47 protein-coding genes and 1 pseudogene (1 of these 48 running past the window's edge) are annotated in these 56,477 nt (G+C 73.2%); 21 read left to right on the top strand and 27 right to left on the bottom strand.

Going from position 1 to position 56,477, the window contains the following annotated elements; all coding sequences use genetic code 11:
• Window positions 1–549 precede the first annotated feature (549 nt).
• Window positions 550–999: a PTS glucose transporter subunit IIA gene (locus ACIQAK_RS29975; protein ID WP_356834563.1), complete on the top strand. Its 450-nt coding sequence runs from the start codon at window positions 550–552 to the stop codon at window positions 997–999.
• A gap of 76 nt (window positions 1,000–1,075) precedes the next feature.
• A complete protein-coding gene (gene ptsP / locus ACIQAK_RS29980) occupies window positions 1,076–2,746 on the top strand; it encodes a phosphoenolpyruvate--protein phosphotransferase (protein WP_366392194.1) in 1,671 nt (556 codons plus the stop codon).
• Between the two features lie 69 nt (window positions 2,747–2,815).
• Here the strand turns inward: ptsP and ACIQAK_RS29985 are convergent, their stop codons facing one another.
• Window positions 2,816–3,751: a hypothetical protein gene (locus ACIQAK_RS29985; RefSeq protein WP_366392193.1), complete on the bottom strand. Its 936-nt coding sequence runs from the start codon at window positions 3,749–3,751 to the stop codon at window positions 2,816–2,818.
• 63 nt (window positions 3,752–3,814) lie between these two features.
• Window positions 3,815–5,794, bottom strand: coding sequence for an acetoacetate--CoA ligase (locus ACIQAK_RS29990; protein WP_366392192.1), 1,980 nt, complete (start codon window positions 5,792–5,794; stop codon window positions 3,815–3,817).
• Window positions 5,795–6,008: 214 nt separating this feature from the next.
• Here ACIQAK_RS29990 and ACIQAK_RS29995 point away from each other — a divergent pair, with 214 nt between their 5' ends.
• The gene (locus ACIQAK_RS29995; protein WP_366392191.1) at window positions 6,009–8,372 is read left to right on the top strand and encodes a glycoside hydrolase family 31 protein; all 2,364 of its coding nucleotides are present in this window, start codon (window positions 6,009–6,011) and stop codon (window positions 8,370–8,372) included.
• A 142-nt stretch (window positions 8,373–8,514) separates the two neighbouring features.
• Here ACIQAK_RS29995 and ACIQAK_RS30000 read toward each other — a convergent pair whose 3' ends face one another.
• Window positions 8,515–9,081 carry an NUDIX domain-containing protein gene (locus tag ACIQAK_RS30000; RefSeq protein WP_366392190.1) on the bottom strand — a complete coding sequence of 189 codons (567 nt, stop codon included), beginning with the start codon at window positions 9,079–9,081 and terminating at the stop codon, window positions 8,515–8,517.
• 69 nt (window positions 9,082–9,150) lie between these two features.
• Between ACIQAK_RS30000 and ACIQAK_RS30005 the strand changes: the two genes are divergently transcribed.
• The 6 genes and pseudogenes from ACIQAK_RS30005 to ACIQAK_RS30030 all read left to right on the top strand — a co-directional run.
• The gene (locus ACIQAK_RS30005) at window positions 9,151–10,008 is read left to right on the top strand and encodes a M15 family metallopeptidase (protein ID WP_366392197.1); all 858 of its coding nucleotides are present in this window, start codon (window positions 9,151–9,153) and stop codon (window positions 10,006–10,008) included.
• Between the two features lie 107 nt (window positions 10,009–10,115).
• On the top strand, window positions 10,116–10,478 hold the full coding sequence (locus ACIQAK_RS30010) for a DUF962 domain-containing protein (protein WP_366392189.1): 363 nt from the start codon (window positions 10,116–10,118) through the stop codon (window positions 10,476–10,478).
• Window positions 10,479–10,563: 85 nt separating this feature from the next.
• Window positions 10,564–11,031, top strand: coding sequence for a zinc ribbon domain-containing protein (locus ACIQAK_RS30015; RefSeq protein ID WP_366392188.1), 468 nt, complete (start codon window positions 10,564–10,566; stop codon window positions 11,029–11,031).
• Between the two features lie 234 nt (window positions 11,032–11,265).
• Entirely contained in the window at window positions 11,266–11,490 is a 225-nt protein-coding gene (locus ACIQAK_RS30020; protein ID WP_401849458.1) for a hypothetical protein, read from the top strand.
• Complete coding sequence (locus ACIQAK_RS30025; protein WP_401849436.1) at window positions 11,487–11,711, top strand: hypothetical protein; 225 nt, start codon at window positions 11,487–11,489, stop codon at window positions 11,709–11,711. Before ACIQAK_RS30020 ends, ACIQAK_RS30025 begins: the two co-directional genes overlap by 4 nt.
• An 18-nt stretch (window positions 11,712–11,729) precedes the next feature.
• Window positions 11,730–11,951 (top strand): annotated as a pseudogene (locus ACIQAK_RS30030) (thiolase C-terminal domain-containing protein); the annotation flags it as partial.
• Between the two features lie 126 nt (window positions 11,952–12,077).
• Here the strand turns inward: ACIQAK_RS30030 and ACIQAK_RS30035 are convergent.
• From ACIQAK_RS30035 to ACIQAK_RS30050, 4 genes are read right to left on the bottom strand one after another with little or no spacing between them, the layout of a single operon-like run.
• Window positions 12,078–12,686 (bottom strand): ATP/GTP-binding protein, encoded by a 609-nt coding sequence (locus tag ACIQAK_RS30035; protein WP_366392187.1) that lies wholly within the window; start codon window positions 12,684–12,686, stop codon window positions 12,078–12,080.
• Complete coding sequence (locus ACIQAK_RS30040) at window positions 12,667–13,104, bottom strand: DUF742 domain-containing protein (protein WP_366392186.1); 438 nt, start codon at window positions 13,102–13,104, stop codon at window positions 12,667–12,669. The genes ACIQAK_RS30035 and ACIQAK_RS30040 overlap by 20 nt, the downstream gene beginning before the upstream one ends.
• 9 nt (window positions 13,105–13,113) lie before the next feature.
• On the bottom strand, window positions 13,114–13,557 hold the full coding sequence (locus ACIQAK_RS30045) for a roadblock/LC7 domain-containing protein (protein ID WP_366392185.1): 444 nt from the start codon (window positions 13,555–13,557) through the stop codon (window positions 13,114–13,116).
• Window positions 13,554–16,517 carry a nitrate- and nitrite sensing domain-containing protein gene (locus ACIQAK_RS30050; RefSeq protein WP_366392184.1) on the bottom strand — a complete coding sequence of 988 codons (2,964 nt, stop codon included), beginning with the start codon at window positions 16,515–16,517 and terminating at the stop codon, window positions 13,554–13,556. Before ACIQAK_RS30050 ends, ACIQAK_RS30045 begins: the two co-directional genes overlap by 4 nt.
• 507 nt (window positions 16,518–17,024) lie before the next feature.
• On the opposite strand from ACIQAK_RS30050, the gene ACIQAK_RS30055 reads away from it, so the two are divergent.
• Window positions 17,025–17,498, top strand: a complete 474-nt coding sequence (locus tag ACIQAK_RS30055; RefSeq protein ID WP_401372419.1) for a hypothetical protein — start codon at window positions 17,025–17,027, stop codon at window positions 17,496–17,498.
• 150 nt (window positions 17,499–17,648) lie between these two features.
• Here the strand turns inward: ACIQAK_RS30055 and ACIQAK_RS30060 are convergent, their stop codons facing one another.
• The 6 genes from ACIQAK_RS30060 to ACIQAK_RS30085 form a co-directional block, all read right to left on the bottom strand.
• Entirely contained in the window at window positions 17,649–22,487 is a 4,839-nt protein-coding gene (locus tag ACIQAK_RS30060; protein ID WP_366392183.1) for a hypothetical protein, read from the bottom strand.
• Window positions 22,488–22,563: 76 nt separating this feature from the next.
• Window positions 22,564–23,532, bottom strand: coding sequence for a hypothetical protein (locus tag ACIQAK_RS30065; RefSeq protein WP_366392182.1), 969 nt, complete (start codon window positions 23,530–23,532; stop codon window positions 22,564–22,566).
• A 55-nt stretch (window positions 23,533–23,587) separates the two neighbouring features.
• Window positions 23,588–25,114, bottom strand: coding sequence for a hypothetical protein (locus ACIQAK_RS30070; protein ID WP_366392181.1), 1,527 nt, complete (start codon window positions 25,112–25,114; stop codon window positions 23,588–23,590).
• A 102-nt stretch (window positions 25,115–25,216) separates the two neighbouring features.
• Window positions 25,217–28,816, bottom strand: a complete 3,600-nt coding sequence (locus ACIQAK_RS30075) for a hydantoinase B/oxoprolinase family protein (RefSeq protein ID WP_366392180.1) — start codon at window positions 28,814–28,816, stop codon at window positions 25,217–25,219.
• Window positions 28,817–28,870: 54 nt separating this feature from the next.
• Window positions 28,871–30,289, bottom strand: a complete 1,419-nt coding sequence (locus ACIQAK_RS30080; RefSeq protein WP_366392179.1) for a HEAT repeat domain-containing protein — start codon at window positions 30,287–30,289, stop codon at window positions 28,871–28,873.
• A 289-nt stretch (window positions 30,290–30,578) separates the two neighbouring features.
• On the bottom strand, window positions 30,579–30,971 hold the full coding sequence (locus ACIQAK_RS30085; RefSeq protein WP_366392178.1) for an ankyrin repeat domain-containing protein: 393 nt from the start codon (window positions 30,969–30,971) through the stop codon (window positions 30,579–30,581).
• 322 nt (window positions 30,972–31,293) lie between these two features.
• Between ACIQAK_RS30085 and ACIQAK_RS30090 the strand changes: the two genes are divergently transcribed.
• Both ACIQAK_RS30090 and ACIQAK_RS30095 read left to right on the top strand, forming a co-directional pair.
• Entirely contained in the window at window positions 31,294–31,488 is a 195-nt protein-coding gene (locus ACIQAK_RS30090) for a hypothetical protein (RefSeq protein WP_003970432.1), read from the top strand.
• Between the two features lie 37 nt (window positions 31,489–31,525).
• Window positions 31,526–33,172 (top strand): hypothetical protein, encoded by a 1,647-nt coding sequence (locus ACIQAK_RS30095; RefSeq protein ID WP_366392177.1) that lies wholly within the window; start codon window positions 31,526–31,528, stop codon window positions 33,170–33,172.
• Between the two features lie 116 nt (window positions 33,173–33,288).
• Here the strand turns inward: ACIQAK_RS30095 and ACIQAK_RS30100 are convergent, their stop codons facing one another.
• Entirely contained in the window at window positions 33,289–34,788 is a 1,500-nt protein-coding gene (locus tag ACIQAK_RS30100; RefSeq protein ID WP_366392176.1) for a PLP-dependent aminotransferase family protein, read from the bottom strand.
• Window positions 34,789–34,890: 102 nt separating this feature from the next.
• Between ACIQAK_RS30100 and ACIQAK_RS30105 the strand changes: the two genes are divergently transcribed.
• From ACIQAK_RS30105 to ACIQAK_RS30120, 4 genes are all read left to right on the top strand, one after another.
• Window positions 34,891–35,586, top strand: coding sequence for a hypothetical protein (locus tag ACIQAK_RS30105; RefSeq protein ID WP_366392175.1), 696 nt, complete (start codon window positions 34,891–34,893; stop codon window positions 35,584–35,586).
• On the top strand, window positions 35,583–36,347 hold the full coding sequence (locus tag ACIQAK_RS30110) for a glycerophosphodiester phosphodiesterase family protein (protein WP_366392174.1): 765 nt from the start codon (window positions 35,583–35,585) through the stop codon (window positions 36,345–36,347). Before ACIQAK_RS30105 ends, ACIQAK_RS30110 begins: the two co-directional genes overlap by 4 nt.
• A gap of 46 nt (window positions 36,348–36,393) precedes the next feature.
• Window positions 36,394–37,767: an MFS transporter gene (locus ACIQAK_RS30115; protein ID WP_366392173.1), complete on the top strand. Its 1,374-nt coding sequence runs from the start codon at window positions 36,394–36,396 to the stop codon at window positions 37,765–37,767.
• A 266-nt stretch (window positions 37,768–38,033) separates the two neighbouring features.
• Window positions 38,034–38,408: an RNA polymerase-binding protein RbpA gene (locus ACIQAK_RS30120; protein WP_003959706.1), complete on the top strand. Its 375-nt coding sequence runs from the start codon at window positions 38,034–38,036 to the stop codon at window positions 38,406–38,408.
• A gap of 120 nt (window positions 38,409–38,528) precedes the next feature.
• On the opposite strand, the gene fxsA is transcribed toward ACIQAK_RS30120, so the two are convergent.
• The 4 genes from fxsA to ACIQAK_RS30140 all read right to left on the bottom strand — a co-directional run bounded on the left by fxsA (window position 38,529) and on the right by ACIQAK_RS30140 (window position 42,703).
• Window positions 38,529–39,128 carry an FxsA family membrane protein gene (gene fxsA / locus ACIQAK_RS30125; protein ID WP_366392172.1) on the bottom strand — a complete coding sequence of 200 codons (600 nt, stop codon included), beginning with the start codon at window positions 39,126–39,128 and terminating at the stop codon, window positions 38,529–38,531.
• A gap of 70 nt (window positions 39,129–39,198) precedes the next feature.
• Entirely contained in the window at window positions 39,199–39,966 is a 768-nt protein-coding gene (locus ACIQAK_RS30130; protein WP_366392171.1) for a polyprenol monophosphomannose synthase, read from the bottom strand.
• A 539-nt stretch (window positions 39,967–40,505) separates the two neighbouring features.
• A complete protein-coding gene (locus tag ACIQAK_RS30135; protein WP_366392170.1) occupies window positions 40,506–42,152 on the bottom strand; it encodes an amidohydrolase in 1,647 nt (548 codons plus the stop codon).
• A gap of 110 nt (window positions 42,153–42,262) precedes the next feature.
• On the bottom strand, window positions 42,263–42,703 hold the full coding sequence (locus tag ACIQAK_RS30140) for an Lrp/AsnC family transcriptional regulator (RefSeq protein ID WP_018490165.1): 441 nt from the start codon (window positions 42,701–42,703) through the stop codon (window positions 42,263–42,265).
• A 204-nt stretch (window positions 42,704–42,907) separates the two neighbouring features.
• Here ACIQAK_RS30140 and ACIQAK_RS30145 point away from each other — a divergent pair, with 204 nt between their 5' ends.
• Entirely contained in the window at window positions 42,908–43,306 is a 399-nt protein-coding gene (locus ACIQAK_RS30145) for a hypothetical protein (protein ID WP_366392169.1), read from the top strand.
• Window positions 43,307–43,753: 447 nt separating this feature from the next.
• Here ACIQAK_RS30145 and ACIQAK_RS30150 read toward each other — a convergent pair whose 3' ends face one another.
• Together ACIQAK_RS30150 and ACIQAK_RS30155 are read right to left on the bottom strand one after the other, a co-directional pair.
• Window positions 43,754–44,926: an acyl-CoA dehydrogenase family protein gene (locus ACIQAK_RS30150; RefSeq protein WP_366392168.1), complete on the bottom strand. Its 1,173-nt coding sequence runs from the start codon at window positions 44,924–44,926 to the stop codon at window positions 43,754–43,756.
• Between the two features lie 328 nt (window positions 44,927–45,254).
• Window positions 45,255–45,410 carry an SCO1431 family membrane protein gene (locus ACIQAK_RS30155; RefSeq protein WP_366392167.1) on the bottom strand — a complete coding sequence of 52 codons (156 nt, stop codon included), beginning with the start codon at window positions 45,408–45,410 and terminating at the stop codon, window positions 45,255–45,257.
• 420 nt (window positions 45,411–45,830) lie between these two features.
• On the opposite strand from ACIQAK_RS30155, the gene ACIQAK_RS30160 reads away from it, so the two are divergent.
• The gene (locus ACIQAK_RS30160; protein WP_366392166.1) at window positions 45,831–46,337 is read left to right on the top strand and encodes a hypothetical protein; all 507 of its coding nucleotides are present in this window, start codon (window positions 45,831–45,833) and stop codon (window positions 46,335–46,337) included.
• 169 nt (window positions 46,338–46,506) lie between these two features.
• Entirely contained in the window at window positions 46,507–48,003 is a 1,497-nt protein-coding gene (locus tag ACIQAK_RS30165) for a PepSY domain-containing protein (RefSeq protein WP_366392165.1), read from the top strand.
• Between the two features lie 69 nt (window positions 48,004–48,072).
• Here the strand turns inward: ACIQAK_RS30165 and ACIQAK_RS30170 are convergent, their stop codons facing one another.
• Window positions 48,073–49,449, bottom strand: coding sequence for a peptidase C39 family protein (locus ACIQAK_RS30170; protein WP_366392164.1), 1,377 nt, complete (start codon window positions 49,447–49,449; stop codon window positions 48,073–48,075).
• A gap of 179 nt (window positions 49,450–49,628) precedes the next feature.
• Between ACIQAK_RS30170 and ACIQAK_RS30175 the strand changes: the two genes are divergently transcribed.
• Both ACIQAK_RS30175 and ACIQAK_RS30180 read left to right on the top strand, forming a co-directional pair.
• Window positions 49,629–50,258 carry a hypothetical protein gene (locus ACIQAK_RS30175; protein WP_366392163.1) on the top strand — a complete coding sequence of 210 codons (630 nt, stop codon included), beginning with the start codon at window positions 49,629–49,631 and terminating at the stop codon, window positions 50,256–50,258.
• Between the two features lie 359 nt (window positions 50,259–50,617).
• Window positions 50,618–52,522 carry an AAA family ATPase gene (locus ACIQAK_RS30180; protein ID WP_366392195.1) on the top strand — a complete coding sequence of 635 codons (1,905 nt, stop codon included), beginning with the start codon at window positions 50,618–50,620 and terminating at the stop codon, window positions 52,520–52,522.
• A 9-nt stretch (window positions 52,523–52,531) separates the two neighbouring features.
• Here the strand turns inward: ACIQAK_RS30180 and ACIQAK_RS30185 are convergent, their stop codons facing one another.
• The 6 genes from ACIQAK_RS30185 to ACIQAK_RS30210 all read right to left on the bottom strand — a co-directional run.
• The gene (locus ACIQAK_RS30185; RefSeq protein WP_366392162.1) at window positions 52,532–52,993 is read right to left on the bottom strand and encodes a PH domain-containing protein; all 462 of its coding nucleotides are present in this window, start codon (window positions 52,991–52,993) and stop codon (window positions 52,532–52,534) included.
• Between the two features lie 36 nt (window positions 52,994–53,029).
• Window positions 53,030–53,878 carry an ATP phosphoribosyltransferase gene (gene hisG / locus ACIQAK_RS30190; RefSeq protein ID WP_366392161.1) on the bottom strand — a complete coding sequence of 283 codons (849 nt, stop codon included), beginning with the start codon at window positions 53,876–53,878 and terminating at the stop codon, window positions 53,030–53,032.
• A gap of 76 nt (window positions 53,879–53,954) precedes the next feature.
• On the bottom strand, window positions 53,955–54,227 hold the full coding sequence (locus ACIQAK_RS30195) for a phosphoribosyl-ATP diphosphatase (RefSeq protein ID WP_018490177.1): 273 nt from the start codon (window positions 54,225–54,227) through the stop codon (window positions 53,955–53,957).
• A 35-nt stretch (window positions 54,228–54,262) separates the two neighbouring features.
• Window positions 54,263–54,748, bottom strand: coding sequence for a 6,7-dimethyl-8-ribityllumazine synthase (gene ribH, locus ACIQAK_RS30200; RefSeq protein ID WP_366392160.1), 486 nt, complete (start codon window positions 54,746–54,748; stop codon window positions 54,263–54,265).
• A gap of 43 nt (window positions 54,749–54,791) precedes the next feature.
• Window positions 54,792–56,096, bottom strand: coding sequence for a bifunctional 3,4-dihydroxy-2-butanone-4-phosphate synthase/GTP cyclohydrolase II (locus ACIQAK_RS30205; protein ID WP_366392159.1), 1,305 nt, complete (start codon window positions 56,094–56,096; stop codon window positions 54,792–54,794).
• A protein-coding gene (locus tag ACIQAK_RS30210) for a nicotinamide mononucleotide transporter family protein (protein ID WP_366392158.1) crosses the window boundary here: on the bottom strand, window positions 56,093–56,477 show its 3' portion. The gene runs 260 nt beyond the window's last position; only the last 385 of its 645 coding nucleotides appear in the window; its start codon lies beyond the right edge, outside the window; it ends in the stop codon at window positions 56,093–56,095. Before ACIQAK_RS30210 ends, ACIQAK_RS30205 begins: the two co-directional genes overlap by 4 nt.

The following is a 56,477-nucleotide window of genomic DNA, read 5'->3' on the forward strand; positions in this document are numbered from 1 at the left end:
CCTGCCGTAGCAGGCCGGGGTATCAACATATCTGGCGTTGACTTTTGGCACGCTGTTGAGTTCTCAAGGAACGGACGCTTCCTTCGGTCCCGTTTTACCGGGTCCCTCCGGGCGCTTCCCTTCGTTCTTGCGTTTCCGACTCTATCAGACTCTTTCCTGTCCGATTCCCGGTCGAAGCGGGTCCTGCTATTCGCTTCCGGGGTTATTCGCTTTCGCGGTTTTCCCTTTCGGCGGGACTGACTCTATCAGGCCTTTTCCGTCTCCTTGACCACGTCCTGCGGGCATGCCAAAGGAATGTTCAAAGTTAGGATCTGGGCTTGAAGGTCGCCGCCGACCCCCGACTCGAAGTCGCGCTGGGGCCAGGCAGGAGTACGACAGTACAGGCCGCCAGGGAGCGAGGCAAATCGCTTGCGGTGCACCCCTAGGTCTGTCAACCGGGCGGTCTCGGGCGGAACCGGGACTTCATATGACTTACTCTGCTCAGCAGTACGCCGTCCCCCATCAGCCACGGCGGCGACACCTGAATCTCCACCCCCTGGGAGGCTCCCCATGACCAACGTGACGTCCCCTCTTGCTGGACGCGCCATCGGACTCACCGCGGTTCCCGACCCGGTCTTCTCCGGCGCGATGGTCGGTCCCGGCACCGCCATCGACCCGGTGCGTGAGCCCTCCGAGGCCGTGTCCCCGGTCGACGGCATCGTCGTCTCTCTGCACCCCCACGCGTTCGTCGTCGTCGACGCCGACGGGCACGGGGTGCTGACGCACCTCGGTATCGACACCGTCCAGCTCAACGGCGAGGGCTTCGAGCTGCTCGTCAACAAGGGGGACACGGTGACCCGGGGCCAGAGCATCGTGCGCTGGGACCCGGCCGGCGTCGAGGCGGCCGGCAAGTCACCCATCTGCCCGATCGTGGCCCTGGAGGCCACCGCCGAGTCGCTCTCCGATGTCCGTGAGGACGGGGACGTGAAGATCGGCGACACGCTGTTCGGCTGGCAGTAGCGCTTCGGGCGCAGTGACGAGCCAGTTGCACAACCACCGCGGTGACTCGGTCGCCGCACAACCGGAGACGGGTGAAATGGAGACAACGCTGCGAGGCGTCGGCGTGAGCCACGGTGTGGCCATCGGCGAGGTTCGGCACATGGGTACGGCGGTACTGGAGCCGCCCGCCAAATCGATTCCCGCCGAGGAGGCCGGCCGCGAACAGGGGCGCGCCCGGCAGGCGGTGGAAGCGGTCGCGGCCGACCTGATCGCGCGCGGCAATCTGGCCGGCGGCGAGGCACAGCACGTGCTCGAGGCGCAGGCCATGATGGCGCAGGACCCCGAGCTGATGTCCGATGTGGAGCGGCGCATCGCCGTGGGCAGCACCGCGGAGCGCGCGGTGTACGACGCCTTCGCCGCGTACCGGGCGCTGCTCGCCAATGCCGGGGAGTACCTGGCGGGGCGGGTCGCCGACCTCGACGACGTACGGAACCGGATCGTGGCGCGGCTGCTCGGTGTGCCGATGCCCGGGGTGCCGGACAGCGACGAGCCGTACGTGCTGATCGCGCGCGACCTGGCGCCGGCCGACACGGCGCTGCTCGACCCGACCCTGGTGCTCGGCTTCGTCACCGAGGAGGGCGGGCCGACCAGCCACAGTGCGATCCTGGCGCGGGCGCTCGGCGTTCCGGCCGTGGTGGCTCTGCCCGGCGCCGGTGAGCTGGCCGAGGGCACGGTCGTGGCGGTGGACGGCAGTACGGGCGAGATCTTCGTGGATCCGAGCGCCGAGAAGCGGGCCGAGATGGAGGCCGCCGCTGCCGCTCGTAAGGCAGCGCTGTCCGCCTCGACCGGTCCGGGCGCCACGTCGGACGGGCACAAGGTTCCGTTGCTCGCCAACGTCGGTGGTCCGGCCGACGTGCCCGCGGCGGTCGAGGCGGGGGCCGAGGGTGTCGGGCTGTTCCGCACCGAGTTCCTCTTCCTGGACGACAGCGAGCAGGCTCCCTCCGAGGAGAAGCAGGTCGCGGCCTACCGTGCGGTGCTGGAGGCGTTCCCCGAGGGGCGTGTCGTGGTTCGCGTACTGGACGCCGGCGCCGACAAGCCGCTGGACTTCCTGACGCCGGCCGACGAGCCGAACCCGGCGCTCGGTGTCCGGGGACTGCGCAGTCTGCTGGACCATCCGGAGGTGCTGCACACCCAGCTGACCGCGCTGGCGAAGGCCGCCGAGGGTCTGCCGGTGTACCTGGAGGTCATGGCGCCCATGGTGGCCGACCGCATCGACGCCAAGGCGTTCGCGGACGCGTGCCGTGAGGCCGGGCTGCAGGCGAAGTTCGGCGCGATGGTGGAGATTCCGTCCGCCGCGCTGCGGGCGCGGTCGATCCTCCAGGAGGTGGAGTTCCTGTCGCTGGGCACCAACGACCTGGCGCAGTACACCTTCGCGGCCGACCGTCAGGTGGGCGCGGTGTCACGGCTCCAGGACCCGTGGCAGCCGGCGCTGCTGGATCTCGTCGCACTGTCCGCCGAGGCGGCTCGTGCGGAGGGCAAGAGCTGTGGTGTGTGCGGGGAGGCCGCCGCGGATCCGCTGCTGGCGTGTGTGCTGACCGGTCTGGGTGTCACCTCGCTCTCGATGGGTGCCGCGTCCATTCCCTATGTGCGCGCCACGCTGGCCAAGCACACGCTGGCCCAGTGCGAGCGTGCGGCGAACGCCGCCCGTTCGGCCGACTCCGCCGAGGAGGCGCGCAGCGCCGCTCAGGCTGTGCTGTCGGGCGAGTAGGCGGATCGAGCTGGTCCGGGAGGGGCTTTCCGCCGTGTGGTGGGAAGCCCCTCCCGCTGTGTGTCCGGGTCAGTGGTGGGGCTCCGCCGGGTCTGCTCCGATGTCGAATCCCGCGCAGTACTCCACACCGGATTCCGGGGAGAGGGGCTCTCCGGTCTCGGCGTCGGTGCAGTAGGCGTTGAAGACCTCGGCCGCCGTGAGCGGGGCGAGGGCGCCGTGGGCCAGTCGCCAGCCGTGGACGCGGTCCGGGCTGTCGGGGGCGCTGGTGCGGAGCACCACTCCCCCGGGTGTCTCCAGGGCGATCGCCACGGCGAGCACGGTGGCGAACTCCGCTCCTTCCGAGGTGTCCAGCCGGGCCGGACCCGTGGAGTCGCGGTGGGTGTGGAGCACCGCCAGGAGCTGGTCGTTCTCCGTCGGGGTGGAGCAGACCAGGTGGTGGGTGCCTGTTCCGGCCGCCTCCAGCAGGCGCATCAGGAGGTGCGAGGCCCGGTCGAAGGCCGCGCGTCCGATGTCCTGTCCGCAGTCCGCGCAGGCTCCGAGGTCGGTGAGGAGGAGGGTGGCGTACTCCCAGGTGGCTTGGCGGACCGCGCGGGAGACGAGCAGCGGGATGAGGTCGCCGAGCTGTTGCTCGGTGTAGGCGACGGTGGCTCCGGCGGCGGCGATCTCTGCGGTGAAGCGGCTGCGGCTGGCGCCGGTGTCCGCGTCGATTCCGGACTCCGCGCAGAACTCTGCGTAGTCCTCGGGGTCGAAGAGGGCGATCGTGGTGTGCATGCCCTGTGCGGTCAGTGCCTTGAGCAGGCCCTCGACCTGTTGCAGATAGACGGTGTGGTCGTCGAAGGGGAAGGTGCGGTAGCGGCGCATGGCCGCGAAGTCCTGCGCGTCGACCAGGAGGCCGATGGTGCTGGGGGCTTCGCGGCGCAGCGTGCGTCGCAAGGTGGTGCCGTGTGCCGTGCGGTGTTTCGAGCTGTGCTTGGTGGTGCGCTTGGTGTTTTCCGTCTGCGCCATGTGTCCCCCTGTGCGCGGTGAGTTCTTGCTCACTCAGCGTAATCAGTGGGACTGACAGTCGGCCTAGCGGCGGCGGTTCGCGGCCAGTTTGGCGTAGAAGTGGAGGAGGTCGAGGTTGTCGACCGAGCCCGGGTTGACCGCCTTGGCGAGCTCGGTGCCCTGGAGCAGGCGCTTGACCGGGACCTCGATGCGCTTGCCGGTGAGGGTGTGCGGGATGGCGGGGACTTCGATGACCTCGTCCGGGACGTGGCGCGGGGAGAGGTTCTCGCGGATGGTCGTCTTGATCGCGGCTCGCAGGTCGTCGTCGAGGGTGGCGCCTTCGGCGAGGTGGACGAAGAGCGGCATCCAGTACCCGCCGTCGGGTTCTTCGAGGCCGATGACGAGGGACTCGCGGATCTCGGGGAGCCGTTCGACGGCCTCGTAGATGTCGGCGGAGCCCATGCGGACGCCCTGGCGGTTGAGGGTGGAGTCGGAACGGCCGTGGATGATCACCGAGCCGTGGCCGGTGAGGGTGATCCAGTCCCCGTGGCGCCAGACACCGGGGTACATGTCGAAGTAGCTGTCGTGGTAGCGGCTGCCGTCGGGGTCGTTCCAGAAGCGGATCGGCATGGACGGCAGCGGGTTGGTGACGACCAGCTCGCCGACCTCGTCGACGAGGGGCTTGCCCGCCGGGTCCCAGGACTGGAGGTCGGTGCCGAGGCAGGGGGCCTGGAGTTCGCCGATGTGGACCGGGAGGGTGGGGACGGCTCCGGCGAAGCAGCTGCAGACGTCGGTGCCGCCGCTGACCGAGGCGATCCAGAGGTCGGCGGCCACCTCGTCGTGGAGCCAGCGGAAGCCGTCGGGCGGGAGCGGGGAGCCGGTGGTGGCGACGCACTGGACGCGGGAGAGGTCGAAGTCGCGGCCTGGGTGGATGTCCGCCTTGCGGCAGGCCATGACGTAGGCGGCGGAGGTGCCGTAGAGGGTGGCGCCGGTCTGTTCGGCCACCCGCCACTGGGCGCTGACGTCCGGGTAGCCGGGGCTGCCGTCGTACAGGACGACGGTCGTGCCGGTGAGCAGGCCGGAGACGAGGAAGTTCCACATCATCCAGCCGGTGGAGGTGTACCAGAAGAAGCGGTCCTCGGGGCCGAGGTCGCAGTGCAGGCCGATCTGCTTGAAGTGTTCGAGCAGGATGCCGCCCTGGGACTGGACGATGGCCTTGGGCAGGCCGGTGGTGCCGGAGGAGTAGAGGACCCAGAGCGGGTGGTGGAAGGGGACCTGTTCGAAGACCGGCTCGGTGTCGGCGGAGGTGAGGGAAGCCCAGGCGAGTGCGCCTTCGGGGGCGTCGGTGCCGAGCAGCGGGATGTGGACGACGGCGCGCAGGGTGGGCAGTTCGCGGCGGAGTTCGGCGACGGTCTCCGTACGGTCGTGCTCCTTGCCGCCGTAGCGGTAGCCGTCGACGGTGAACAGGACGACGGGTTCGATCTGCTGGAACCGGTCAAGGACGCTGCGGGCGCCGAAGTCGGGGGCGCAGGAGGTCCAGACACCGCCGACGGCCGCGGTGGCGAGGAAGGCGACGACGGCCTGCGGGATGTTGGGGAGGTAGCCGCTGACCCGGTCGCCGGGGGTGACGCCGAGGGCGCGGAGTTCCGCGGCCAGGGCCCCGACCTGGCGGCGGAGGTCGGCCCAGCTGATGGGGACCTGGGTGTGCGTCTCGTCGACGTAGAGGAGGGCGGGGCTGTCGGCGCGGGCCGGGTCCTCGGCGGTGCGCAGGGCGTGTTCGGCGTAGTTGAGGGTGGCGCCGGGGAACCAGGTGGCGCCGGGCATGGTGCGGTCGCCGATGACGCTCTCGTACGGGGTGGCGAAGCGGATGTCGAACCACTCGGCGACGGCCTGCCAGAAGGTGTCGAGTTCGTCGACGGACCAGCGGTGCAGGGCCTCGTACCCGCCCTCGGCCGGGGCTCCGAAGCGGCTCGCGGCCCAGCTCTGGAAGCGGGTCACGGCCGCGGCCTCGATGCGCTCGGGGCTGGGCTGCCAGAGGGGGGCGTCGGGCGTGGCTGCGGTCATCGGGCGGCTCCCTGGCTGGACGGGTACGCGGGTGGCGTGTCGGCGCGCACGGGCTGGGGTGTGCGCGTGAGCGGCTGACACGGACGATGCCATGTGATCGTCTTCGGCACCAGGGTGGCCCGGCGTGATGCGGGCTTCGATTCCTCGGCCGAGGTGGGTGAACGGGAGTTGAACGGGAGGTTCTGCGCTTCTGGCGGGTGGCAGGGTGTGCGCCATGGACGGTCGTGACCTGGTGCGTCGGGTGAGGTTGGTCGGTTCGGTGCGGGGGCTGCGCACGGTGCGCGCGGCCTGGCGGCGCAGGTCGGCGGATGCGCGTGCGTTGCCCGCGCGGGGGGCGGAGCGGGCGCGGGTGCCGGGTGCGCTGGTGGGGGCGGAGCCGGGGCCGGGCGGGGGTGTGGTGCGGTTCGCGCGTTCGGAGCTGCGGATCCGGGTGGCGGTGGGCGGTGCGGTGTTCTGGGCGTGGGAGGGGGCCGGTCCGCTGCCGTCGTACGCGCTGGCGGGCGAGGTGCCGGCGCCGGATCCGCGGGCGGTGCTGGAGCCGGACAAGGACGGTGGCTGGCAGGTGGTCTCCGAGCGGCTGACGGTGGTGGTGTCGCGTACCGGTGCGGTGGAGCTGCGGACGCCGGGTGGGGTGCTGCTGCGGCGGGAGTTGCCGCCGCGCTGGTGGGAGCCGGTGGGCGGGGGTGCGGTGCGGTGGGTGCAGCGCTCCGAGGTGCCGGCGGACGCGCGGTTCTTCGGTCTGGGCGGGCGGGCGGCGGGACCCCGGCTGCGGGACGGGTCGTACGGGCTGTGGAACACCGACCCGGGCGGGCGTTTCGGGCCGGGGGACGATCCGCTGTCTTTGACCATGCCGGTGCAGGTGGTGGTGGCGGACGCCGGAACGCATCTGGTGTTCCACGACAACTCCTGGGCGGGCCGGGTGGTGGTGCGCGAGGGCGAGGAGGGCGCGGGTTCCGGGCATGACCGGCCGGGCACCTGCGAGGTGCGGATGGAGGGCGGTCCGCTGCGCTGCTGGGTGGTGGCCGGGACACCGGCCCGGGTGCTGCGGGGGTGGACCGCGCTGACGGGGGCGCCGGCGGTGCCGCCGTCGTGGGCGCTGGGTCCGCAGCACGCCCGGTCGGGGTTCGGCAGTGAGCGGGAGGTGCGGCGGGTCGTCGCCGGGTACCGGGAGCGGGGGCTGCCGCTGTCCGCGCTGCATCTGGACGTCGACCACCATGACGGGTACCGGGTGTTCACGGTCGACCGCGGGCGGTTCCCCACGCTGCCCGAGCTGGCGAAGGAGTTGCGGGACGAGGGCGTGCGGCTGGTGTCGGTCGTCGATCCGGCGGTGCAGGCGGCGCCGGGCGAGGGGGTGTTCGACGCGGGGTTGGCGGTCGGGGAGCGCGGGGCGTACGTGCGGGACGCGCGGGGACGGGTGGTGGTGGGTGAGGGGTGGCCCGGAGCCTGCGTCTATCCGGATTTCACTGATCCGGTTGTGCGGGAATGGTGGGGATCTCTGTACGAGGAGCGGCTTGCGCAGGGCTTCTCGGGTGTCTGGCACCACCGGAGCGAGCCGGTGTCGTTCGCGGCGTTCGGAGATCCGTCGCTGCCCCGTTCCGCCCGGCACGCCCTGGAGGGCCGCGGTGGCGACCACCGCGAGGCACACAACGTGTACGGGCTGGCCATGGCGCGTGCCGGGTACGAGGGGCTGCTCCGGCTGCGTCCTGAGGAGCGGCCGTTCCCGCTCTCGCGGTCGGGGTGGGCGGGGACGCAGAGGTACGGGGGTACCTGGTCCGGTGATGTGACGACGGGCTGGCCGGGGCTGCGGGCCTCGTTGTCGCTGGTGCTGGGTCTGGGACTGTGCGGGGTGCCGTACTCGGGGCCGGATGTGGGCGGGTTCGGCGGGTCCCTGTCGCCGGAGCTGTATCTGCGGTGGTTCCAGCTGGGCGCGTATCTGCCGTTGTTCCGGACCCGTTCGGCGGGCGGTGCGGGGTGCCGGGAGCCGTGGGAGTTCGGGCCCCAGGTGCTGGAGCACGCGCGGGCGGCGCTGGTGGAACGGGAGCGGCTGCACCCGTACTTCGTGTCGCTGTCGCAGGTGGCGCGGCTGTCGGGGGCACCCTATGTGCGGCCGCTGTGGTGGGCGGCGCCGGGCGACCGGGCGTTGCGGGGGTGTGAGGACGCGTTCCTGCTGGGCGATGCGCTGCTGGTCGCGCCAGTGCTGGAGGGCGGTGCGGACCGGAGGGTGGTGCGGCTGCCCGGGGGGCGCTGGTACGACACGGTGACCGGGCGGGCGTACGAGGGGCCGGGAGCGGTGGTGGTCGAGGCGCCGACGTCCCGGATTCCGGTGCTGGCCCGGGCGGGGGCGGTGATTCCGGTGCGGGGTGCGGAGGGTGAGCTGGAGCTGGAGGTGTGGGCGCCGGCACCGGGGCGCACCGGAGGCGGGCCGGTGGTCCGGGACCCGGGTGACGGTTGGGCGCAGGCGGAGGTCGAGCGGTACGTCTCGCGGTGGGAGGGCGGGCGGGTCGTGGTGGAGCGGGAGGGCGGGGAGGGGGCGGCGGTGGGGCTGCCGGTGCGGGTTCGGGGGGTGGTGGAGGGGTAGCGGGCCGCGCTGGGGCGGAGGCCCGTACACGACCTTGGAGCCGGAGCTCCGCCGCCTCAGCCGTAGCGGCCCGCGAACCACAGCTCGTGCTCCGCCGCCTCAGCCGTAGCGGCCCGCGAACCACAGCTGGCGCTCTGTCGCCTCAGCCGTAGCGGCCCGCGAACCAGGCGTTCATCGCCTCCGTGTGCAGCGGGAAGGCCAGTGGGGTGGGTTCGTACAGGATCTCGTAGCCCGACGTCTCGTGGGTGGGGACGGAGGGCGGCAGGCTCGTCAGGGGGCGTTGCGGGAGGAGGCCGAAGAGCAGGAGGTGTCCGGCGGTGTCGCTGAGGGCGTCGGCGAGGCGGACGTCCTGGTCGGCGGCCTCGATCCCGGTCTCCTCGCGCAGCTCGCGGACGACCGCGTGGCGCCAGTCCTCGGCGTGGTCGATGAAGCCGCCGGGCAGCGCCGTGCCGCCCCTGCGCGGTTGGATGGTGCGCGTGATGACGACGAGTCCGGTTGCGCTCGGCCCGGTCACCGGGAGCAGGGCCACGGCGACCGGGAGCGGGTTGCGGTAGGCGGTGGCGCCGCAGCGTGCGCAGGTGCGGGGCCAGGTGCCGGGGGCGGTGCGGGCGGTGTACGGGGCTCCGCAGGTGGAGCAGTGGGAGTCCCGGACGTACGGGGACGGCTGCCGACCGGTCGTCGGGGCGGGGCTGTTGGTGGGCTCGGACACGGGCGGACTGTATCGGATCGCCCTCTCGCCGGGGCCGGGAAGCTGATGGACGATGTGCCGATGACAGGAATGCGTACCGCGCTCCGCGCCCTGGCCTCCGCTGCCGCCGCCCTGCTCGTCGCCATCGCCGCCTCCCCCGCTCCGGCCCGCGCGGCCCGCCCCGAACCCGTGCCGGCGCAGGCCCGCCCCGCGTCCGCTCCGGCGTACGTCCGTCCCGAACCGAAGGCGCCTGACGGGTTCGTGGCGCTGCGCTCGGTGGATCCGACGATCATCCAGGAGATGCGTTACACCACGGCGCACACCTTCCTCGGCGAGCGCGTCGACGGCTACCGGCAGCCGGTCTGCATCCTGACCCGGCCCGCCGCGCGTGCGCTGCACCTGGCGCAGCGGCGGCTGCTGCGCCAGGGATATGCGCTGAAAGTGTACGACTGTTACCGGCCGCAGCGGGCGGTGGACCACTTCGTGCGCTGGGCGAAGGATCTCGACGACCAGTCCATGAAGGGGGAGTTCTACCCGCGGGTCGACAAGGAGCGGCTGTTCGACGACGGTTACATCGCGGAGAGGTCCGGGCACAGCAGGGGCAGCACGGTGGACCTGACGCTGGTCCGGCTGCCCGCGCTGCCGACCAGGCCGTACCGGCCGGGCGAGAGGCTGACGTCCTGCTTCGCACCGAAGGGTGAGCGGTTCCCCGACAACTCGCTGGACATGGGCACCGGTTACGACTGCTTCGACACCCTGTCCCACACGGACGATCCCCGTATCCGAGGAGTGCAGCGCGCCAACCGGCTGTTCCTGAAGCGGACGTTGAGCGCGGTGGGGTTCGTGAACCTGCCCGAGGAGTGGTGGCACTTCACCCACAAGCCCGAGCTGTTCCCGGACACCTACTTCGACTTTCCGGTGGACCGCCGGTCGGTGGCCGGGCGCTGAGGGGAACGGGCGACCGGGACCACCCCCGTGGGCTCCGGCCGCCCGTTCTTCCTTTCGGACGCGAAAGGGGCGTGTCCGGTTGCCGACCAGGCCGATACGGTGCCCGTATGTCACAGCAGACGTTCGATTCGTACGAGGAATTCTGGCCGTACTACGTGGCGATGCACTCCCGAGCCGCCACCCGCTGGGTCCATCTGACCGGCACGCTCACCGGCCTCACCATCGCCGCCTACGGGCTGGTGCGGGGCCGGAGGAGCTGTCTGGCGGCTCTGCCGCTGATCGGGTACGGCACGGCCTGGCCGGCGCACTTCCTGATCGAGAAGAACAACCCGGCCACGTTCGGGCATCCGGCGTGGTCGCTGCGCGGGGACGCGCAGATGATCGGGATGATGCTGGCCGGCCGGGACGCCGAGCTGGCGGACACCGCGGCGAAGTGGCTGGCCGAGCACGGCGGGGACGAGCGCGGCTGAGGGCACCGGACCGGCCCCCTCGCCCGGGGCCGCCGCCCGTGGCACACTTCTGACGTACCGTCAGGTTCTGTGTCAGGGAGGGGCTTTGCCGCGTACGCCCATACCCGTGGTGGCCGGCTGGTTCACCGAGGACACACCGGAGGAGGACTTCCGGCTGCTGGGCACCCGCTGCTCGGGCTGCCGGTCCGTCCACTTCCCGCGTGAGGACGATCACTGCCGCAATCCGGTCTGCCCGGGCGGAGGGCTGGAGGTGGTGGAGCTGTCGAAGCGGGGCACGGTGTGGTCCTGCACCGACGGGCGCTACCGGCCCCCTCCCCCGTACGTCAGCGACCCCGGCGTGCCCTGGGTGCCGTACACCCTGGTCGCCGTGGAACTGGCGGCCGAGCGCATGGTGGTGCTCGGGCAGGCCGCGCCCGGAGTGGGCGTGGACGATCTCCCCGTCGGCTCGGTGGTGGAGGTGGTGCCGGGCGTTCTGGACGAGGACCCGGCGACGGAGACCGTGCACACGACCTGGCACTGGCGTCCCGTCGCGGCGACGCAGGCCCGGCCGTGACCGGTGAGGTGGCGGTCCTCGGGGCCGGGATGCACCCGTGGGGCAAGTGGGGGCGCGGCTTCGTCGCGTACGGGCGGGTCGCCGCCCGTGCCGCCCTCGCCGACGCGGGCGTCGGCTGGTCCGAGGTGGAGTCGGTGGTGGGCGCGCAGACGGTCCGGGGCGGCTATCCCGGGTACGTGGCCGGGGCGACGTTCGCCCGGGCGCTGGGGTGGCGGGGGGGCGCGGGTGACCTCCGTGTACGCCGCGTGCGCGTCGGGGGCGCAGGCCGTCGACACCGCGCGGGCCCAGATCCTGGCGGGCATGGCGGACGTGGTCCTGGTGGTGGGGGCCGACGCGGCGCCCGAGGGGTTCTTCGCCCCGGCGGCGGGGAGCGGCCGGACGACCCGGACTGGCTGCGCTTCCGGGTGCTCGGAGCGACGAACCCGGCGTACTTCGGGATCCGGGCCGTCTCCACCGTGACGCCCACGTTCCCGAGGGCCGTCCTGGACCTGCCGGACATCGGCACCGACTCGGCGGTGGCCGTGGAGCCCTCGCCGGAGAGCTTCCGGGCGTCGATCGCCCGGGCGGCGTACGAGGAAGCGGGGATCGGGCCGGAGGACCTCTCGCTGGCGGAGGTCTACGACCTCCACCGCACTGGGGTTGGAGTGGTACGAGGACATCGGGCTCTGCGGCCGCGGTGAGGGCGCGAAGCTCGTGCGGGAGGGGCGACCGCGCTGGGCGGCCAGATCCCGGTCAACGCGAGCGGTGGTCTCGCCTCGCTCGGCGAGGCGGTGCCCGCGCAGGCGATCGCCCAGATCTGCGAGCTGACCTGGCAGTTGCGCGGCCGGGCCGGGGAGCGGCAGGTGCCGGGCGCCCGGGTGGGCCTCACGGCCAACCAGGGCCTGTTCGGGCACGGTTCGGCGGTGGTGGCCGTGCGCTGACACGCCTCTCGTCTGCCCTGGGCTTGACGGATCGTCACCGTGGCAGAACACTCACAGCCCGGCCCGCCGGACGACGTGCGGCCCGTACCCCTGTCGGCGGGGGTACGGGCCGTACGCGTGGCCCCGTCAGGTGGCGACGGGCCGGCGGTCCCGCGCCGCACGCTCCAGGGCGTGCTCGACCACCGCGACCAGGACGTCCCGCACCGAGGAGCGGTCCCGCGCGTCGCACAGCAGCACCTGGACCTCGGGGTCGAGGTCGAGGGCGGACCGGACGGTCTCGGCGGGGAACCTGCCCGCCCCCTCGAAGCAGTTGACCGCCACCGTGAACGGGATCCGGCGACGCTCGAAGTAGTCGACCGCCGCGAAGCAGTCCTCGAGACGCCGGGTGTCGGCCAGGACGACCGCCCCCAGGGCGCCCTGGGCCAGTTCGTCCCAGAGGAACCAGAAGCGGTCCTGGCCCGGGGTGCCGAAGAGGTAGAGGACCAGGTCCTCGCGGAGCGTGATCCGGCCGAAGTCCATGGCGACCGTGGTGGTGGTCTTGGACTCCACCCCCGCCAGATCGTCCACCGGGCGGCCCGCCTCACTGAGCCGCTCCTCCGTGCGCAGCGGTCTGATCTCGCTGACCGCGCCGACCGCGGTCGTCTTGCCGACGCCGAACCCTCCCGCCACCAGGATCTTCAGGGTGACGGGCTCGACGGGCCGCTGCTTGCCGCGCCTAGAGCGCCCGAAGGCCATTGATCACCTCGCGGAGAATGTTCACGTCCGGCAGCTCGGCCGGTGGAACGGGACGGGTGACGTGCACCAGCTCGTCCTCGACGAGGTCGCCGACCAGGACCCGCACCACCCCTACCGGGAGGTCGAGCCCCGCGGCGAGCTCGGCGATCGACTGGGGCATGTCGCTGCAGAGTTCGACGATCGTGACGTGCTCGGGCGCGAGCGTCTGGTCCCGGCCGGGGTCCTCGGCGGCCGGTTCGGGCACGACGAGGGCGATGAGGTCGAGCCGGTGCCGGGAGGCGCTGCTGGTACGCCCCCGGGTCATGGCGTACGGGCGGACCACCGGCCCGGCCTCCGCGTCGTACCAGCGCGAGGACTGCGGGTCGGCGGTCCCGTCCGGGGCTCCGGGGCCCGTGCCCCGGGGGGAGTCAGCGCTCATGCCCGCCACTCACCCTCCGGCGGGCAGACCGGTCGTCCGTGGGGCGTTGGCCAGGTGGGCCCCCACGCGCTTGACCATCAGCGTCATCTCGTACGCCACCTGGCCGACGTCGGAATCGGCGTCGGCGAGGACGGCGAGACAGCTGCCGTCCCCGGCCGCGGTGACGAAGAGGAACGCCTCGTCGAGTTCGACGACGGTCTGGCGCACCTGGCCGGCGTCGAAGTGGCGTCCCACGCCCTTGGCGAGGCTGTGGAACCCGGAGGCGACGGCGGCGAGGTGCTCGCTGTCCTCGCGGGTCAGGTCCTGCGAGGTGCCTGTGGCGAGCCCGTCGCTGGAGAGCACCAGCGCCTTGCGGATGCTGGCGACGCGCTGGACGAGTTCGTCGAGCAGCCAGTTCAGTTCGCCCGAGCCGTGGCGTGCGGGGTTGGATGCTGCGGCGTTCGGTGCGGTCATGGACCGTCCCCTCCCGGAGTGGTTCCTGGTGCTGTTCCCTCGGAGCCGGCTGCGTCCTCGGGGTCCTCGGCGTTCTGCCGACGACCGCGCTGCCAGCCGCGCTGGAGTGAAGCCATGCGGTCGCGTACCTCGTCCGCGTCACGGTCGAAGTCGTCGGCCGTGTCCACGGGCGCCCGGTGCGGAGTCCGGTCTGCGGACTCCGCACGGAGCTGGTGGGCGAGGCTGGCCTGCCGGACCCGCCGGGGCAGGCCGCCCACGGTGTCGGGGGCGGTCGGGCCGTTCGGCGCCTCGGTGTTCTCGCGCCGCACCTCGTCGGTGCGGGGCGGTCGTTCGGCGCTGCTGAGCGGTACGGGCGTGCGCTGTGCGGCGCGGGCGGCCCAGGGGGTGGTGTGCGCGACCGGGCCGGTCGGGGTGCGGGGTGCGGTCGTGGGCGGCTCGGTGGCGGTGCCGGCGGGGTCGTGGTCGCCCATGCGGCGGCCCCGGTCGGTGGCCGGCCTCGGCGGTGTACGGCGCGGCAGCGGCACCGGGCCCGCGGGGCGCATCGGGCGGACCTCGGCCGTGGGTCCGTCGCCGTGGTCACGCGTCTGCTGGTGCTGTTCGCGGTCCTCGGCGCGGCGCGGTTCCCGGTCGGCGGCGCGGCGGCGGTCCCGGTCCTCGGTGCGGCGCTGCCGCCGGTCGTCGTCGCGGTGCTGCCGCCGGTCGTCGTCGCGGCGCAGGTCGCGGGCGCGGAAGATACCGCCGCGCTCGCTCTCGGTGTCCTCCAGGTCGGAGACGCCGTCGAGCACGGGTCCCAGGGCCGGATCGAGGGCCGGGTCCGGGGCACGGCCCAGCGGGTCGTCCGGGGCTTCCAGTTCGACCGGTCCGTCGGGCAACCCTGGTCCGGTGAGGCCGGTGAGGCCGGTGAGGCCGGTGGGGACCGGAGAGAGGACGGCGGACCCGCCGTTGACCCTGCGGTCGCCGCCCGCCGGGGGGCCATCGGTGTCCCGCTCCGCGTCTGCGGTCCGGCCGCTGCCGATCGCCCGCTCGGCGCGGCGGTCGAGACGGAAGCCGGTGCCGTGGGTGTCGGGGGCCTCGGTGAGGAGGGCGGCGGGGATGAACACGACCGCGGTGGTGCCCCCGTACGGCGACTTCTGCAGGGAGACCCGGACGTTCTGGCGCTGGGCGAGCCGGCTGACCACGAAGAGGCCGAGGCGGTCGGTGTCGGACAGCTCGAAGTCGGGGGTCTCGGCGAGCCTCAGGTTGGCGTCGAGGAGGACCTCGGGGGGCATGCCGAGGCCTCGGTCGTGGATTTCGAGGGTGAAGCCGTTGGAGACGCGTTCGCCGTGCACCTGGACCGCGGTGTGCGGGGGCGAGAAGACGGTGGCGTTCTCCAGGAGTTCGGCGATGAGGTGGGTGAGGTCGGCGACGGCGGGGCCGCCCACCCCGATCCGGGGCAGCCGCCGGACCTCGACGCGTTCGTAGTCCTCGACCTCGGCGACGGCGGCCCGCACCACGTCCATGAGCTGGATGGGCTTGCGCCACTGGCGGGAGGGGGCGGCGCCGGAGAGGATCACGAGCCCTTCGGCGTGGCGCCGCATACGGGTGGTGAGGTGGTCCAGGCGGAACAGGTCGGCGAGCTCGTCGGTGTTCTCGGTGCGGCGTTCCATGGTGTCCAGCAGGGTCAGCTGGCGGTGCAGGAGGACCTGGTTGCGGCGGGCGAGGTTGACGAAGACCTCGGAGACACCGCGGCGCATGTCCGCCTGCTTGACCGCGGCCTCGACGGCGGCGCGCTGCAGGGTGTTGAGCGCCTGGCCGACCTGGCCGATCTCGTCGCGCTCATAGGTCAGGTGCGGGGCCTCGGTCTCGACGTCGACCTGTTCGCCGGCGGCCAGCCGCCGCATGACGCTCGGCAGCCGGACGCCGGAGACCTCGTGGGCGTCCTTGCGGAGCCGGGAGAGGTCGCGGGCGAGCTCACGGCCGATCCGTACGGAGACGAAGACCGAGACGATCAGGGCCAGGAACCCGAGGACGCCGGCGACACCGGCCTGGGCGAGGACCCGGTATCCGGCCGGTTCCGCACGGTCCTGGAAGCGGTTGCCCATCTCCGTGGAGTCGTTCGCCAGCCGGTCGAGGACGGGTGGGGCCACCGCCTGCCAGCGCGCGGGGTCGACGGCACCCGGACGCTTGGTGGGCCCGGCGGCGATCAGCGTGTCCTCGGCGGTGGCGAGCGGTTCGGCGTCCGGGCTGCTCCAGAACTGCCCCACGCGTCGGCGTTCGGCGGCGGGGAGGTTTTCGAGGCTGACGTCGTAGAGCAGTCGGCGCTGGGCCACCAGGCCCGATATCTGGCGCAGTTCCGAGGTGGTGAAGCGGCCCGCGATCAGGCCCGACGCGACCAGCGCGTCCTCACGCGACAGCATCTCGCGGGCCCTGGATATCCCGACCAGCGCCCGCATCTGCTTGTCCATCGACGCGTTCTCCGTGGTGTGGAGACCGTTGAGGAAGCGGTACGCGGGGTCGACGAGGCCGTTGTAGAAGTCCAGCGCCTTCGCCCGGCCGATGGTGCGTTTCTCGACCGACGCGCGCAGGGAGTCCAGGCCGTCGACGGCGCTCAGGATGGCGTCGAGGCGGGTGCGGGCCTCCGCGTCGAGCGACTCGCGTACGTCGGGCCGCCGGGCGCTGTCCCTGACCTGGGCCACGACCCGGTCGGTGTCGGCGCGCCGGCTCAGCAGCAGGGGCAGGGCGTCGGAAGCGCGCGGGTCGGCCAGGAAGACCAAGGTCTGCCGGCGTTCCGCCTGCACGACCCGGACCGCTTCCTCCAGGGGACCGGCGACCCGGTCCACGGTGTTGCTGACGCTCATCAGCTCGCTCGCCTGACGGCCGGTGACGTACGTGGCGAGGACCCAGAGGCCCGTGAGGGAGACGAGCGGCACCAGCAGCAACGCCACGATCTTCCTGCGGATGGACTTCCCGCGAAAGCGCATGGCCTCCCCCAGATCGACCCCGCACCGCGGGGGTGGTCTTCTCCCGGTCGCCCCTCGACCCTGCCCCGACGTTCGCCCCGCGTACAACCGGTGCGCGTCGGGCCGACGCGGGCGAGGGTCCGTCCTGCGTCAATAAACGGCGCGAGCCTACTACTGACACAGAGACAACTCGAAGAGACGTCCGGATGATTTTCAGCCGTCCGGCCAGGTTTTGATCGTGAGTTGTCCCGGTATTCCCGGAGATGAAACTCGCAAAAGCGACAGAGGATCCGCGCCGATCCGCTCGGTACGGGCCCATATCAGTTGGCTGGAATTCTTCGTTCCGTGACTTTCCGCGCCCGTGGTGGCTTTCCGGGGGAATCTTCCGAGCGGGTGGTTCGTCCATATGTACGGGGTAGACGCAGGGCGGGAGCGCGCGCGGCGGTTCGCAGTCCGTCCGCCGACGTAGAACCGGCGCAAGCCGGGCAGCCACCCTGAAGTCGGACAGTGGTGGGGAGTTGAAGGACCTTGAGCACGCAGGAGCGCGGGAGCGCCGGAGCACCGGTCGGCACCGCGAGGGCGGACGCCGTGGAAGGCGCGCGGGTGCCGCGGCAGTTGTGGGTGGAGGAGCCGGCCGGAAAGCGGCGGATGCCCGACGCGGTGCGGACGGCCGCAGTGCGGGCCGTCCTCATCATGTCGTTGACGATCATCCAGGCGGTGGTCGCGTTCCTGTGCACGCTGGCCGGCTCCTGGTTGGCCTTCCCGATGGTGCTCAGCGGCGTGGCCAGCACGGTGGTGGCCACCTGGGCGGTACTGGACGTCTGGGTCACCCGGCAGGTGTGGAACCAGCGCCACGGCGTGGTGTCCGAGCCGAGCAGCACCGCCCGGCAGATGCGCCGGGAGCGGCGCAGGGCCCAGCGGGCGGCGCGAGCGGCCGAGCGGGACGAGGCGGGCGGCAGGATACGCGGCGGCCGGAGCACCGGCGATCTGTCCCGGGCCTGAGGCCCGCCGGACCGATCACGCCTCGGCCGCGGTCCCGCCGCCTGCGGATTACGTCTCCGGTCGCGGTTCCGCCGCCTGCGGATTGCGTCTCCGGCCGCGGTTCCGCCGCCTGCGGATTGCGTCTCCGGCCGCGGTTCCGCCACCTGAGGATTACGTCTCCGGCCGCGGTTCCGCCGCCTGCTGCCCGCTCCGCTTGAACATGCGGGTCGCCGTGATCTCACCGTGGACCGTCTCGCCGTCCGGGTCCTGCTGGGGCAGCCCGGGTCGCAGGTGCTCCTCCACACTGATGTACTTCAGCCCGGCCCTCAGGTCGGCGTCGTTGCGCAACCGGATGACCAGCGGGAATTCGGCCAGCGCGGTCGTGTCGAAGAGACCCGTCGTGTAGAGCAGCTGCACGCCGAGCGCGTCGGAGACCGCGCGCTGGAGTTCCAGCAGATATGTGGCGTTGGCCCGGCCGATCGGATTGTCCAGGAACAGGGTACCCGCGTGCCGGTGGCGGTCGCGGCCCCGGTCGTTGCTGCGCAGCGCCGCCATCGTGCAGTAGAGGGCGATGGCGGCGGTGAGGAGCTGGCCGCCGGAGAAGACGTCGCCCATCTGCCCGACCGGGACGCGTTCGGCGCGGAGCACGGCGTCCGGCTTGAGGATCTCCACGGCGATGCCCTTGGGCCGCAGGGCTGCCTCGACGCCCCGCAGCAACAGGGACATGCCGTCCCGGCGCAGGTCGGAGTTCTTCTTCAGAGCGGCGTGCGTCGCCTCATCGATGACCTCGCCGAGTCGTCCGGTGAGGGTGGCCTGGTCGGGCTCCTCGAAGCGGATCCGGAGGAACTCCTGCCCCGACCACTCCCCCAGCCCCTCGGGGAGCTGGGAGAGCCGCTGGGCGGAGCGGAGCGTGGCGAGGGCGGACTCGACCAGGCCGCGCAGCCGGTCGACGATGGAGTCCCGGTTGCGCTCCAGCTGGACCAGCTCGTCGGTCAGGACGCGCAGCCGGGGCGCGAAGGCGTCGGCCCATTTCCGGGCGTGCTCAGGCAGCGCGGAGGCGGGGAGTTCGCGGATCTGCTGGCGGGCCGGGGTGCGGACCTGCTCGTAGCGGGTGGAGTTGGCGTGCCGGACGAGGATGTCGCTCGCTTCCCGCACGGCGCTCTCGGCGGCCGAGAGGTCGGTGGTGCAGCCGCGCAGGGAGCGGCGGGCCTCGGCGGCGGACTGCCGGGCCTCCTCCAGGGTGCCGGGGTACGGGTCGGGGGCGTCGGTGCCGTCCTCCGTGCCGTGGTCGCGCAGGAGGTCGCGCAGGAGGGCGGCGGTCTCGTCGAAGCCGCCGGCCGAGTCCTCGGCGGTGCGGTGGGCGTGGAGCAGCTCGCCGTGGGCGGTGCGGGCGGTGTCCAGGGCGGCGGTGGCGGAGGCCAGTTCGCCGGTGGCCGTACGCAGGAGGGCCTGGGCCTGTTCGGCGTCGGCGGGGACCAGCTCGTCGGGCAGCTCGGTGTGGTGCGGCCGCTCGTCGTCGGGGGCGAGCCGCTCGGCCTCGCCACGGAACCGGCCCAGCTGCTCGCTGGCGGTGGAGGCGCGGGTCTCCAGGAGCTGTACGTGGGATTCGGCGCGGGCGGCGGCGGCCTGGCGGGAGGGGCCGTCGGCCCCGTCGGTGCCCTCCAGGAGCTGGGCGGCGCGGGTACGGACCTTGTTGGTGAGGCGGTCCAGCTCGGCGAGGGCGGCGCTCTCGGCGCTCTCGGCGCGGGCCTGCTCGGCGCGCAGGTCGGCGCCGACGCCGACCTTCTCGTACAGCTGGGAGGCGGCCCGGTAGGCCTCGCGGAGGGTGGGCAGCGCGGTGCGGGGCCCGCTCGCCTCGGGCTCCGGGACGGTCTCCGGGGCGCCGGCGATCTCGGCGCGTTCGGCGCGCAGGGCGCGGGCGGTGCGGCGGGCGTCGTCCCCGGCACGCTGGGCGGCCCTGCGGTCCTCGTCGGCGGAGCGGGCCAGGTCGAGGCAGACGGCGGCGCGGGCCTCGGACTCGGCGGCCTCGTCGACCAGTTCGCGCAGCCGGACCTGCCAGCGGGCCCGCTCCCGCAGCCGGTGGGCGAGCCCGGCCAGGGCGTCGGCGACCCGGCGGGCGCGCTGGGCGGCCTCCTGGCGCTCCTCGCGGACCCGGGCGGTGTCGGCGGCGGCCTCGTCGGCTTCGGCGCGCGCGGTGCGGGCCTCGGCGAGGACGGCTTCGGCGCTCTCGGCGGCCGTACGGGCGGTGGCGGCGGCCTCGGCCAGCTCGGCGAGCATGCCGGGCGGGCAGTCGGCGCGCCAGGAACCGATGCGGCCGGCGAGGGAGCGGTCCCCGGAGAGCCGGGCGGCGAGCGTCCGGATGTCCTCGTCCCGGGCGGCGGCGCGGGAGCGCAGGGCGTGGCGCTCCTCGTCGGCGGCGTGTTCGTCGTGCATGGCCGGGTTCGGCGGGACGAGGAAGACGCCGTCGTGGAGCGCGTCGGACCCGGTTCCGGGGTCCGGGACGGGGGCGAGCAGGGCGGCGGCGGTGCCGACGGCGACGGCCGAACGGGGCAGCAGCGCCGCGCCGCCGAGGACGTCGCGGGCGCGGGTGTGGGCGTCCGGGTCGGTGATGACGACACCGTCGACGAGCTCCGGGCGGGCGGCCAGCACGGCGGCGTGGTCCACCGGGTCGACGGCCTGGGCGAGATAGCGCCAGCCGGGCAGGGCGGGGATGCCGTGCTCGCCCAGATACTCGACGGTGGCCAGGACGTCGGGGCCCGGGGGCAGCAGCCCGCCCTCACCGAGCGCCCCGAGGATACGGGCGTCGTCGGCGGCGGCGGTGCGCAGGTCGAACAGGCGCCGTTCGGCGGCGGTGACGGACTGGTCGAGGAGGTCGCGCAGCTCGTCGGCGCCGCGGTCGAATTCCTGGGCGCTCAGCGGCTGGTGGGCGGGGACGGGCTGGTCGGCGAGGGCGACCGCGCGGTCCGGGGCGGCCTCGGAGGCGGGGGTGGGGCCATCGCTCGGGTGGCCGGGCCCCGGGCCGGCGCCGTGGTGGGCGCTTCCGTCGCCCGGGTGGCCGGTCACGGCGGAGTCGTCGCCCTGTGACGCGCTGCGCCCGGCGGCTCCGCGGTCCGGTCCCGAGGTCTCCTCGGCCGCTCCCCGGCGGGGGTGCGGGACGCCCGTCACGGAGGGCAGGCCGAGCAGGTCGGCGAGGCGGGGGTCGGCGGCGATGGACTCGGCGGCCCTGAGCTCGTCCTCGTAACTCTGTTCCGCCGCCTTGGCCGCGTCGGCGGCGCGGGCGGCCGCCAGCTCGGCGCGGCTCTCGGCGGCCGCGGTCTCCCGGGCGTGGTCGGCGGCGGTGCGGGCGGCCTCGCGGGCGGTGTCCCAGGCGGCGACGGCGGACTGCTCGGCGTCGCTCGCGGCCAGGGCGGCGCGGGCCGGATCGGCATCGGGGGCGGTGTCGTCGAGCCAGCCGGCCCGGACGGCCTCGCCGGTCTCCTGTTCGACCTCGGCGAGGCGCTGGCGCAGGTGGCCGGCCTCGCTGCGGGCGCGCTGGGCCTCGGTGGCGGCGACGGTGGTGTCGCGGTGGGCGCGCTCGCCGGTGGCCTGGAGGGCGTCGGAGCGCTCCTCCTGCTCGTTGGCGACGCGCTCGCCGTCCTCGGCCGCGGTGTGCAGCGCCCGTACGAGGTCGGCGGCGGCGGTGGCGCGGGCGGCGAGGGCCGGGGCGGCGTCGCGCTCGGCCTCGCGGATGGCGACGGCGACCCGGGCGGAGCGGTCGGCGGCGGCGCGGTGGCGCAGGACGGCCTCGGCGGCCTGCCAGGCGGCGTGCAGGGTGCGGGCCTCGGCCAGCTCCTTGCGTCCGGCGGCGGCGCTCCTCTCGGCGCCGGCCAGGGCCAGGGAGGCGTGCCGGTAGGCGAGTTCGGCGGCGATCAGGGAGCGGTGGCCGCGGGTGGACTCGGCCTCGGTGACGGTGTGGGCGGCGGCGGTGACCCGCTCGGCCAGCTCGGCGGTACGACCGCGCTCCTCGGCGGCGCGGGCGGTGAGGCGGCGGGCCAGGGTGCGGGTGCGGCGCTCGGCGGCGGTGTGGATGTCGCGGCTGCGGGCGCGGGCCCCGGTGACCTCGACGATCCGGCCCAGCAGGTCGACGGAGCCCGCGGTGAAGTCGCGTTCGGCGGTCAGCTCGGCGCGGCGGCCCAGCTTGTTGCCGAAGCCGCTGACCAGGTCGGCGAGTCCGTCGGTGTCGCGGGTGTCGGTGACGGCGCGGAGCAGCAGGTCGGTGAAGTCGGAGTCCTTCTTGACCGCGAAGAGTCCGGCGGCCTCGCCCTCGTCGGCGTTCATCTCGCGCTGGTAGCGGAAGAGCTCGGGGTCGAGTCCGAGGTCGCCGAGGTGTTCGTTCCAGCGGTCGTGGATCTCCTCCCAGTGCACGTCGAGGTGCTGGTAGAACTTGCCGGCGTCCACCAGGGCGTCGCGGAAGCCCTTCATGGTGCGGCGCCTGCCCCGGGCTCCGGAGACCCCTTCGGCGGGGCGGCCGACGGCGGTGGCCTCCGCGACGGGCAGGCTGTCCAGGCTGAGCCCCGGGCCGGGCCGGAACGAGTACCAGGCCTCGGCGAACTTCCGCGGGTCGTTGGAGACCTGCCGCCCCCGCCACTCGCTGACCTTGCCCACGACGACGCACTCACCGGTGAGGGTGTGCTGCCACTCCAGGGCGACATGGCCGCAGTCGTCGGCGAGCAGGAACTTGCGCAGCACGCCGGAGCTGGCGCCGCCGAGGGTGTTGCGGTGACCGGGGAGCATCACCGAGAAGATCAGTTTGAGCAGGACGGACTTGCCGCCGCCGTTCTCCAGGAAGAGCACGCCCGCCGGAGCGGGGCGGCGCGGCGGACCGACCGGCTCGTCCTCGAAGAACTCCGCCTGGGTAGGGGCCGGGTCGGGGACGGGTTCACCGACGCCGCGCAGGTCGAGGACGGTGTCGGCGTAGCGCGCACCGGCAGGCCCGATGGAGTAGAGGCGGACCCGGGACAACTCGTACATGGCGGCGGACTCTCGTCATTCGGTGAGCGGGTGCGGAGCGGCAGGTGGCGGGCTGGGGCGCGGAGTGGGGGCGGGGTCAGGAGGAGTGGAAGGGCAGACCCGCGTCGGCGGCCAGCTCCAGGTCGTCGGGGTCGGACGGCGGCAGCAGGGTGGCGGTGCCGTCGGTGACCGGGACGACACCGAGCTCCAGCAGCTCGGTCATGGCGGCGCTGCCCGCCATGTCGCGGACCTGGAGCTGGTAGCGGGCGGTGGTGCGGTAGGCGCCGCCCGCGTCGTCGCCGGTGCGCTGGAGGAAGCCGGAGTCGGTGAGGAAGGCGACGGCCTTGCCGATGATGCCGGTGGTGGATCCGGCGAGGCGCCGGGCGTCCTTGGTGGCGCCGGTGGAGCTGCGGCGGGCGTAGATCCGCCAGCCGGATTCGAGGCCGGGGGTGTCGGTGGCGGGGTCGGTGTTGTCGCCCTGCTCCTCGGCGCGCTCCTCCAGCCGCCGACAGGCCTGGCGTACGAAGGCGTCGACACCGTTGACCGTGATGCGGCCGATGTACGCGTCGTCGGCGAGGTCCTCGGGGCGGGGGAAGGCGAGGGCGGCGACGGCGAGGTGGGCGAGGCCGTGGAGGAAGCGGTCGGCTGCGTCGGAGGAGGCGCGGCGGGCGTAGTCGCCCATGCGGACGGCGAAGACGGAGTCCTCGCCCGCGGTGACGGCCATCCCGGCGCGCGGGGAGACCTCCAGGACGATGAGGCCGAGCCCGGTGGCGACGGCGTCGGCGAGCCGGGCGAAGGCGCTCTCCTCCCGGTACCGGCGGAGCAGGTCGGCGTACTCGGCGTCGCGGGCGGGCAGCAGCTTGGGCTGGAGTCCGAAGGAGACCAGCCGGGCCGCGTCGGCGGCGTCGGCCGGGATGACGGCCGGCTGGCCGGTGGCCTCGGCACCCTGCGGGCGGGCGGAGTCACCCGCGTACGCGGAGGGGGAACCGGTGTACGCGGCGGGGGAACCGGTGTACGCGGCGGGCTCGGTCCACGCGTCGGGGTGCTCGGCGTCGTGGTCGCTCACGGCTGGGACTCCTCGGTACGGAAAGCGTGCGGGTGCGGGAAGGGGGCGGGGCCGGTCATGAGGCCTCCTTGCGGTCCGCGGCCATTCCGGCGGCGTCCAGCAGGGCGGTCCCCACGATCAGGTCGGCGCCGCCGAACTCCGGGTCCTCCAGCTCCGTACCGTCGTCCACCGCGAAGAGCAGGCGGCGCTCGCCCTGGCGGTAGGCGGTGCCCACCGGCGGGCTGGCCGCGTGGACGGCGAGCAGGGCGACCAGGTAGGGCAGGTCGGGGTCGCCCCGGCGGGCCTCGGCGAGCAGCCCGGAGAGCCTGCGCGGCGCGTCGTGCTCCAGGTCCAGCAGGGCCATGGCACTGCTCAGCTGGGCGTCGCTGAACCGGCTGTCGTCCGGGGTGGCGATGAGGTCGGGCTCGGGCATCTCCATGCCCAGGTGCTCCCGCTCCAGCGGCGGTGTCAACAGCATGTCGACCAGGTCGCCGACGCGGACGGAGGTGGGCGTGCGCAGCCCGGTGCCGTGGGCGAAGAACGCGTCGGTGGCACGGAGGGACTGCTCGACGGGGAGCGGGAGGAGCGGGGCGAGGAGCTGACCGTACAGGTCGAGGCCCGCGTGGGCGGTCGGGGTGGCGAACGCCTGCCGGTCCTGCTCGGCGCGGAAGAGGGGTCCTGCCTCCAGCAGCCGGGACTGGAGCTGGGTGTGGCGGCGGATGCAGTCCTTCACGATGTCGACGAGCTCGGCGGCCCGGCGCTTGTGCTCGGGGTCCTCGGCCTCGTCGCGCGCCTTGCGGATGTTGGTGAGGATCGCGTTCTCGTGGCGGTAGCGGTCGGCCACGTGGTCCAGGGCCTCGGCGATCATGTCCGGGACGGTGGTGAGCCAGTCGACCGCGCGGACGTTGCGCCGGGTGGCCTCCAGTGTGCGGCGCAGCGTCTCGGCGTACTGCACGGTGCGGTAGCGGGCCTGTTCGGCGGCGAGCTGGGCGTCGGCGAGGCGGCCCCGGCTGATCAGGACCTCCAGCTTGACCTCGGCGGCGATCTGGGCGCTGGTGACATCGGTGTCCAGGGCACCGACGAGGACGTTGACCGCTTCGTCGGTGGCGCGGAGGTAGACCGTGCCGCCGTACCCCGGGACCTCCTCGATCAGCTTGAAGTCGTAGTCCCGGCGGACGTAGACCCCGTCGGGCCCGAAGGTGCCGTAGACCGCGCGGAAGCCGCGGTCGACGCTGCCGACGTTGATCAGGTTCTCCAGGACCCAGCGCGCGACCCGTTCGTGCTCGGCGACGGGGCGGTCCGGGGCCTGGGCGCCGACGCGGGGCAGCAGCCTGGCCACTATCTGGTCATGGTCGGCACCGGTGTCGAAGTCCATGTTGAGCGTGACGTGGTCGATCGCCGCGAGAGCGACCTCCGCCATGGCGTAGACCGTGTACTCCCCGGCCAGATTCGCCTTGCGCATGTCGAGGTCGTGCAGCGGCGCCGTGCACGCGAGCGCGCGCAGCCGACGCGAGAGCCCCTCGTCGGCGGCGGGGCCCGGGGCAGGCCTCGGTCCCGCGCTGAGCTGCGGCGCAGCGTTTTCCGTGTCGGCAGGCGAAGTCACGAGGGACAGATTAGGTCCTCGCACTGACAACGGTCGAAACGGCGTTTATGCGACCGGCGGCAGGCGGGTCCCCGCATCCGGTGGAAGGGGCTGCCGGGCGGCTCACCGGTGGGCCGCGGGTCCGTATCCCCCGCCGCCCGGCGTCCGCACCACCAGCACGTCACCGGCCTCCAGTTGGGCGGTGTCGCACCCCTCCAGCCGCTCGACCGCGCCGCCCGCCCGCTCGATGTGCTGCTCGCCGAGCGCCCCCGGCTCCCCGCCCTTCGCCCCGTACGGCGGGATCCGCCGGTGCCCCGAGAGCAGCGCCACCGTGACCGGTTCCAGGAAGCGGATCCGGCGCTCCACTCCCCCGCCGCCGTGCCACCGCCCCGCGCCCCCGCTGCCTTCCCGGACGGTGAAACTCTCCAGCAGTACGGGCAGCCGCCACTCCAGGATCTCGGGGTCGGTGAGCCGGGAGTTGGTCATATGGGTCTGTACGGCGTCGGTGCCCTCGAAGCCGTCGCCCGCCCCGGACCCGCTGGCGAGCGTCTCGTAGTACTGGACCCGGTCGTTGCCGAAGGTGAGGTTGTTCATGGTGCCGGACCCCTCGGCCTGGCCACCGAGCGCCCCGTACAGCGCTCCGGTGACGGCCTGGGAGGTCTCCACATTGCCCGCGACGGTCGCCGCCGGATAGCTGGGGTCGAGCATCGAACCGGGCGGGATCCGCACGTCCAGCGGCTTCAGACACCCGCTGTTGAGCGGGATGTCCTCGCCGACGAGGGTGCGGAAGACATACAGGACGGCGGCCATCACCACCGAGCGGGGCGCGTTGGCGTTGCCGGGCTGCTGCGGCGAGGTGCCGGTGAAGTCGAGGACGGCGCTGCGGGCGTCCCGGTCGACGGTGAGCCTCACCTGGATCACGGCCCCGCCGTCGGTCTCGTAGCGGAAGCTGCCGTCGTGGAGCCGGGCGACGATCCGGCGTACGGACTCCTCGGCGTTGTCCTGGACGTGACCCATGTAGGCCGCGACGACGTCGGACCCGAACTGGTCGGTCATCCGCCGGAGTTCGGCGATCCCCTTCTCGTTGGCGGCGATCTGGGCGCGGAGGTCGGCGAGGTTGGTGTCCGGGGAGCGGGAGGGGTACGGGGCCGAGGCGAGCAGGTCCCGGGTCTCGGCCTGGCGGAGCCGGCCGTCGCGGACCAGCAGCCAGTTGTCGAAGAGCACGCCCTCCTCGTGGATCGTCCGGCTGAAGGCGGGCATGGAGCCGGGGGTGGTGCCGCCGATCTCGGCGTGGTGGCCGCGCGAGGCGACGAGGAACCGGAGCTGTCCCCCGTCGAACACGGGCGTCACCACGGTGACATCGGGCAGGTGCGTGCCCCCGTGGTACGGGTCGTTGACGGCGTACACGTCTCCGGGTCGCAGGGTGCCCTCGTTGCGGCGGAGCACCTCCTTGATGGACTCCCCCATGGAGCCGAGGTGCACCGGGATGTGCGGGGCGTTGGCGATCAGGTCGCCCCCGGCGTCGAAGAGGGCGCAGGAGAAGTCGAGGCGCTCCTTGATGTTGACGGAGTGCGCGGTGTTCTCCAGGCGGACGCCCATCTGCTCGGCGATGGACATGAAGAGGCTGTTGAAGACCTCCAGCATCACCGGATCCACGCGGGTGCCGACGGCCGTCCGGTCCGCCCGGGGCCGGGCCCGGGTAAGCACCAGGTGCCCGGTGGTGCTGCCCGCCGCCCGCCAGCCGGGGTCGACGACGGTGGTGCCGTCATCCTCCGCGATGACGGCGGGCCCGGTGACGGTGTCGGTGGGGTGGAGGTCCTCGCGGCGGTGGAGGGGGGCCTGTTGCTCCCGGCCCTCGGCGTACAGGGTCACGGTGTCGCGCGGCTGGAGTGCGCCTTCGCGGGGTGCGGTCTCACGCGGGTCGACGCCGTGCTCGCCCGTTGCCCCCGTGGCCTCCACCGAGAGGGTCTCGACGACGATCGGCTTGTCCATCGTGAAGCCGAACCGGGTGCGGTGCCCGGCCGCGAACTCCTCGCTCATCGCCGCCACCGAAGCCGGCACCACGGCGAGCGCCGCGTCCGTCCCCGCGTACCGCAGCAGGATCCGGGCGCGGGTGGTGATCGCGGAATCGGGCACTCCGTCGGCGCGCAGGTCGTCCCGCGCACGGTCGGCCAGCTCCGCGCAGAGCTGTTCGACCCGCTCCCGTACGGTCTCGTCGAGTTCGGCCTCCACGGACTGCTCGCGCATCGCGGTGGCGTCGGCCAGGCCGATGCCGTACGCGGAGAGCACCCCGGCGAGCGGAGGTACGAGGACGGTGTCGATGGACAGCGCGTCGGCGACGGCGCAGACGTGCTGGCCACCCGCGCCGCCGAAGCCGGTGAGGGCGTAGCGGGTGATGTCGTGGCCGCGCTGCACGGAGATCTTCTTGACGGCGTTGGCCATGTCGAGCACGGCGATCTCCAGGAAGCCCGCCGCCACTTCGGCCTCGGCCGGCCGGTCCCCCGTGGCGCGCCCGATCTCGTCGGCGAGCTCCGCGAACCGTGTCCGTACGTGGTCGGCGTCGAGCGGCAGATCGCCGTCCGGGCCGAAGACGGCGGGGAAGTGGGCGGGCTGGATGCGGCCGAGCATGACGTTGGCGTCGGTGACGGTGAGCGGGCCGCCGCGGCGGTAGCAGGCGGGGCCGGGTTCGGCGCCCGCGGAGTCGGGGCCGACGCGGTAGCGGCGGCCGTCGAAGTGGAGCAGCGAGCCGCCGCCCGCCGCGACGGTGTGGATGCTCATCATCGGGGCGCGCATGCGCACCCCGGCGACCTGGGTGCCCAGCTCCCTTTCGAACTCCCCGGCGTAGTGCGACACATCGGTGGAGGTGCCGCCCATGTCGAAGCCGATGACCCGGTCGTGTCCGGCCTGCTGCGACGTGCGGGCCATGCCGACGACACCCCCGGCCGGGCCGGAGAGGACGGCGTCCTTGCCGCGGAACCGGGCGGCTTCGCGCAGTCCGCCGTTGGACTGCATGAACAGGAGCCGGATGCCTTCGAGGCGGGCGGCGACCTCGTCGACGTACCGGCGCAGCACGGGTGAGAGGTAGGCGTCGACGACCGTGGTGTCGCCGCGGGGGACGAGCCTGATGAGGGGGCTGACCTCGTGGGAGGTGCTCACCTGGGTGAACCCGGCCTCGCGGGCCGCCGCGGCGACGGCCTCCTCGTGGGCGGGGTGGCGGTAGCCGTGCATCAGGACGACGGCCGCGCTGCGCAGTCCGTCGGCGTGGGCCTCGCGCAGCCGCTCGCGTACGGGGTCGAGTTCGAGGGCCCGTACGGTGCGCCCCTCGGCGTCGACACGTTCCGGGACCTCGATCACGCGCTGGTGGACGGCCTCCGGCAGGACGATGTGCCGGTCGAAGAGGCGGGGGCGGTTCTGGTACGCGATCTTCAGCGCGTCCCGGAATCCTGCGGTGATGAGCAGGACGGTCGGCTCGCCGCGCCGCTCCAGCAGGGCGTTGGTGGCGACGGTGGTGCCCATCCGGACGGCGGCGACCCGGTCGGCGGGCACGGGCTCACCGTCGCCGAGGCCGAGGAGCAGTCGGATTCCGGCCACGGCCGCGTCGTCGTAGCGGGCGGGGTCGTGCGAGAGGAGCTTGCGGGTGACCAGCCGGCCGTCGGGGCGGCGGCCCACCACATCGGTGAAGGTGCCGCCCCGGTCGATCCAGAACTCCCAGCGTCCGGTCATGGCGCCATTCTGTGCCGGCGGGCGCGAACCCGCAGGCACAGCGGCGCGGACCGGTCAGAGGGCCGGTGCGTCCGGTCCGATCCTGCTGCGTACCGCCGTCTGCACCTCGGCCTCCTCGGCCGGGTCGGCGGCGAGGCGGCGCAGCCGTTCGGCGACGCGGATGTCTCCGGTCTCGGCGTGCAGGGCGGCCACCTCGCGGGTGGTCTCCTCGCAGTCCCACAGGCACTCCACCGCGAAACCGGTGGCGAAGGTGGGGTCGGTGGCGGCGAGGGCCCGGGCGGCCCGGCCGCGCAGGTGGGAGGAGGACGTCTCGCGGTAGACGTGGCGCAGTACGGGGGCGGCGCAGGCGATGCCGAGGCGGCCGGTGCCGTCCACGAGGGTCCAGAGCCGGGGGGCGTCGGGTCCGTCGCCGCGTACGGCCTCCCGCAGCGCGCCGAGGACTTGGGGAGCGTCCTGGGCGGTGCCGCGGCAGGCGAGGATCCCGGCGGCCGAGGCCCCGAGGGCGTCGGGGCGCCTGGCCCAGCGGCGGGCGCGTTCCACGGCGTCGTCCCCGCACATCCGCTCGAAGGCGGCGACGGCCGCGTCGGCGACCGTGCGGGCGGGGCTGAGGGCGGCGGACTCGATGAGGTCGAGGACGGCGGGGTCGGCCGCCTCGGCGAGGTAGTGCAGGGCGGCGCAGCGGGCGCCGTCGGAGCCGTTGCGGGCGGCCTCGACGATCTCGGGGCGGTCGTCGGGTCCGGCGACGGCGGACAGGCAGCGGGCCGCGGGGACGTGCAGTTCGCTGCCGCGCTCCAGGGCCTGCTGGGCCCAGTCGAAGACGGCCTGGACGCTCCAGCCGGGGCGGGGGCCGCCGGGGCGCATCTGGCGCTGCCACCGGTCGAAGGAGCCCTGTTCGGTGGCGGCCCTCACCCGGGCGCCGACGCCTTCGCGCGGGTCGTCGGCCCAGAGCCGCCAGGGGCGCGGCTCGAAGGAGTCGCGTACGACCGCGGCGAGCTCGGCGGTGCCTTCCTCGGTGGCCGGAAAGCGACCCAGGACGGGCAGGGCGAGGGAGCGCAGGCCCGCGTCGTCGTCGCGCAGGGCGAGCTCGTCCAGGGCCCAGGCCCAGTTGGCGCCGGTGGCCGCGTAGCGGCGGAGCAGTGCCAGGGCGTCGTCGCGTCCGTAGGAGGCCAGGTGGCCGAGGACGGAGAGCGCGAGGCCGGTACGGGAGTCGTCGGTGTCCGCGTGGTCCTCGGGGTCACCGAGGTGGCGCTCGATCTCTTCGATGCCGCCGTCGAGATCCAGGTACAGGCGGGCGTAGTAGAGGGAGCGGTTCTCCACCTGCCAGTCGTGACGGGGGTCGCTCACGACGCAGTGGTTGAGGGCCGCGAGGGCCTTGGGGCGCGGTGCGGCGAGCGCGTGGAGCGTGCCGTCGCCGCGGCCCCTCTGCAGCAGGCCGAGCAGGGTGCCGCTCGGCGCTATGAACGGATCGAACATGGGAGAAAGCCTCACATCAAGCTGTCGACGCAACCGGGACTGTGCAGTGCCCCGTGCCCGTGGGCACGAGGGGGTGTCCGGGGGACACCCCTACGCCGCGCAGTGACATGATCGACCGACCGCGGTCCTGTGCTTGGTGTAGAGCATCTTCCTCTGCCTCTCGTCGGTGGCCCGAAACGGACCCGCGACGTCATGATGACCCAGCCATTTCGCCACCGCGACCACATTTACGACGGACCGGTCAGCGGACCCCTCGACGGACACACCGGCAGGTGCGCCCGCCGCCGTGTCACCGGGCACCGAAGCGTTCCAGCAGGTCGGCCTTGCCGAACATCAGGGCCGTGTCCCGGGCGGACGGCGTTCCGGCGGCGGGGTCGGCGCCCGCGGCGAGGAGCGCGTCGATGACGGCGTCCTCGCCCTTGAAAACGGCTCCGGCCAGCGGGGTCTGGCCGCGGTCGTTGGCCCGGTCCGGGTCGGCGCCGCGGGCGACGAGGGCGGCGACCGCCTCGGCGTGTCCGTGGTAGGCGGCGAGCATCAGCAGCGAGTCGCCCCGGTCGTTGGTCAGGTCGGCGGGGACGCCGGCGTCGACGTATGCGGCGAGCGCCTCGGTCTCGCCGGCGCGGGCCAGGCCGAAGACCTTGGTCGCCAGTTCGACCACCTCGGGATCGGGGGTTTCGCTCATCGCGCGGGCCGCCTTCCTTGACCGTGCGGCGGCTGTCGCCGCCGCTGGTGACCGGGGGGTGTACGGCACGGGGCCGTACGAGTGAATCGACAGGGTACTGCTCCGGGAGGGACATGACCGGGCCCGGTTACGGCAAAAGATCACCTCGGACGACTCCTGTCCGGCACGGACTCCGCGATACCGCGCGCGGGCCGGGGGCTTCGCTCACCCGGTCAAGTGAAAATGCGCTTTATTCACTCGATTGCACCTTTTATTGTATAGATACTTCGCGTGATCCTGGAAGGACTCATGGTGACTGTCCCCTCGACCAGGAGATCCGCTCATGATCCTTTCCATCTCGGGCGTGGTACTGCTCGCCATCGTCGTCTTCCTGTTCTTCAAGAAGGACGGGCTCAAGGCCTCCCACGCCATCGTCTGCGCGCTGTTCGGCTTCTACCTGGCCGGCACCGCGATCGCGCCGAGCATCACGGCCGGCGGGGCGAGCCTCGCCGGTCTGCTGGGCGGGATCAAGTTCTGACGCTCCGCAACCGCTCCCACCCCTTCAGGAGACAGCTGTGGCCCGGCGACCACTCCCCCGCATTCTGAGCAGCGGCAGCGCCTCGATCACTCGCGGCAGAGAGATCGCGCGCACGGCCGCCGACAGTGCCACCGATGTGCTCCATCCGCTGATCACGATCCTGCGTGGTCTGCGGCTGCTGGCCGTCTCCGGCCGGCAGAAGTGGGCCGCGACACCCAAGGAACGGCGTGGTCCCAAGCTGTTCCTGGCCGCGGCCTGCGTGCTCGCGGTGGTGCTCGTGCCGTACGGGCCGATCCTGGCCCTGATCGCGGTGATGGGCGCCGCCGCATGGAAGGGGCGGGAGCGGACCCCCGTGAAGACCGGCCCGGACGACGCGGAGTCCGCACGGCTGCGCGCCCTGTACGAGGCGCTCGTGCCGTACTTCTCGGTGCCCGAGGACCCCGACCCGCTGTTCGCCCACGGCGGCGACTGGGAGAAGGCCTTCGACGGGTACGCCTTCGACGGCGACGGGCGGCTCACCCGCCTCCAGGTCTCCTATCCGGCGTACTTCGCCGACGGCGAGGCCGCCGCGCGGTCCCGGATCGAGCAGCTGCTGCACACCAAGTCCGGCCGCGGCCGCGAGTACCACTTCGCCTGGGACGAGGAGGCCAACCGCCTCGTCATGACCGTCCCGGCCCCGCTGTCGACCTCGATCGCCGCCCAGCGCTTCGTCACCGCCCCCGGCGAGACGGTCCTCGGCTTCACCGATCCCGACGCGGTCCGGCGCACGGCCCCGGTGCGCGACGGCGACACGACCGTGGACGCCTCCCCCGTCGTCTGGCGGACCGGCGGCCGCTCCACCGAACCGCATCTGCTGGCCGTCGGACAGCCCGGCGGCGGCACCACCACCCTGGTCCGCTCCATCGCCCTCCAGGCCCTCCAGCAGGGCGACGTCCTGGTCGTCGACGGCAGCGGGACCGGTGAGTACGGCGCCCTCGCCGGGCGCGCCGGAGTCCTCGCCGTGGAGTCCGGCCTGGGCGGGGCGCTGGCCACCCTGGAGTGGGCGGCGCACGAGACGGAGCGGCGGCTGATCTTCACCAACCGGGCGCGGCAGGGAGGGCATCTGGTCCCCGAGGACGTCAGGCGCCCGCTCTGGATCCTGCTGGACCGCCCCGGCGTCCTCGGCCATCTCGCGGCGGCCGACGGCAGGCCCGACCCGCAGGAGCTGCTCCAGGTGCCGCTGCGGCACGGGCGGGCGGCCGGGGTCACCGTGGTCCTGGCCGACCATTTCGACGCCCTGGAGGCCCTCACCGAGACCGTACGGACCCACACCCGGGCCCGCGTGGTCCTCGGTCCCGCCTCCCGCGAGCAGATCACGGCCGTACTGGGCGCCGAGCCGAACACCACCCCGCCGCCGGAGGTTCCGGCCGGCCGGGGGTACGCACGTCTGGGCACCGGGCCGGTCCTGCGCCTCCAGGTTCCCGCGACCCCGGACCCGTACGACGACGCCACGAGCGACGCGCACCGGCAGGCGGTGCTCGACGTGCTGCCGGAGCGGCCGGGTGCCTCCGCGCAACCGGACACGCTGCCCGACCACGTCCCCGAGGCCCGCGACCAGGAGGACACGGCGCAGGTTCCCGTGGCCGTGAAGGCCATGCCGGGCGGGCTGCCGGCCAAGGCGCAGGCGGCCATCACCGAGGGGTGACCGACCGCCGGTGGCGAGACCGCGGGCGGGGAGACGGGCCGGGCGGCCCGTCTCCCCGCCCGCGGGTGTGTCCCCGTCGCACGTGCCTCGGCGGGCACCCGCCCGGCCCGGCCCCCTCAGGCCACGAAGCTGCGGGGCGTGTCGGCCCCGGCGCCCGCGCCGGCGCGCACCAGCTCCACCGCCGCCGCGAGCCGCACCGCCGCCTCCTCCGCGACCGGGCCGCCCACCGTGAAGGGCAGCCGCACATAGCCCTCGAACGCCCCGTCGACCCCGAACCGCGGGCCCGAGGGCACCCGTACGCCGACGCGTTCGCCCGCCACCGCCAGCCGGGAACCGGAGAGGCCGCCGGTGCGCACCCAGAGGGTCAGCCCGCCGCGCGGCACCGCGAACTCCCAGTCCGGCAGCTCCCGGCGCACCGCCGCGACCAGTTCGTCGCGGTTCTGCCGCGCCTGGTCCCGCCGGATCTCGACCGCCTGCTCCCAGCCGCCCGTACCCAGCAGCCAGTTGATGGCGAGCTGCTCCAGGACCGGCGTACCCATGTCCGCGTAGGCGCGGGCGGAGACCAGGGAGCGGATGACGTCCGGGGCCGCCCGCACCCAGCCGATCCGCATCCCGGCCCAGAACGCCTTGCTGGCCGAGCCGACGGTCAGCACCGTGCTGCCGGCCGGGTCGAAGGCGCAGACCCGGCGGGGCATGGCGGTGTCGGCGTCCAGCCGGAGCTCGCTCATCGTCTCGTCGACGACCAGCACCGTGCCGGCCGAGCGGGCGGCGTCGACCAGGTCCCGCCGCTGCTGCTCGTCGGCGAGCGCGCCGGTCGGGTTGTGGAAGTCGGCCACCACATAGGCGAGCCGGGGCGACGAATCCCGCAGCACCTGGCGCCACCGGTTCATGTCCCAGCCGCCGGTCCCCTCCTCCATCGCGACCGGGACGAGGCGGGCGCCCGTCTCGCGCATCAGCTGGAGGATGTTGGCGTACGAGGGGGACTCGACCGCGATCCGTTCGCCGCGGCCCGCGAAGAGGTGGCAGATGGCGTCGATGGCGCCCATCGCACCGGTGGTGACCATGATCTGTTCGGGCATGGTCGGGATGCCGAGCGCGGTGTAGCGGGCGGCGATCGTCTGCCGCAGCGCGGGCAGCCCGGCCGGGTAGTCGCCATGGGTGTGGGCGTACGGCGGCAGCTCCTCCACCGCCCCCTGGAAGGCCCGGGTCAGCCAGGGCTCGGGGGCGGGCAGCGAGGCGCAGCCCAGGTCGATCATCGAGCCGAGCGACTCCGGGGGCAGCGGTTCGAGGCCGCGCGCGGGCAGCGGGTTCCCGGCCGGCACCGCGGTCCAGCTGCCCGCGCCGCGCCGCGACTCCAGGAATCCCTCCGCCCGCAGCGCCTCGTAGGCGGCGGCGACGGTGGTACGGCTGACGGAGAGGGCGAGGGCCAGTTCACGCTCGGCGGGCAGCCGGGCGGCGACCGGGACCCGGCCCTCCAGCACGAGCAACCGCACCCCGTCGGCGAGCGCGCGGTAGGCGGGCGGCTTCCGTCCGGCGGGGCCGGTGGGCCGGGGCTGCTGGGCCTGGAGCTGCCGGGCGAGCTGGGCCGCCCCCACCGTCGAAGTCCACTGGGTCATCGAAATCAGTCCACCTTCCTCGGATTGGCCATGGTTGGCGGCCGATCCCCTGCCACAGGGTGACATGAAGCAGTCCACTACCACCACAGCAGGGGGCAATACGTGTCCAGGACCACCGCCCGGAGTACCACCCACCTCACCAGGCGGCTGGTCCAGCTATACGCCGGTCTGACGCTGTACGGGGCGAGCTCGGCGCTCCTGGTCCGCGCCGAACTCGGCCTGGAGCCGTGGGGCGTCCTGCACCAGGGCATCACCGAGCTGTCCGGCATCTCGATCGGTGTCGTCTCGATCATCGTCGGGGCGATCGTGCTGCTGCTGTGGATCCCGCTGCGCCAGCGCCCGGGGCTCGGCACCGTCTCGAACGTCTTCGTGGTCGGCCTGGCGATGGACGGGACGCTCGCCCTGGTCGGCGACCTCGACTCCTTCGGCAACCGGATCCCGGTGATGGTCCTGGGCATCGTGCTCAACGGGGTGGCGACCGGCCTCTACATAGCGGCCCGCTTCGGCCCCGGTCCGCGCGACGGGCTGATGACCGGGCTGCACCGGGTCACGGGCCGCTCCATCCGCCTGGTCCGTACGGCGATCGAGGTGGCCGTCGTCGTCACCGGCTTCCTGCTGGGCGGCTCGCTCGGCGTCGGTACGGTCCTCTACGCCCTGGCCATCGGCCCGCTGGCCCAGCTCTTCCTGCGGGTCTTCGAACTCCCCGCGCCCGCCGGGGCGACGGCCACCGCCCCCCATCCCGCCGGACCCGACCCCGTCGCCGGCCCGCCGTCCGGGCAGGCCATACTGCCGCAGTGAACCAGAGCCGCCACCCCTATCTCGACCACGCGACACCGATCGCCTTCGCGCACCGCGGCGGGGCGGCGGACGGCGTGGAGAACACCGCGGCCGCCTTCCGCCGGGCGGCCGCCGCGGGATACCGCTACTTCGAGACCGATGTGCACACCACGGCGGACGGCCGGCTGGTCGCCTTCCACGACGCGACGCTGGACCGGGTCACCGACGCCGGGGGCAGGATCTCCGCACTGCCCTGGAGCGAGGTGCGCCGGGCCAGGGTCGGAGGCACCGAACCGCTCCCCCTCTTCGAGGAGCTGCTGGAGGAGTTCCCCGAGGCCCGCTGGAACGTGGACGTCAAGGCGGAAGCGGCGCTGGAACCCCTCCTGGAGCTGGTCCGCCGGACCGGCGCCTGGGACCGGATCTGCGTCGGCTCGTTCTCCGAGGCCCGGGTGGCCCGCGCGCACCGACTGGCGGGCCTGCGCCTGGCCACCTCGTACGGGGTGCGCGGTGTCCTGGGGCTGCGGCTGCGCTCGTACGGGATCCCGGCGGCGCTGCGCGCGGGCGCGGTCTGCGCGCAGGTTCCGGAGCGCCAGGGCGGCGTCCCGGTGGTCGACGCCCGCTTCGTCCGTACGGCGCACGCGCTCGGACTCCAGGTGCACGTCTGGACGGTCAACGAGCCCGAACGGATGGCGGCCCTCCTGGACCTCGGGGTGGATGGCATCATGACCGATCACATCGAGACGCTGCGTACGGTGCTGAGCGAGCGGGGGGCCTGGGCCTGACGCCGGACCCGTCCGCGTCCGCACGCGACGATCGAGGGGGCGCGGGTTGAGCACCGGGACCACAGGATGGGCCGATCCGGCGAAGCAGCCGCCGGGCGATGGATCCGCCGCCGCGCGCAAGCGGGAACAACGCGGCTGGTACTTCTACGACTTCGCCTGTTCCGTCTACTCCACCAGCGTGCTGACGGTCTTCCTCGGCCCGTATCTGACGTCCATCGCCAAGGCGGCCGCCGGCCCCGACGGCTTCGTGCACCCGCTGGGCATACCCGTGCGCGCGGGCTCCCTGTTCGCGTACTCCGTCTCGGCCTCCATCGTGGTCGCCGTGATCCTGATGCCGATCGTCGGCGCGGCGGCCGACCGCACGGGACGCAAGAAGCCGCTGCTGGCGGCGGCCGCCTATACGGGTGCCGCGGCGACGGCGGGGATGTTCTTCCTGGACGGCCACCGCTATCTGCTGGGCGCGTTCCTGCTGATCGTGGCGAACGCGTCGATCTCCGTGTCGATGGTCCTGTACAACGCCTACCTGCCGCAGATCGCCGAGCCGGAGGAGCGGGACGCGGTCTCCTCGCGGGGCTGGGCCTTCGGCTACACCTCGGGCGCCCTGGTCCTCGTCCTCAACCTGATCCTGTACACCGGCCACGAGTCCTTCGGGCTCACGGAGTCCGACGCGGTACGGATCTGCCTCGCGTCGGCGGGTGTGTGGTGGGGGGCCTTCACCCTGGTGCCGCTGCGCAGACTGCGCGACCGACGGGTGGCACAGGACGGTGAGGGGGCGGTCGGCTCCGGCTGGAAACAGCTGATGGCCACCCTGCGGGACATGCGGCGCCACCCGCTGACCCTCTCCTTCCTGCTCGCCTACCTCATCTACAACGACGGCATCCAGACGGTGATCTCCCAGGCCTCGCTGTACGGCTCCGAGGAGCTGGGGCTGGATCAGACGACCCTGATCGTCGCGGTCCTGCTGGTGCAGGTCCTGGCGGTGGCCGGGGCCCTGGGCATGGGCCGGCTCGCCCGGGTCTACGGCGGCAAGCGCACGATCCTGGGCTCGCTGGCCCTGTGGACCGTGATCCTGATCGCCGCCTATCTGCTGCCCGCCGACGCGCCCGTCTTCTTCTTCGTTCTCGCGGCGGCCATCGGACTGGTGCTGGGCGGCAGTCAGGCCCTGTCGCGCTCGCTGTTCTCCCATCTGGTGCCGCGCGGCAAGGAGGCGGAGTACTTCTCGGCGTACGAGATGAGCGACCGGGGACTGAGCTGGCTGGGGCCCCTGGTGTTCGGTCTGGCGTACCAGCTGACCGGCAGCTACCGGGAGGCGATCATCTCGCTGATCGTGTTCTTCGCCCTCGGCGCGGCGCTGCTCGCCCGGGTGCCGGTACGGCGTGCGATCAAGGCCGCGGGCAATCCCGTACCGGAACGGATTTAGACGTTGAAGTCAAAGGCCGGTAGTGTACGCCTTTGGCCTGCCCGGAGGACCGTTACTGCGAGTGAAAGCAGCTCAACCGTTGGGTGACAACGCCCACCAGAGGTGACAAACCGGGCAAGGGTGGGTACTCAACCCAGATAAAGCAGCGGCACGAACGGGCGACGCATGACCGGCGACGGGAATCTTTGCCACCGACCGGACGTTGACCGGATGACGACGACAGCGACATTTTGTCCTGTGGGCGACAAGCCCGGGAGGCACGATTCATGAGTGAGCGAGCTCTTCGCGGCACGCGACTTGTGGTTACCAGCTACGAGACGGACCGCGGCATCGATCTGGCCCCGCGCCAGGCGGTGGAGTACGCATGCCAGAACGGACATCGATTCGAGATGCCGTTCTCGGTGGAGGCGGAGATTCCGCCGGAGTGGGAGTGCAAGGCGTGTGGCGCCCAGGCACTCCTGGTGGACGGGGATGGCCCCGAGGAGAAGAAGGGCAAGCCTGCGCGTACGCACTGGGACATGCTCATGGAGCGGCGCACCCGCGAGGAGCTGGAGGAGGTGCTGGCCGAGAGGCTGGCGGTTCTGCGCTCCGGAGCCATGAACATCGCCGTGCACCCGCGGGACAGCAGGAAGTCTGCCTGACCGCGTGACGCCACCGCATTGCGTATCACCGCACTGAGCGCGACAACAGCACAGCACAAGAGCCGCGGGCCGTGACACGGAACATGTGTCACGGCCCGCGGCTCTTGTCATGTCCGGCGATCAGGGGGCGAGCGGCGGGCGCGGGCCCCGGGGGCGGTCGTCGGGACGGGAGGGCTGGGTGCCGTCCTCGCGGATGACCTCCCCCTGGACGACCTTTCCGTCCGGCCGGCGCATACGGGCCTGCTGGAAGGCGTCCGAGAGGCCGCCGGGGGACGCGGCCCGCATCCGGCGCTCCAGGGACCGCTCCGCCCGGCGGCTGATCCGGGAGCGGACGGGCGGCACCAGCAGGAGCAGGCCGGCCGCGTCCGAGATCAGGCCGGGGATCAGGAGCAGCAACCCGCCGAGCATCAGCAGGCCGTTGCCCTTCGAGCCCCTCCCGCCGGTGACCTGCGGGGCCTCGGTGGCGCCGGGCTGCCCCGGCGTCCGCTGGAGGGTCTCGGTGAGGTTCTTGAAGGCGCGGCGCCCGGCCCGCTTGATCACCACGGTACCGAGCAGCGCCCCGGCGACCAGGAGCAGCAGGACGGTGAGCCCGCCCGCGGCCGACGCGACCACGGTCAGGAGCCAGATCTCCAGGACCAGCCAGGCGGCGAGGGCCGGCGGCAGGAATCTGCGGGCGCGTGAGCGCCGGGGACGGGTCGGGGGCGGGGTGCCGGTCGTCATGCCACAAGTGTGCCCGTACGGAGGTGGAAGCGGCGTAAGGGGGTGATCATGGATCGGCCCGTGCGCGGGGTCAGGGTTTGTTACGGCCCAGGACCTTGTTGGCGCGGGAGGTGATGCCCCAGCCGGTGACCCGCCACAGCGCCTCGACGAGGATGTCCCGGCTCATCTTGGAGTCGCCGACCTCGCGGTCCACGAAGGTGATGGGGACCTCGACCACGTGGTAGCCGGCCTCCACGGAGCGGCGGGCCAGGTCGACCTGGAAGCAGTACCCCTGCGAGGCGACCTCGTCGAGTCCGAGGCCTTCGAGGGTCTCGGTCCGGAAGGCCCGGTAACCGCCGGTGACGTCGCGGACGGAGAGGCCGAGGGCGAGGCGGGAGTAGAGGCTGCCGCCGCGGGAGATGGCCTCGCGGCTCTTGGGCCAGTTGACGACCCGGCCGCCGGGCACCCAGCGGGAGCCGAGGACGAGGTCGGCACCCTTGAGCGCGGTGAGCAGCCGGGGCAGTTCCTCGGGCTGGTGGGAGCCGTCGGCGTCCATCTCGACGAGGACGCCGTAGCCGTGCTCGGCGCCCCAGGCGAAACCCGCGAGGTAGGCGGCGCCGAGCCCTTCCTTGCCCTTGCGGTGCAGGACGTGGACCTGGTCGTCGGCGGCCGCGATCTCGTCGGCCGCCTTCCCGGTGCCGTCGGGGCTGTTGTCGTCGGCCACCAGGATGTCGGCAGCCGGCACGGCCGTGCGCACCCGGTCGACGATCGGCCTGATGTTCTCGACCTCGTTGTAGGTCGGAATGATCACCAGGACCTTGCCGAGCGGGCCGAACTGCCTCTGACCGCCGTCGTTCACTACTGCCCCTTAAAGTCCGTACACAGGGGGACACCATATCCAGCGCGACGCCGCCGGAGTCCTCCGCGGTGCTACGGGCGTGTGGCACAGGCCGGGCAGATGGACGGAACTGCGGACAGAACCACGGACGGAACTGCGGATCGGGGCCCGGCGCCCTTCGGGCCGACCTGGGGCCCGCTGGCTGCGGGTCGACCGAAAGCCGTTGTCTACTGAACGTCCGGGCCCCACCCGGGTCGCACCCTCCGTCCGACTGGAACCTTCCCTCGCCCCCGAGGCGCGGGCGCTGAACCTGGCTGTCAGTGGTGGTGAGCCGGTGCGGCACACCACCCCATGACCCAGCGGCGTTCGACGACTGCGTGGAGGTTTCACCGGTCGGACGTCCTGTGGTGGACCCGGCCGAACCTACCGGCCTGTGGGCGCGTTCTGTCAACACCCGTGCGACCTGCGGCTTTTGCCCAAATTGCCTGGTCAGTTCCGCAGATCCGCAGGTCGTGAACGCGTGCCCCGGCGATCGATCGGCGGTACGGAATCTCCCGACGTCACTCGTTCGGTCGCACGTAGACCGTTTGTCCGGAGACCACCGTCCGCAGGCAGACCGGCAGTTCGGCGCCGGGGGTCAGATCCGGCAGGCCCGGCGTGCCGGAGCGGGGGTCGGTGGACCAGCGGGCGACCCGGTCGTCGGGGGCCTGGACCAGGAGTTCGGCGGTCCGCCAGACGGCGTAGTCGGCCGGTGCGCCCGGCACCAGGAGGCCGGCGTCGTCGCGGCCGATGGCCCGCCAGCCGCCCCGGGTGTGGGCGGTGAAGCCGGCCCGGACGGAGATGCGGTGCTCGGGGGTGCGGTGGTGGGCGGCGGCCCGCACGGTGCCCCAGGGGTCGAGCGGGGTGACCGGGCTGTCGGAGCCGAAGGCGAGCGGGACTCCGGCGCGCAGGAGGGCGGCGTACGGGTTCAGGGTCGCGGCCCGCTCCGCGCCCAGGCGCTGGGCGTACATCCCCTCGGGGCCGCCCCAGGCGGCGTCGAAGGCCGGCTGGACGGAGGCGGTGAGGCCCAGCTCCGCGAAGGCGGCGACGGTCTCGGGGGTGAGCATCTCGGCGTGCTCGACCCGGTGGCGGGCGGCGCGGATCCTGGCGAGGCCCAGCGTCTCGGCGGCGGCTCGGACGCCCTCCACGACGGCGGTGACGGCCGCGTCGCCGATGGCGTGGAAGCCCGCCTGGAGGCCGGCCTCGGTGCAGGCGGTGACATGGGCGGCGATCCGGGCGGCGTCCAGGTGGGCGGTGCCGGTCCGCGGGGCGTCGGCGTACGGCTCGTGCAGACAGGCGGTGTGCGAGCCGAGGGAGCCGTCCACGAAGAGGTCGCCGGCCGCGCCGATCGCGCCGAGCTCCCGGATGCGGCGGGCGCCCTTCCCGTCGGCGATCTCCTCGGCCCAGAGGCCGAAGACCCGGGGCCCCGGCCGCTCGGCGGCGAGCGCCAGGAGCGACGTGAAGTCCGCCTCGTCGGAGATCTCGGGTCCGCCGCACTCGTGGAGGGTGCCGATACCGAGGGAGGCCGCGTGGTCGAGCGCGGCGCGCTGGGCGGCTCCCCGCTGGGCGGAGGTGAGCGCGCTGTGGGCGGCGGCCCGTACGGCGTGGTGGGCGTCGCCGGTCAGCGGTGCGTCGGGGTGGTACCCGGGCAGCGCGGTGACGCCCGGGACGAGGTCCAGCAGGGCGGTCGTGACGACGGCGGAGTGCACGTCGATCCGGGGCAGGTACAGGGCCCGGCCGCCGGCCGCCTCGTCGAGCTCGGCGCGCGAGGGGTGGCGCTGTTCCGGCCACCGCGCGGCGTCCCAGCCGTGCCCGAGCAGGACGTCCGTGGTGGCGTGCCGGTCTGCCGACGCACGGACGAGAGCGAGGGCGTGATCGAGCGTACGAGCGCCCGAGAGGTCGAGCCCGGTCAGGGCCAGACCGGTCGCGGTGGCGTGGACGTGGGCGTCGGTGAACGCGGGGGTGACCAGGGCGCCCTCCAGGTCGACGACGTCGTCGACGCTGCCGGCGAAGGCGTCGGCGGCCCCTTCCGATCCCACCCAGGCGACATGCCCGCGCTCCACGACCATCGCGGTGGCGAACGGATCGGCCGGACTGTGGACGTCTCCCCCGCGCAGCAGGAGGGTGCGGTGTTCGGGGGCGCTCTGGGGGGCGGTGCTGTCGGTCATGGGAACAGTCTCGCGCCCGCGGGGGCCCGCCCGGCCCGCGACCCCCCTGAGGAGCGCCTGCGGTCCCCGGGGCCGGTCGTTCGGCCCTATCCGAACGACCGGCCCCAGGATCAGACGCGCGGGGGCCGGGCCTCGTACGGGGTGGACAGGACGACCGTCGTCCGGGTCGAGACGCCGGCCAGCGAGCGGATCCTGGTGAGCAGGTGCTCCAGCTCCAGCGGGGTCGCCACGCGCACCTTGAGGATGTAGTTCTCGTCCCCGGCGACGCTGTGACAGGCCTCCAGCTCCGGCACCCCGGCCAGCCGCTCCGCGATGTCGTCGGGCGCGCTGGGGTCGAACGGCTTCACCGAGATGAACGCGGTGAGGGGCAGCCCGACGGCCTCGGGGTCGACGACCGCGGCATAGCCGCGGATCACCCCGCGCTGCTCCAGGCGGCGGACGCGCTGATGAACGGCCGAGGTGGACAGGCCGGTGGCCTTGCCCAGGTCGGTGTAGCTCATCCGCCCGTCCTTGACGAGCAACTCCACGATCTGACGGTCCAGCTCCTCCATGCGGATCAACCTATGGCCCCGGGTGCCCTGCGGCACAGTCGTGCGGGGTCACGGAACGGCACCTGCGGGGAGCATGTGACGAACACCACAGACCTACGGGTCGGTGGCGGGTCCCCTCGCGGTTATCGGCCACGCGCGGAGGGAAGTGCTTGCTGTGGTCGTGGCCGTGGCGCTGTGCCGGCCCACCCGAGGGGGGAAGATCCCATGCAGAGCCTGAAGCTCACCGGACGTACCGAACCGGAGCCTGTCGATCCCGACGAGGACGACAGCGCCGATGTGTACGACATGTTCGAGATGTTCCGGGTGATCTGCCCGGACTGCGCCCGGCCGATCGCGCTGCTGGCCGACGAGGACGTCCTGCCGGAGCACGCCCGGTGCCCCACCCCGTGGAACCCGTTCGTGCTCACCGTCTGCTCCGGCACCGGCCGCGCCGCGGCGGACGCCCGGCCCGCCGACGAGACGCTGGAGCCCCAGGAGCAGGAGGCGGCACTGCTGCTGACGCTCCCCCAGGGACTGGACTGGCGGATGCAGCCCTTCTCCCACGCCGGCGGCCCCGGCTCCCGCCCGCTGCGCGTGCCCCGGATGCGGCGCGAGGCCGCCTGATCCACCGCTCCCGGCCGTACGTACGTTCCGGAGCGGCCGCTCGCGTTCCTGGACCGCCCGACTCCTGTCCGCACCACGACGGCCCGTCCGGCGTGGTGCGGGCAGAGGGGTCCCGCGCACCGGCACCCGCCGAACTGGCACTCGGATCGGGGCAGCAGTGACCCGGGCCCGCTCCGGCGCGTTGACCCGGTATGACGACGCTGCAATCACCGGTCGGCTCGGGTCGCCGCCGGCTCGCTCCCCCGGTGACCGGAGAATCGGTTCCGCAGCCGCAGCCGCTGCCCGGGTCCACGGGGAGCTCGCCCGTCGCCTCCCCCGTCGATCCGCCCATCTACAGCGCTCTGCTGCGGCATTGGCAGAACAGCGGCCGGACCGTGCCGGGACGCCGGGACCAGGAGTGGAACCGGATCGTGGCGATGCCCGTCTGGCCGGACCGGCCGCTGCGGGTCAGCGGGTCTCCGGACCCGCGAGGTGGCGCGCGATGACCATGCGCTGGATCTGGTTGGTGCCCTCCACGATCTGCAGCACCTTGGCCTCGCGCATCAGCCGCTCGACCGGGAAGTCGAGCGTGTAGCCGTAGCCGCCGAGCACCTGGACGGCGTCGGTGGCCACCCGCATGGCCGCGTCCGTGCAGAAGAGCTTCGCCATGGCGGCCTGACGCGAGAAGGGCTCCCCCGCGTCCCGCAACCGCGCCGCCTCCAGGTAGAGCGCCCGGCCGGCCTCGATCTGGGTGGCCATGTCGGCGAGCATGAAGCGCAGCCCCTGGAAGTCCGCGATGGGCCGGCCGAACTGGCGCCGGTCGGTGGCGTACCGGACGGCCTCGTCCAGGGCCGCCTGGGCGACCCCGATGGCACAGGCCGCGATGCCCAGGCGCCCGGAGTCGAGTGCGGAGAGCGCGATGGCGAAGCCCTGGCCCTCGTCGCCGATGCGGCGCTCGTCACCGATCCGTACGCCGTCGAAGGTGAGCTGGGCCGTGGGTGAGCCCTTCATCCCCATCTTCTTCTCGGGGAGTGCCGCGTTCAGGCCTTCGGCGTCGCCGGGGACGAGGAAGGCCGTGATGCCGCGGGCGCCGTCGGCGCCGGTGCGGGCGAGGACGGTGTAGAAGTCAGCGATGCCGCCGTGGGTGATCCACGCCTTGGTCCCGGTGAGGACCCACTCATCGCCGTCGCGTACGGCCTTGGTCCGCAGCGAGGCGGCATCGGAGCCGGAGGCCGGCTCGGAGAGGCAGTAGGCGCCCAGCAGGCCGCCGGAGAGCATCGCCGGGAGGTGTTCGGACCGCTGCTCGTCGGTGCCGTATCCGGCGAGCGCGTGGCAGGCCAGGGAGTGGACGCTGACGCCGAGGCCGACGGTGAGCCGGGCCGCGGCCAGCTCCTCCAGCACCTGGAGGTAGACCTCGTAGGGCTGGTCGCCGCCGCCGTGGGCGGAACCGTAGGGAAGGCCGAGGAGGCCGGATGCGGAGAGGAGGGTGAAGACCTCGCGCGGGAAGTGGCCCGCGTCCTCCTCCTCGGCCGCCCGGGGAGCGATCTCCTTGGACACGATGTCACGGACGAGCGCGACGAGCTGCCGGGACTCCTCGGTGGGCAGACGGCGTTCCACCGGCTGCGGGGCACGGTCGGACATGACGGCGCTCTCCTCCCTGTCGGGCGTTGCGACGGTCGCGCGCTCGGGGTGTGAGAGGCGCCGCCGGGTGATCTCCCGGAACGGGGCCGGGAAGGACAGACTGCCCAGCCGATCCTGCCCTCCCGGGTCTCGGGCGAGCGCGGTCAGCGGCTGTGGCGGGTTGAGTATGCCCGATCGGATGCCTGACGTCACGGGGTGACGGGCTGGTCAGAGGGGATGGCGGAGGACCCGGTCGATGCGACCGGGCCGGCCCGTCACGGGATTCGCGGAGTACCGGGGCGGGTGCCGCGCGGGCGCCCCGCCCCCTTCCGTGGTCCCTGGGCGCGGGTCACATCAGCCCCGCCTGGGTGACGAACATGGCGAGCACGACCACGAGGGCCCAGCCCGCGAGGTGCTCCAGCAGCCTGGGACCGTCGTCGTCCGGACCTCCGGTGCGGGTGCGGCGGGCATGGTGGGCGTGGTGTGCGGCGGTGGTCGCGGTCATGGCGTCTCGCTGTTCGTCGTGCTCGGTCGAGGCCCCCCGTGACCCGACCACAGTGCCGGAACTCCGCGGCGCGCGAAACGAGATCCCGGTCACGGCTGCGGCTCGCCGACATCCGGTGGCAGCCCCTCGTCCCGTACCCGTAGCGGGCCGGAAGCCTCCGGAAGGGCGGCCATGGCGGGGGGCCTGATGTGGGTGACGCCACAGCCGTACGGGGACGAGCCCGCGTTTCCGAAAACGTACGGGAACCATTTCGGCCACCTGGCCGACTACTGCCCCATGAGGAGAGACCGCGACGGACGCCCCCGGGGCGGAGCACGTGGCGGCGGTGGCTACCTTGTCCCCATGTGTGCACGGGGCGGCCGGCCGACGCGAGTGGCCAGGGGCCTGCTCTGCGGTTCCGCATGCCTGCTTCCCGGTGCCGTGAGCCATGTCGCGGCGGGCGGGCGGCTGCCCGGCGCGGGGGTGCTCGTCCTGCTGTTCCTGGCGCTCAGCCTCCAGGGGGCGCTCCTCTTCGGCGGCCGGCGGCGCTTCGACGTCGTGACGCTGGTGCTGGGCGGCACCCAGTTCGCCCTGCACGACGCCTTCCACTTCCTCTCGGCGCCCGGCGGAGCCGAGCACTCCGCGACGGCGACCGGACACGGGCACCAGATGGCCGGGCCGTCCGACGGCCACCGGCTGGACGCCGCGATGATCCTGGCCCATGCGGCGGCCACGCTCGGAACGGCCCTCTGCGTGATCCACGGGGAGCGGGTGCTGCGACGCCTCGCGGCCCTGGTCCTTCCCCGCCCCGCGCTCCGGCCCCCTCCCTCGCTGCCCTGCCTTCCCCGGGTGCGCCCGGTGCCGCCGGCGGTCGCGCGGATCCGGTTCGGGGCGCTCCTCGCCCGGTCCTGCCACCGCCGTGGGCCGCCCTCGGTGGCTGTGGCCTGACGGCCCCGCACCCAGCCGCGAGCGCCGGATGTGATCCGGCGCCGTGAGGCGTGCGCGCGGGAGCCGTCGGGTCCGGAACGCCCCCGCTTCCCCACCACCCCGGGCAGGACCCGGCCCCCATCGGCAGGCCCACCAAGTCTCCTTGCGGCCTGCCCTCAGAGGAGCACCCATGTCTCACGTGACCGAAGAGATACCGCAGAACGACCATGATCCCACCGGAGCGGCGCCGGGCGAGCCGGACTCCGACAGACCGGACGACCTCACGAAACCCGTCCCCGGACAGCCGCGGCCGGCCCGTTCCTGGGAGGCGGTACGGCACCTCTTGGTCCGGCTGCACTTCTACGCCGGTGTGCTCGTCGCCCCCTTCCTGCTGGTGGCCGCGCTGACCGGGCTGGCCTACACCTTCACGCCCCAGTTCGACCAGCTCCTGTACGGCGACCGGTTGCGGGTGGAGCGGGTCGGCGACGAGCCCCGTCCGCTGGCCGAGCAGATAGCCGCAGCGCGGGCGGCGTACCCCGAGGGCACCACGGCGTCGGTGATCACCCCGCCGGGTCCCGAGGACACCACCCGGGTGGTGCTCGCGGTGCCGGAGCTGGGGGAGAAACAGCGCACGGTCTTCGTCGACCCGTACACCGCCGAGGTACGGGGTGAGCTGACGACCTGGTTCGGGTCGACGCCGCTCACCACCTGGCTCGACGACCTCCACCGCAACCTCAACCTCGGTGAGACGGGCCGGCTGTACTCCGAGGTCGCGGCGAGCTGGCTGTGGGTGGCCGTCGCCGGCGGCCTCCTCCTGTGGCTCGGGCGCAGCCGGGGGCGGCGTGCGAAGTCGGCCCGGGGCGTACTGCTTCCGGAGCGCGGGGCCCGCGGGGTGCGCCGGACGCGCAGCTGGCACGCGGCCACCGGTGTGTGGCTCGCGCTGGGGCTGCTCTTCCTGAGCGCCACCGGCCTCACCTGGTCGACTCACGCGGGTGAGCGGTTCGGCCGGCTGCTGGACGCGGCGAAGGGCAACGCCCCGGCCCTCGACACCGCGCTCCCGGGTGCCGCGGCCCCCGCCGAGGACCACGCGGAGCACGCGGGCCACGGCGGTTCCGACGAAGCGACGGCCGACGCCGACCCGGCCGGCTTCGACACGGCCCTCGCGGCCGCCCGGGGCGCCGGGCTCGGCGGCACGGTGGTGGTCACGCCCGCGGCGGACGCGGCGAGCGCATGGGTGGTGGCGCAGAACGACAACGTCTGGCCGGTCCACTACGACCGGGTCGCCGTGGACACCGCGGGCGGCGAGATCACCTCGCGCACCCGCTGGGCCGACCACCCGGCCCTGTCCAAGCTCAGCAAGCTGGGCGTGCAGGGGCACATGGGCGTGCTGTTCGGGGTCGTCAACCAGATCGTGCTGGCGCTTCTCGCTCTCGGCCTGACGGCGGTGATCGTCTGGGGCTACCGCATGTGGTGGCAGCGCCGCCCCACCCGCGACGACCGCCGGGCGCTCGCCGGCCGGGCCCCGGAGCGCGGCGCCTGGCGGCGGCTGCCGCTGCCGGTTCTGGTCCTGGGCATCCCGGCGGTCATCGCCCTGGGCTGGGCGCTGCCGGTCCTGGGGGTGACCGTGGCCGGGTTCCTGGTGGTCGACGCGGTGGTGGGGGCGGTCCGGCGACGGCGTACCGCCTGACGCCGGGCGGGGGGCGGAGCGCCGACGAGGCAGGTGCTCCGCCCCGTCCGGGCGGTCCGGCCGCCCGGGTCAGAGCAGGTCGAGCGAGCGAAGGACACGGCGCTGACCGGGTGTCGGTCCCGAGGGCCAGTACACGTAACAGACCCCGCCCGTACCGCTCCTGACCCGGCCGTTCGCGTCGTACCGCTTCGTGCGGAGCCAGATGTTCTCCCACTCGCGGCGCCGGTAGACGCGGCGTACGGCCTCGTTGTCCGGGGACGCGGGGTCGTTGGCGATCACGTCGCCCTCGGGGGTGAAGCCGATCACCGTCATCAGATGGCCCGCCGTCCCGTAACCCGCCCCGGTCAGCTCCTCCTCCAGGAAGGACTGCGAGGTGATGACGGGGATTCCGGCGCGGACCAGCCGCTCCAGGTCGGTGAGGGAGCCGAGGCGGGTGACGACCGCGTTCAGGTCCCGGTAGGTCGCGGCGTAGGCGGCGTTGAAGGGCCAGTTGCCGCAGCCGCCGTACTGGTGGTCGTACGTGTAGCGGGCGGCGTGGCAGACCTGGGGGTCGGGCAGGCCCGGCCGGACCCAGGCGAGGTCCTCGGCCGTGGGCCTGCGGCCCCAGTACTCGACGATCATCTGCGAGGAGGTGGGGCTGCACCAGGCCTCGCCGCCGTTGTCGTACTCGGGGTACTGGCCGATGTGGACGTTCTGCGAGTAGCGCGGGACCCGCAGTTCGCGGGCGTGGGCCGGGGTGCTGGCCGGGACCGTGAAACGGTCGGGGATGTCGGAGGCCATCGCGCCGACGCGCCACACGGTGGGGGTGAGCCGGGTGCCCGGGGTGCGGTACAGGGTGAGGCGCAGGCGGTAGGCGGCGAACCGTGCGCCGCTCGCCGCGTCGTCCACCGCGAGCGTGTCGGTCCAGACGGTGCTGCGCGGGTCCCCCTGGTCGTCCACCGAGGTGCGCCGGATGTCGCCGTCGCCCGAGGCCCAGCGGCCCATCACGAACCAGGGGGTGGTGGTGCCGTCCGGGTAGGTCGCGCGCAGCTCGATCGCGATCCAGGTGCCGGCCGGCGTACGGGCGTTCCAGGAGGTGATCAGTTCGGTGGCGGGGACGGCGCAGCGGTGGAGCGGCGAGGCCCAGGTGGCGTACTCCCAGGCGGCCGTCCTCCCCGTGTGGGGGTCGGTGTAGTCGGTCCGGCCCGCGGGGGTGGCGATGGCCAGGCCGGGGCGGGTGCCGGGAAGGACGCGGGTGCCGTCGCCGGAGCCCCAGCGCCAGTCGGTGTACGTGTGCCAGAAACGGTTGTCCACCAAGGGTGCGGCTGCCTGGGGTGCGAAGGGGCGGGTGGCAGGCGTCGATACGGGTGCGGCCGCCGCGGGCCCGGCGGGTGCCGCGGCACCCGCGCCTGCCGCTGCCGCCAGCGCGGCGGTCAGGACGGTCCTGCGTGAGGTCGGACTGGTCATGGGCGAGACCCCCGGTCATGGGTGGGGCTGCGGATGCCGATCGGTGCGTCAACTATCCCGTCTCCCGGCGCGGTCCGGCCAGTGATTCGACCTGCGCCACGCCACCAATATGGGTCTGTACCACTGGCGTGACCTGCGGTGGCCCGGGGTGGCGGGCGGCCGCCCCGTACCCTGGGGCCATGAACGACCTGGCCCGCCACGCCGACTGCCTGCGCTCGCTCCCCGCCTCCTGCGGGCCGGTCCGGCTCGTCGCGGTGGACGGGCACGCCGGGTCCGGCAAGAGCACGTTCGCCGCCCGGCTGGCGGCGGCGCTCGGTGGTGCGCCGGTGCTCCATCTGGACGATCTGGCCAGCCACGAGGAGTTGTTCGGCTGGGTCGGGCGGCTGCGGGAGCAGGTGCTCCTGCCCCTCTCGCGCGGCGAGGAGGCGAGGTACGCGCCGTACGACTGGACCAGGCGGCGCTTCGGCCCGGCGCGGCCCCTGGAGCCGGCTCCGGTGGTGCTGGTCGAGGGCGTCGGCGCGGGACGCCGGGAGGTGCGGCCGTGGCTGGCGGCGCTGTGCTGGATGGAGCTGGGGCGGACCGCCTCCTGGGAGCGCGGCAGGGCGCGGGACGGGGCCGGGCTCACGGAGTTCTGGGACGGCTGGACCGCCGCCGAGGAGCGGCACTTCGCCGAGGACCCGTCGCGCCCGTACGCGGACGCGCTGGTAGCTCAGTTGCCGCAGGGGTACGCGTGGCAGGAGGGGCCGGCCGCGACAGCGCGAGCGAACCGTTTCGTCACCGAGGGTAGGCGCGGCGCTCACCCGTACTGAGCAGTCGGAAATCGGCCCGGAAGTGCCTCAACTCCGCTTGACCGGGGGGCCGTACTGGTCTTACGTTCTCATTGTGCGGCTTTTCGGAGCCCCCGCAGACGCGAAGCCCCCGGTTGTTCCCCCGTGACCGGGGGCTTCGTCCTGCGCGCGCACCCCCGCCGGGAGACCACGCAGAGCGATTCGCTCACCCTCGGTCACCGCCCGCATGATCCGCCGTTGACCGGCTCCCGCCCCCCTGCGCAGGTACGATGCACCTCGGTGCGGTCAATTCCCTTCCTCCGCGCAGTGATTCAACACGCTCAGGTGGGCATGCTGTGCGGGCGGGACATCCTGGGGGAACGGTTGGCGTGGGGGACCTGATGGACATCGGCACACCGGGCGCACACGCCCCCGCCGACCTCGCCTGGCTGCGCGGCATGGACGCCTACACGATGGGCGCCTACCCGCAGGCCGAGGAGGAGTTCAGAGCTGCGGTACGGATCGATCCCGGCATGGCGGACGGCTGGCTCGGCCTCCACGCGCTGCGCATCGACACCGCGACCGCGCTCTTACGCATGCACCGGCACCGCGACCGCTTCGGTGAGCAGCGGGCCCGCCACCGCCGTCCGCTCAACTCCTGGTACTGGCTGGGCTGGTGGGTGCAGCCGTTGCTGGAGAGCCCGCGCGATCTGCTTCTCGCCCACGCCTCGCACTGGCTGGACGGACGCCATGTGCCGGAGCTGGACCGGGCGTTGGCGGGGCTGCCGCCGGTGGACACGGACCCCCAGGTGCGTTTCCTGCACGCCTGCCGCTCATATCTGGTCAAGGACTGGGAGCAACTGGTCCGTTACACCGAACAGCTCGTCGACGATCCGATGCTCGGCATCGAGGCGGGGCTGTTCGGCGGGATGGCCCGGGTGCGGCTGGAGATGTACGGGCAGGCCGAACCGCTGCTCTCGGCCGCCCTGATGCGCTGTCGCAGCGAGCAGCCGCAGCGCAAGGAGCTCCGCTACTGGCTCGCCCGGGCCCACGAGGGGACCGGGCGCAGCGCGGCGGCGCTGCCGCTCTACCGGGCGGTGCACCGGGTCGACCCCGCGTTCATGGACACCTCGGCCCGCCTCGCGGCACTCGTCGAGGGCGACGGGTACGACGAGTCGGCAGACCTGGCCGCCGTGCTGCTGACCGGCTTCGGCTCGGGCGGCGCGGGGGCCGAGGCGCAGCAGGAGGGTGACGCGTCGCTCTCCACCGACCTGGTGGAGGGCCGCGAGTCCTGGCCGATCGGCGACGCCGGGCTGCTCGACGACGACCCGGCCCCCTCCCCGACCGCTCCGGTCGGGGGCGTACGCCGCACGAGGACCCGAAGGCCGCCGCCGTTCCCGGCCGGACCGAGCGATCCCGTCCTGCTGGCCGAGGCGCTGGCCCAGCTGGAGCGCATGGTCGGCCTGGAGCCCGTCAAGCGGCAGGTGAAGGCGCTCTCCGCGCAGCTGAACATGGCCCGGCTGCGGGCGGAACAGGGACTCCCGGTCCAGCCGCCCAAGCGCCACTTCGTCTTCTCCGGTCCCTCGGGCACCGGCAAGACGACGGTGGCGCGCATCCTGGGCCGGGTCTTCTACGCCCTGGGGCTGCTCGGCGGCGACCACCTGATCGAGGCCCAACGCGCCGATCTGGTCGGCGAGTTCCTGGGCCAGACGGCGGTGAAGGCCAATGAGCTGATCGACTCGGCACTCGGCGGGGTGCTCTTCGTCGACGAGGCGTACAGCCTGGCCAACTCCGGTTACAGCAAGGGCGACGCGTACGGCGACGAAGCCCTCCAGGTCCTCCTGAAACGGGCCGAGGACAACCGGGACCACCTCGTCGTCATCCTCGCGGGCTACCCGGAGGGCATGGACCGGCTCCTGGCCACCAACCCGGGGCTCTCCTCCCGGTTCACCAGCCGGGTCGACTTCCCCAGCTACCGCCCGCTCGAACTCACCGCGATCGGGACGGTGCTGGCCGCCGAGAACGACGACGTGTGGGACGAGGAGGCGATCGACGAACTGCGCTCCATCAGCGGCCATGTGGTGGACCAGGGCTGGATCGACGAGCTGGGCAACGGCCGCTTCCTGCGCACGCTGTACGAGAAGAGCTGCGCCTACCGTGATCTGCGGCTCTCCGCGTACAGCGGGACGCCGAGCCGGCAGGACCTGTCCACGCTGCGGCTGCCGGACCTGATGCAGGCGTACGGCGAGGTGCTGTCCGGGCGCGGAGCGGTGGGCCGGGGGAAGCAGGAGCCCGGCGGGCTGTAGGGCTCCCGGTCAGCGGGTGTCGTCGCCGGTGGCGGAGCGGGACTCGGCGAGGGCGCGCAGGGCGCGGGCGTCGCGGATGGCCTGCTGCTTGGCGATGCCGGGCTGGATGCCGAGGGCGGGCATGCTGGTGCCGTCGCTGAGGTCGAGGAAGACCCAGGGGTCGCCGGACCGCAGGTTGACGCGGAGGATCTCCTGCCAGGCCAGCCTGCGGGTCCGGGTGAGGTTGACGACGGTGACCCCGGTGTCGTCGGCGGTCACCTTGGGCCTGCTGAGCAGGGCCAGGACGCCGAAGAAGAGCGCGGCGACGAAGATGAAGCTGACCCGCTCGGCGGGGTTGAGCCGCTCCAGCATCAGCGCGACGACCGTGATGACGAGGAACATCGCCAGGCCCACGCTCAGCAGGACCACCCGGGTGCGGGTGGGCCGGAAGGTGACCGGGAGGGTGGGGAGTTCGGGCCGGGGCGCGGACATCGGGGTCTTCTCTCGGGGGTGCGGTGGCCGGGGCGCTCAGAGGCGGCAGGCGTGGATGGCCGTGGTGAGGATGGCGCGGGCGCCGAGCTCGTACAGGTCGTCCATGATCCGCTGGGCCTCCTTGGCGGCGACCATGGAGCGGACGGCGACCCAGCCCTCGTGGTGCAGCGGGGAGATGGTCGGCGACTCCAGGCCCGGGGTGAGGGCGACGGCGCGCTCCAGGTGCTCGACGCGGCAGTCGTAGTCCATCATCACGTAGGACCGGGCGACCAGGACGCCCTGGAGGCGGCGCAGGAACTGCTGGACCTTGGGGTCGTCGGTGGGGGCGCCGTTGCGGCGGATGACGACGGCCTCGGAGGTCATGATCGGGTCGCCGATCACTTCGAGTCCGGCGTTGCGCATGCTGGTGCCGGTCTCCACCACGTCGGCGATGATCTGGGCGACGCCGAGCTCGATGGCGGTCTCGACCGCGCCGTCGAGGTGGACGATGGACGCCTCGACGCCGGCCTGGGCGAGGTGGGCGGCGACGATGCCCTCGTAGGAGGTGGCGATCGTCATGCCGTCGAAGTCCTGCGGGCCCGTGGCGGTGCCGGGCTTGGTGGCGTAGCGGAAGGTGGAGCGGGCGAAGCCGAGCTGGAGGATCTCCTCGGCGTCCGCGCCGGAGTCCTGGAGCAGGTCGCGGCCGGTGATCCCGATGTCGAGCCTGCCGGAGCTGACGTAGATCGCGATGTCCCGGGGGCGGAGGTAGAAGAACTCGACCTCGTTGCCCGGGTCGACCAGGACCAGTTCCTTGGACTCCTTGCGCTGCTGGTAGCCGGCCTCATGGAGCATCGCCATCGCAGAGCCGGAGAGTGCACCCTTGTTGGGGACGGCGATGCGCAGCATGAGGTCGGGTTCCTTTGTGCGGAGGTGTGCGGAAAAAGTGTGCGGGCGGTTCTTCGCGGCCGGTGCCGGGACCGGCTCAGAGGTGGGCGTAGACGTCGTCGAGGGAGATACCGCGGGCGACCATCATCACCTGGACGTGGTACAGCAGCTGGGAGATCTCCTCGGCGGCGGCCTCCTTGCCCTCGTACTCGGCGGCCATCCAGACCTCGGCGGCCTCCTCGACGACCTTCTTGCCGATGGCATGCACGCCCTTGTCCACCAGTTCGGCGGTGCGCGAGGTGGAGGGGTCGCCTTCGGCGGCCTTGAGCTGGAGCTCGGCGAAGAGCTCTTCGAAGGTTTTGTTGGCCATGATGGTCCTCAGAATACGGGGTCGCCGGGGCGTACTCAGCGCCAGGGTTCGCTGACGGTCCGCAGCGTGGCCGCGGTGGCCACGGCGGCGGTGACCGCTTCGTGCCCCTTGTCCTCGTTGGACCCCTCGATGCCGGCCCGGTCGAGCGCCTGCTCCTCGGTGTCGCACGTCAGTACGCCGAAGCCGACGGGGACGCCGGTGTCGACGGTGACCTGGGTGAGGCCGAGGGTGACGCCCTGGGACACGTACTCGAAGTGGGGGGTACCGCCCCGGGTGATCACGCCGAGGGCGACGATCGCGTCGTAACCGCGGCCGGCGAGCGCCTTGGCGACGACGGGCAGCTCGAAGGAGCCGGGGACGCGGAGCAGGGTCGGCTCGTCGATGCCCAGCTCGTGCAGGGCGCGCAGGGCGCCGTCGACGAGACCGTCCATGACCTTCTCGTGCCACTGGGCCGCGATGACGGCCACCCGCAGGTCGGCGCAGTTGCGTACGGACAGTTCGGGTGCACCCTTGCCGCTCATGTCTCTCCTGTTGTTCGTGTCGCTCGTCGCGTGGTGGTGGTCGTCACTGGTTGGCGCAGGTCGAGGCCGCGGCGCCTTCGAGCCAGGGCAGGTCGTGGCCCATGCGGTCGCGCTTGGTGCGCAGGTACCGCAGATTGTGCTCGCCGGCCTGGACGGGCATGGGCTCGCGGCCGGTGACGGCGAGCCCGTGGCGCAGGACGGCCGCGGTCTTGTCGGGGTTGTTGGTCATCAGCCGCAGGCTGCGTACACCGAGGTCCTTGAGGATCTGGGCGCCGGCGGCGTAGTCGCGGGCGTCGGCCGGCAGGCCGAGCTCCAGGTTGGCGTCGAGGGTGTCCACCCCGCGCTCCTGGAGTTCGTACGCGCGCAGCTTGGAGAGCAGGCCGATGCCGCGGCCCTCGTGGCCGCGGAGGTAGACGACGACGCCCCGGCCCGCTTCGGTGATCCGCTGCATGGAGGCCTGCAGCTGAGGGCCGCAGTCGCACCGCTGGGACTGGAAGATGTCGCCGGTCAGGCACTCGGAGTGGATCCGGGCGAGGACGTCCTCGCCGCCGCCGTCGGTGAGGTCGCCGTGGACGAGGGCGACGTGCTCGACGCCGTCGACGGTGGAGCGGTAGCCGTACGCGGTGAAGTCGCCGAACGCCGTGGGCAGCCGGGTGGCGGCCTCACGGCGGACGGTCGGCTCGGCGCTGCGGCGGTAGGCGATCAGGTCCTCGATGGAGATGATCGTCAGGCCGTGCTTGCGGGCGAAGGGGACCAGCTCGGGCAGCCGGAGCATGGTGCCGTCCTCCCCCGCGATCTCCACGATGGCCCCGGCGGGGCGCAGTCCGGCGAGCCGGGCGAGGTCGACGGCGGCCTCGGTGTGGCCGTTGCGGGCGAGGACGCCGCCGGAGCGGGCGCGCAGCGGGAAGATGTGACCGGGGCGGACGAAGTCGCCGGGGCCGGCGACGCCGCCCGCGAGCATCCGCAGGGTGGTGGCGCGGTCGGCGGCGGAGATGCCGGTGGTGACGCCGTGGGCGGCGGAGGCGTCGACGGAGACGGTGAAGGCGGTCTGCATCGACTCGGTGTTCCGCGCGACCATCTGCGGGAGTTCGAGGCGTTCCAGCTCGTCGTTCTCCATCGGGGCGCAGATCAGGCCGCGGCACTCGCTCATCATGAAGGCGACGATCTCCGGGGTCGCCATCTCGGCGGCGATGACGAGGTCGCCCTCGTTCTCGCGGTCCTCGTCGTCCACGACGACGACGGGCCGGCCGGCGGCGATGTCGCGGACGGCCTGCTCGACCGGGTCCAGGGCGAGGTCCTCGGAGAGCGGGTCGTGGCCGGGGTGCAGCCAGGTGGGCTGGGCAGTCATGCCGTGGCTCCTTCCAGAGCGGGTGTCCGCGTACGCAGCCACCAGTCGCGCATCCCCCACAGGACGAGGGCGCCGTAGATGACGTAGACGAAGCCGGAGAAGGCGAACCCGTTGGCGAAGTTCAGGGGTACGCCGACGAGGTCGACCAGGAGCCAGGCGAACCAGAACTCGACCATGCCGCGGGCCTGGGCGTACATCGCGACGACGGTGCCGACGAAGATGTACGCGTCCGGCCACGGGTCCCAGGAGAGCGAGGGGAACGCGGTGAACAGGCCGCCGACGGCGAGGGTGCCGAGCGCGGCGGCGCCGATCAGCACGCCGCGCTCGCGCCAGGTGGCGAAGCGGACGGCGATGGAACCGTCCTGGGCCCGCTGCTTGCCG

It is taken from the genome of Streptomyces sp. NPDC088706 (assembly GCF_044752765.1).
In the GTDB taxonomy this organism is placed as follows: domain Bacteria; phylum Actinomycetota; class Actinomycetes; order Streptomycetales; family Streptomycetaceae; genus Streptomyces.

What these genes read in the sequence shown, in the direction of transcription:
- ACIQAK_RS29975 (WP_356834563.1), top strand. Translation starts at nt 550, where the DNA reads ATGACCAACGTGACGTCCCCTCTTGCTGGACGCGCCATCGGACTCACC.
- ptsP (WP_366392194.1), top strand. Translation starts at nt 1,076, where the DNA reads ATGGAGACAACGCTGCGAGGCGTCGGCGTGAGCCACGGTGTGGCCATC.
- ACIQAK_RS29985 (WP_366392193.1), bottom strand. Translation starts at nt 3,751, where the DNA reads ATGGCGCAGACGGAAAACACCAAGCGCACCACCAAGCACAGCTCGAAA.
- ACIQAK_RS29990 (WP_366392192.1), bottom strand. Translation starts at nt 5,794, where the DNA reads ATGACCGCAGCCACGCCCGACGCCCCCCTCTGGCAGCCCAGCCCCGAG.
- ACIQAK_RS29995 (WP_366392191.1), top strand. Translation starts at nt 6,009, where the DNA reads ATGGACGGTCGTGACCTGGTGCGTCGGGTGAGGTTGGTCGGTTCGGTG.
- ACIQAK_RS30005 (WP_366392197.1), top strand. Translation starts at nt 9,151, where the DNA reads ATGCGTACCGCGCTCCGCGCCCTGGCCTCCGCTGCCGCCGCCCTGCTC.
- ACIQAK_RS30010 (WP_366392189.1), top strand. Translation starts at nt 10,116, where the DNA reads ATGTCACAGCAGACGTTCGATTCGTACGAGGAATTCTGGCCGTACTAC.
- ACIQAK_RS30035 (WP_366392187.1), bottom strand. Translation starts at nt 12,686, where the DNA reads ATGGCCTTCGGGCGCTCTAGGCGCGGCAAGCAGCGGCCCGTCGAGCCC.
- ACIQAK_RS30040 (WP_366392186.1), bottom strand. Translation starts at nt 13,104, where the DNA reads ATGAGCGCTGACTCCCCCCGGGGCACGGGCCCCGGAGCCCCGGACGGG.
- ACIQAK_RS30045 (WP_366392185.1), bottom strand. Translation starts at nt 13,557, where the DNA reads ATGACCGCACCGAACGCCGCAGCATCCAACCCCGCACGCCACGGCTCG.
- ACIQAK_RS30050 (WP_366392184.1), bottom strand. Translation starts at nt 16,517, where the DNA reads ATGCGCTTTCGCGGGAAGTCCATCCGCAGGAAGATCGTGGCGTTGCTG.
- ACIQAK_RS30060 (WP_366392183.1), bottom strand. Translation starts at nt 22,487, where the DNA reads ATGTACGAGTTGTCCCGGGTCCGCCTCTACTCCATCGGGCCTGCCGGT.
- ACIQAK_RS30075 (WP_366392180.1), bottom strand. Translation starts at nt 28,816, where the DNA reads ATGACCGGACGCTGGGAGTTCTGGATCGACCGGGGCGGCACCTTCACC.
- ACIQAK_RS30080 (WP_366392179.1), bottom strand. Translation starts at nt 30,289, where the DNA reads ATGTTCGATCCGTTCATAGCGCCGAGCGGCACCCTGCTCGGCCTGCTG.
- ACIQAK_RS30085 (WP_366392178.1), bottom strand. Translation starts at nt 30,971, where the DNA reads ATGAGCGAAACCCCCGATCCCGAGGTGGTCGAACTGGCGACCAAGGTC.
- ACIQAK_RS30090 (WP_003970432.1), top strand. Translation starts at nt 31,294, where the DNA reads ATGATCCTTTCCATCTCGGGCGTGGTACTGCTCGCCATCGTCGTCTTC.
- ACIQAK_RS30100 (WP_366392176.1), bottom strand. Translation starts at nt 34,788, where the DNA reads ATGACCCAGTGGACTTCGACGGTGGGGGCGGCCCAGCTCGCCCGGCAG.
- ACIQAK_RS30120 (WP_003959706.1), top strand. Translation starts at nt 38,034, where the DNA reads ATGAGTGAGCGAGCTCTTCGCGGCACGCGACTTGTGGTTACCAGCTAC.
- fxsA (WP_366392172.1), bottom strand. Translation starts at nt 39,128, where the DNA reads ATGACGACCGGCACCCCGCCCCCGACCCGTCCCCGGCGCTCACGCGCC.
- ACIQAK_RS30135 (WP_366392170.1), bottom strand. Translation starts at nt 42,152, where the DNA reads ATGACCGACAGCACCGCCCCCCAGAGCGCCCCCGAACACCGCACCCTC.
- ACIQAK_RS30140 (WP_018490165.1), bottom strand. Translation starts at nt 42,703, where the DNA reads ATGGAGGAGCTGGACCGTCAGATCGTGGAGTTGCTCGTCAAGGACGGG.
- ACIQAK_RS30145 (WP_366392169.1), top strand. Translation starts at nt 42,908, where the DNA reads ATGCAGAGCCTGAAGCTCACCGGACGTACCGAACCGGAGCCTGTCGAT.
- ACIQAK_RS30150 (WP_366392168.1), bottom strand. Translation starts at nt 44,926, where the DNA reads ATGTCCGACCGTGCCCCGCAGCCGGTGGAACGCCGTCTGCCCACCGAG.
- ACIQAK_RS30155 (WP_366392167.1), bottom strand. Translation starts at nt 45,410, where the DNA reads ATGACCGCGACCACCGCCGCACACCACGCCCACCATGCCCGCCGCACC.
- ACIQAK_RS30165 (WP_366392165.1), top strand. Translation starts at nt 46,507, where the DNA reads ATGTCTCACGTGACCGAAGAGATACCGCAGAACGACCATGATCCCACC.
- ACIQAK_RS30170 (WP_366392164.1), bottom strand. Translation starts at nt 49,449, where the DNA reads ATGACCAGTCCGACCTCACGCAGGACCGTCCTGACCGCCGCGCTGGCG.
- ACIQAK_RS30175 (WP_366392163.1), top strand. Translation starts at nt 49,629, where the DNA reads ATGAACGACCTGGCCCGCCACGCCGACTGCCTGCGCTCGCTCCCCGCC.
- ACIQAK_RS30180 (WP_366392195.1), top strand. Translation starts at nt 50,618, where the DNA reads ATGGACATCGGCACACCGGGCGCACACGCCCCCGCCGACCTCGCCTGG.
- ACIQAK_RS30185 (WP_366392162.1), bottom strand. Translation starts at nt 52,993, where the DNA reads ATGTCCGCGCCCCGGCCCGAACTCCCCACCCTCCCGGTCACCTTCCGG.
- hisG (WP_366392161.1), bottom strand. Translation starts at nt 53,878, where the DNA reads ATGCTGCGCATCGCCGTCCCCAACAAGGGTGCACTCTCCGGCTCTGCG.
- ACIQAK_RS30195 (WP_018490177.1), bottom strand. Translation starts at nt 54,227, where the DNA reads ATGGCCAACAAAACCTTCGAAGAGCTCTTCGCCGAGCTCCAGCTCAAG.
- ribH (WP_366392160.1), bottom strand. Translation starts at nt 54,748, where the DNA reads ATGAGCGGCAAGGGTGCACCCGAACTGTCCGTACGCAACTGCGCCGAC.
- ACIQAK_RS30205 (WP_366392159.1), bottom strand. Translation starts at nt 56,096, where the DNA reads ATGACTGCCCAGCCCACCTGGCTGCACCCCGGCCACGACCCGCTCTCC.